Source organism: Thalassospira sp. UBA4513, from assembly GCF_002388495.1.
In the GTDB taxonomy this organism is placed as follows: Bacteria; Pseudomonadota; Alphaproteobacteria; order Rhodospirillales; family Thalassospiraceae; genus Thalassospira; species Thalassospira tepidiphila.
The window spans coordinates 44657-102327 of sequence record NZ_DGMR01000039.1; the positions used below are offsets into that span (position 1 = coordinate 44657).

Sequence of the window (57671 nt, forward strand, 5' to 3'; positions counted from 1 at the left end):
TTCATGCGATCCGGGCGGTTCAGCGTAATCGTTGCGACCGCATCAGTGATGTTGAGCAATACGGCGTCATCGGATGCCATGATGTTTCCTCCTGCGCGGTGTTTTTCCGCAATTCTCCCGGTTTTCCGGTTGTTCGTGTGTGTTAAATCGCCAGTCGCGCTTCAATCGCGGTTTCCATATCGGGCCACCCAGAAAGCCAGTCGGGCATGGATGGCGACGTCTCATCTGCGCCGACCATCCGACAGACTTCCTCAGGCGCAACAATGCCATCCGGGCCGACGAAAACCGCCTTTACCACGCCAAGGGCCAGCGTCTTTCCTTTGGCCACAAAGCGTTGCTCAAGATAGAAGCCCTTTTCATCCCAATACAAAGCCTGCGTTTCGAGTGCGAATTTCTGAAACGGTTTGATCGCGCGTTTGAACCGCATGGTCGATCCGGACACCACCGGCTGCCATTTGCGTTTCAGCATCTGCTTGGCAATGCCATTGCGCATGATCAGTTCGGTTCGGCCCAGATCCATCAGCGCGAAATAGCGTGAATTGGTCATGTGCACATTGATATCAATATCCAGCGGCCATGCCCGGAAATGCAGGGTCGATGGATCAAGCGGGTGCAGGCGGGGCCGCAACAAGGACAGGATCACCACACGGATCAGTCGGAAAATCAGGTTCACGACAAGGCTCCGTATCCGGGTGACAGGTCTTTATGCATGCGGCCCACAGCCATGATCAGAACAGCTCCTCGTCAAGCGCCATCATGGTCGAAGACCCCGACATGATCTGGCTGAACAGGGCACCTGATTGCGGAAGAACACGTTCCATATAGAACTTGGCCGTGATCAGCTTGCCCTTGTAGAAACCGTCTTCGTCATCACCCTGTTTGGCGAGTGCGATTTCCGCCATCCGGGCCCACATGAAGCCGACGGCAACCAGACCAAACAGATGCAGGAATTCGGTGGCGGCGGCCCCGGCTTCATCGGGGTTTTTCATGCCCCGCTGAGCAAGTTCGCCGGTCGCCTGTTGCAGGCGCATGAAGGCCTTCGCCAGCGGCTGAACAAACTCACCAAGCTCGCCGTTCGAGACATTGGCATCGATATATTCCTTCACAGGATGGAAGAAACGACGCAGGTAACGACCGGCTTTGCTCGGCATTTTGCGCCCGACAAGGTCAAGCGCCTGAATGCCGTTGGTGCCTTCGTAAATCTGGGCAATACGGGCATCACGAACATACTGCTCCATGCCCCATTCGCGGATATAGCCATGCCCGCCAAAGACCTGAACACCAAGGTTGGTGTTATCAAAGCCCCAGTCAGTGAACAGCGCCTTGACGATCGGGGTCATCAGTTGAACGAACTCGTCGGCCTCTTCGCGTTTGACCGGATCTTCGTGGTGTTTGGCGGTATCAAGTGCGCGTGCCACCCACATGCCCATCGCCCGGCAGCCTTCGTTGGTCGCCTTGGCAGTCAGTAACATGCGGCGCACATCGGGATGCACGATGATGGAATCGGCGGGTTGGTTGGGGGATTTCGCACCGGTCAGGGCGCGGCCCTGCAGGCGATCCTTGGCATAGGCCCGCGCACCCTGATAGGCCGCTTCGCCAAGGCCAAGACCCTGAATGCCAACCGAAAGGCGTTCCTGGTTCATCATGGTGAACATGGCGGGCATGCCCTGATGGGGTTCACCCACCAGATAACCGACCGCGCCATCAAAGTTCATGACACAGGTCGATGATGCCTTGATGCCCATCTTGTGTTCGATGGAACCGCATTTGACCGCGTTGCGATCCGCAAGTGATCCGTCATCACTGACCATGAATTTTGGCACAAGGAACAGTGAAATGCCCTTGGTGCCGCTTGGGGCGTCAGGCAGTTTGGCCAGAACCAGGTGGATGATGTTTTCCGTCAGGTCATGTTCCCCGGCCGAGATAAAGATCTTGGTACCGGAAATCGCATAGGACCCGTCGTCAAGGGGTTCGGCCTTGGTCTTGATGATGCCAAGATCGGTACCGCAATGCGGTTCGGTCAGGCACATGGTCCCTGACCAGGTGCCTTCGACCATCTTGGGCAGGAATTTGTCCTTGAGTTCGTCCGATGCGTGGCTGTGAAGGGCGGCATAGGCGCCAAAGGACAGGCCCGGATACATGCCAAAGGAAAGGTTGGTCGAACAAATCATTTCCTCGACCAGGGCATTGATGGATTTCGGCGCGCCCTGACCGCCATATTTCGGGTCACAGGCAATCCCGGTCCAGCCACCTTCGGCAAAGGTCTGGTAGGCTTCCTTGAAACCTTTGGGGGTTGTGACAACCCCGTCATCCCAAGCGCAGCCTTCCTCGTCGCCCGACCGGTTGATCGGGAACAGGACTTCTTCGCAGACTTTGGCAGCTTCTTCGAGAACCGCATCGACCACATCGGGGGTAAAATCCTCGCAACCGGGCATCTGATTGATATCGTTGAAATCAAACAGCTCGGTCAGGACGAAGCGCATGTCGCGCAGGGGTGCTTTATATTCAGCCATTTTACTTTTCCTCCCGGACCGGTCAGTTGCGCAGCGGCTTGCCGGTCAGCAGCATATGCTCAACCCGGGCCATGGTGCCTTCATTGCGGACCAGACGCATGAAGCCTTCGCGTTCCAGTTCAAGAATATCGTCTTCGGAAAGTTCCTCGGTCACGTCGGTATCGCCACCGGCCAGAACCTTTGCCAATTCACCGGCGACCACGCGGTCATAATCTGTGGCCTTGCCAAGGCGATGGAAACCATCGACCGCCATTTCAAAGGCAACCCGGGCCGCTTCGCCCGGCAGTCGATAGGTAAATTCTTCGGGTGCTTCGTAACCATCGACCATCGAAAGCGCGCGTTCCTTGGCATCGGCCAGCAAACGGTTGCGGTTCATGGTGATGCCGTCAGTTTCGCGGAAGAACAGGTTTTCCTTGGCCTCCATCGCCGATTTGGCGACGGTCGCGACCGAGATGATCTCAAACGCCTTGGCACTTGGGGCCATCGGGCCTTTGACAAACTTCGGATTTTCCGCCCAGCGACGGATCATTTCCTTACATCCGCCCCAGGCCGGAATCAGACCCACACCGGGTTCAACCAGCCCGATATAGGTTTCCCCGTGCGCCTGAACCGCATCACAATGCAGCAGAACTTCACAGCCGCCACCAAGGGCAAGGCCACTTGGGGCACCGACGACCGGGAACGGCGAGTATTTAAGCGCCTTGTAGGTTTCCTGACCGGTTTCAACGAGGTTTTCGATCTCGGACCATGCCGCGATATTGGCGGCAAACAGCGCCAGTCCAAGGTTTGCCCCGGCTGAGAAGTTGCTTGCTTCGTTATAGATGACCATCGCCTTGAACTGCTTTTTGACAGTCCGGATGGATGTCTTGATCGCACCAAGCACATCGGCATCAAGCGCATTCATCTTGGTATGGAATTCAAGGCAGGCAACGCCATCACCGATATCCCAAAGCGATGCGGCGCGGTTGCCGGCAATCCGTTCGGATATGCGTTTGATATCTTCAAGCAGGATGACGCCATCCGGGCGGGTGACCTTGGCATATTCGCCATCAAAGCCAAGGTAATAAAGATCACCGTCTTCGACCTTGTAGAACGACTTGCCTGCGGCCTTTTTCAGCAATGCCGGGACTTCAACGCCGTCTTCTTCGAGCATCGAAATCAGGACATCGACGCCAATGGCATCAATCAGCTCAAACGGCCCGGTTTTCCAAGCATAACCCAGCTTCATCGCATCATCGACATCGACAATGGAATTCGAAGCCGCCTCGGCAATAAAGGCCGCATAGGCCAGTGTCTTGCCCATGACAGCGCGGCCATATTGGCCACCCTTGTCAGACGCTTCCATCATCTTGCGCGGATCTTTGCCTGCGGCCCGGACACTGCCCAAACGGGCCTTTTCGGATTTGGCAAATTTACCAGTTTGCAGATCCACCGATTCCTTAACTTTCTGGCCGCCATCACGGTTCAGGCGATAGAAACCACCCTTGCCCTTGCGTCCGGTATAGCCATCGGCAATCAGTTTGCTGACCAGATCGCTTTCGCGGTAGATCGCGTGGAACGGATCGGATTTGTCCAGAAGACCAGCCATGCTTGATTGCACATGGGGCATCAGATCAAGACCCACCAGATCCATCAGGCCAAATACCCCCGTTTTGGGAATACCGAACGGCCGGCCAATGACGCTGTCGGCTTCTTCGACAGTCAGTTTGCGGTCCATGGCCTCAACCATGGCGGCCTGAATCCAGTAGACACCCAGACGGTTGGCGATAAAGCCCGGTTCGTCATGACAGGTGACACAGGTCTTGCCCAGTTTGCGATCAGCAAAATCGGCAACCCCATCAATCACACCATCGCGGGTAACACCCGATCCAACCAGCTCCAGCAGGCGCATATAGCGTGGCGGGTTGAAGAAGTGGGTAATGATGAAGTCCTGTGCGAAGCTTTCGTCCATCCCGTCAATCAGGGTGGCGAGCGGAATGGTCGATGTGTTTGATGACACCACCGATCCCTTGGCACGGACCGCATCAATCTTGCGATACAGATCCTGCTTGATATCAAGGCGTTCAATAACGGCCTCGATCACCCAGTCACATTTGGCGATTTTATCAAGGTCATCCTCGATATTGCCACACGTGATCAACTTGGCGACCCGTTTGGACATGAACGGTGCCGGGTCGGTTTTCAGCATCTTGGCAACCGCACCCTCGGCAACCGAATTACGGTTTTTCGCACCTTCGGGCACAATATCAAGCAGCAGGACGGGTGTCCCGGAGTTGGCGATATGGGCCGCGATCGCAGCCCCCATAACACCGGCGCCAATAACGGCGACCTGTTTAATGGTGGTCATTACATCGCCTCCAGAATGGTCGCGATCCCCTGACCCCCGCCAATGCACTGGGATGCTAGCGCATATTTGCCGCCATCACGTTTGAGGATGCTTGCGGCCTTGCCAACGATACGCGCACCTGTCGCGCCAAGCGGGTGACCAATCGCCAACGCGCCACCATCGATATTGACCTTGGTACCATCCAGACCCAGATCGGAAATGCTTGCCATGGCCTGGGACGAGAAGGCCTCGTTAAGTTCGGTGACATCAATATCGGCCGAGGTCAGGCCTGCCCGCGAAAGCGCCTTTTTCGAAGCGCCAATCGGGCCAATGCCCATGATTTCCGGGAGACAGCCATCAACTGCAACCGACTTGATACGTGCAATCGGTGTCAGGCCGTTTTTGGCGGCATAGTCTTCGGAACAGACCAGAACAGCCGACGCACCATCGGTCAGCGGGGAAGAGGTCCCCGCAGTAACAACACCGTCTGCCTTGAAGGCGGGTTTGAGGTCGGCCAGGCCTTCGGCAGTTGTTTCTGCGCGGATGCAGCCATCTTCGGAAACAACACCATCCTTGGTCTGGATCGGAATGATTTCATCGGTGAACTTGCCAGCGGCTTGTGCGCTTGCGGCGCGTTTGTGGCTTTCAACTGCAAAGGCTTCCTGATCGGCACGGGTCAGGCTGTATTTGGCAGCAACATTTTCGGCCGTATCGCCCATGCCCATATAGGCTTCGGGCATGACTTTATAAAGTTCTGGGTTGGGCAGGGGGTTAAAGCCCATCATCGGAACCCGGGTCATGCTTTCGACGCCGGCACAGATAAAGACATCACCAGCCCCGATCGCAATTGCACCAGCCGCCTGATGGATCGACTGCATCGAAGAACCGCAGAAACGGTTGACCGTCACGCCACCAACAGAACGCGGCAGACCGGCGATAAAGGTGATCAGGCGGGCAACGTTCAAGCCCTGTTCGCCTTCCGGGAAGGCACAACCAAGGATCAGGTCCTCGATCGCGTTGGGATCAATGCCGGTCTTTTCGACCAGACCTTTGACGACCTGTGCCGCAAGGTCGTCAGCGCGGACCTTTGCGAGAGCCCCTTTGCGGGCCGGGGTAAAGGGCGACCGGACATATCCGGCAATTACGGCGTTGGTCATGGCTATGTCTTCCTTCCTGAGCTGTCCTCTGATCCGGGCAACTTGTTACGATACCGGATCGAGTCCCTTTTCTTTAAGTGCATCAACCGATTGCTGTTCGATATCACGCAGTTCATCCAAAGTGACGTCCAGTGCCTGACGCTGTTCTTCCAGGTCAGTAATCCGTTCCCGAACGCGTTCCAGCAGCATTTTGATCTGCTCTGCCTGGGTTGGGTCTGCGCCGTAAAGATCAAGGTAGTCCGCGATCTCTCTTAAGCTGAAGCCCAGTCGCTTGCCCCGTAAAATGAGGAGCAGTTTGGCGCGATCTTGTCGGGTATAGACCCGGGTGGTGCCGGCACGCTGCGGGTTCAAAAGCCCCTTTTGCTCGTAAAACCGGATGGTGCGCGGCGTGATGCCAAGATCGTCGGCCAGTTCGGGAACGGTATAAAACCGTTCGTCAATTTTTGTCATTGTTCGCCCCTTATGGTATCTATTTTTCAGTATACGTCAATTAGTTTACGTTAACGTCACTTAAGTTTTTTCAGTGTGTGTATGGTGACGCCAACGCATTGTAACTAAACCGTATTTCCTTCTCTCTTTTGTCGTTCTTCTTCGACCAGCTCCTTTTTCGACAGCTTGCCGACCATGGTTTTGGGAAGTTCTTCGCGAATTTCGATTTCGCGCGGCATTTCGATTCTTGAAATCTTGTCATCAAGAAATGCCCGCAGATCTTCGGCGGTCACATCGGTGACACCGTCTTTCAGGCGAACAAACGCCTTTGGCGCCTGACCACGATATTGATCGGGGATCCCGATGCAGGTGACCTCGGCAACCTTGTCATGCAGATAAAGTGCCTCTTCGATGGCACGCGGATAAACGTTGTAACCACTGCACAGGATGACATCCTTAAGACGATCAACCAGGAAGGTGTAGCCATCCTCATCCTGATAACCGACATCACCGGTCCGCAACCAACCATCGACAAATGTCTCGTTGGTGGCCGTTTCGTTTTGCCAGTAGCAAGGCATGACTTGCGGGCCACGAATACAGACCTCACCCTTTTCGCCAAGCGCTACGACCGTATCCGGCCGATCAAGAGACCTGATTTCGATCTTGGTTCCGGGCAACGGCCGCCCGATCGAGCCTTCCTTGTTCTCACCCTTAAGCGGGTTGCAAGTACAGACCGGGCTGGCCTCTGACAGGCCATATCCCTCAACCACCTTGGAGCCGGTAATCTCTTCGAACCGGTGTTTGACTTCAACCGGCAGCGGCGCACCGCCCGAAATGCAGCAACGGATGTGTGACAGGTCGTATTTGAGTGTTTCCGGCGAATTGTTGATCGCCGTATAGATCGTCGGAACACCCGGGAAGATGGTGGCCTTTTTCTTGTCCAGCGCCTTGATCAGGGAACCTAACTCAAAGCGGGGCTGCAACACCATTTCCGCACCAAGGTTGACCGATGTGTTGAGCGCCACGGTCATCGCAAAAACATGGAAGAATGGCAAAACGCACAGGGTCACTTCGTGGCCCGGTTTGGCGTCTGGCATCCAGCGGGTTAGCTGATCAACGTTTGCACTCAGATTGGCATGGGTCAGCATCGCACCCTTCGGGCGCCCGGTCGTGCCGCCGGTATATTGCAGAACCGCCAGATCGTTCACGTCGATATCCAGCACGCGATCAATCGGTTTGCATCCGATGACGCGGGAATAGGGGATGTGACGCAGATCTGTTGGCACATCGGCCAGTTCGCTGCGCTTGAACAGCGAAAACAGAACGCTTTTAACCGGCGGCAAGATGCCGCTCATTTCGCAGACCACGATCCGCTTGAGGCAGGTTTCATCAAGGCATGCCGCGACCTTTGGATAGATCTGTTTGAGGTTCAGCGTCACCATCAGGCGACAGCCTGAATCTTCGATCTGATAGGCGATCTCGCGCTTGGCATAGAGCGGATTGAAATTCACAACCACACCGCCACATTTCAGGATCGCGTAATAGCAAACCACGTAATAGGGCGTATTGGGCAGGCACAGCCCGACCTTGTCACCCTTGCGCACGCCAAGCTGTTTGAAGCCTTCGGCAGCACGGTCGATTTGCTCGGAAATTGTCTTGTAATCATAGACCCTACCGAGGAAATCCAGACACGGGCGCAACGGAAACCGTGCCGCCGCTTTGTCGAAAATCTCATGGACCGGGCAGGTTCTTACCGGCGAGCTGATATCAACGCCATCGCGCAGGATCGGGGATTCTTGGACGTTTACTTTGTTCACTTGCGTTAACTCCATTACGTTAACGTCACTTTGCGGGCAAAAAAAGGGAGCCCGATGCGGTGCGCCATAGCACCTCGCATCGGACAGTATAGCAAATCAGAACTTGAAATTCGCCTGCAACGCGATGATGTCGACTTTGGCTTCGTAGTCGGCAGCATAATTACCAACGAGCGAAGACGCGTGATCTACGCGTGCTTCATCAGCAAAGATATGAGTATAACCCAGTGTCACATCAGCCCAATCAGCAGCCTTGTATGTTGCGCCAAATGAGACCCAGTATCGATCTGAATCCGGCAAGCGCACATTGCGGTTACGGGTTTGGATCGGGGTCTCATCATAGGCCACGCCACCGGTAAACGACCATTTTTCGTCATACTGGTAACGTGCACCGAGGGCACCAAACCACGACGTTCCCCACTGATAATTTTCAGTTGTACTACCAGTGGCAGTCGAGGCGGAGTTAATCAGGCCGCTGTAGTTAAAGACTAGATCGCCAACTGAGTTCCAGTTGGTCCATTGCACGTCACCCATGACAGTCCACTTATCAGACAGGTCGTGAGAAATACCGAAAGCAATAGACTCCGGCGTGGTGATCTTGGCATTTGCATCTCGGTCCGTGTAGGGCGTGGCCAAGTTTTTTGCGGCATTGTCGAAGGTGATATCGCCTTTGAGTTTATGTTCAACCTCGGAGATATAAGAAAGACCAACACGGGTGGTTTTCGTGACTTCCCAGTTCATCCCGGCTGTCCAGCCGTAGCCGATGTCGTCGCCTTCAATCGTAGAGTTACCCTCTGCAACGGCGCCACCAAGCGACGGAACGGCTTTACTAAGGGCGGCCTCGAATCTTTGAACCTGCGGTCCCGCACCAATGCTCAGCCCATTGTCGAAACGATAGGCAACAACTGGTTTGATATTTACTGTCTTGATTTTTGATGTCGTACCAAAAAAGCGTCCGGCGAAATCTGAATCGTTGTCGGTCACGAGACCCCAAGGTGCCGTAATCGAAACACCGAGATTGATCTGATCGTTTAGCTTCCAGACAGCATGTGCGTTTGGTACCGCAGCATCCTGTGCCATATCCTTGTAGCCACCGCCGGTTTGTGCGATCACCGTTCGTGCGCCATTGGTTGCAACGGTGTTGGTCGCTTTCGCCACCGGGCGAATGACCGTAATACCTGCGCTATAGCTGGTTTCTTTGTACTGCCCAACTGTGCCTGGGTTGTAGGACATCGTCGATGCGTCGGTTGACAGTGTGGTCATGCCGGCAAAGCTTGAACCCTGAAGGGTGCCGCTGGTTTCACGGACTTGAAAACCGGACGCTTGCGCGGTGCCAACACTAGCGAGTGCGCATAGAAGTGCAGTACCCGAAGCTGCACCCCAAAGGCAGCTCTTCTTGAAGTAGGACATCTGTTTCTCCCTAATCTTTAAACGTTTCAAATCTTTGATTTAAAACGCCCGCTTTTATTGCTGAGGGTTTATCGCATCGACCCTGATAAAATCGATGTCGTAACCCTTCCTTTTAAAACTCGTTTTAAGCAGTTTTCCGTCGGTGCCGTACCAGAGGTGCCGTTCGACATCGCCAGACATTTCGTAATGGACTGCCGGCGTTTCCCGGCTTTCGACCATGACGCTTTCTTCGCCAACCCATTGCGTGTGCACAGTGTAGGGTTCGGCATTGATGACGCTAAAGAGATCGGTTTTACCCGTGACATCCTCATGCCACAGGGTCAGCGGCCAGGCCGCATCACAGGCGTCGCGTTTCCCGACACCTTTGCCCGCCAGCGCATAACAATCTTCGTCATAGCTGGCCTGCCAGGTGTAGTGTGTGCCGTCATCATTGGTGGTGGTTTCGACCGAGACCAGCTTTCCGTCCTGCCATTGTTCGGTGCGCTGATGGTCGTAATGGAACTTCAAAAACAAAACCCGCACATCGGTCAGGGTTTTGACCGTGACGGTTTGACCGGTTGCTGTTGGTGTAATTTCGACGGTTTCATAACCGATCGGCTCCCCGTCCTTGAGGACGCGAAAATTGAGCATTTCCGATCCGGATGCCAGCGACGCGGTGGCATATTGAATCGTAAAGCCGGCAATCAGGGCCGATATGCTGCCTTTTGCGATGCGATTACGCATGTTTCCCTCGTCAAACAGACCATACCAACAAAGCTAGTCGAGCATTGATGACAGCTTTGCTGCCACACCCATTGAGCCCTTGATCTTCAGTTTGCCCATGGTAAAGGCAAGCATCGGGTCAAGCTTTCCGGCGATCAGCTTTTCGAGGTTGGCTTTCTTGATCTTGAGAATGCAATCGGCATCGGACAGATCATCATCACTGATTTCCGGCTCATCGCCGGTAGCATCAATCACGATGTGTCCATCATCGCCACAGTCGAAGGCGACGACAGCATTCAGACCGCGCAGTTGCGGCAGTTTTTCTTTTACGGTTTCGAGGATGTCATCCACGAAGGCCTCCCTCAGTCAGCAGGTATTTTGTTTTGATTATGACAGGACTGTAACCCAAAGTGACGTTAACGTAAAACAAATAACGGATGCGAGAGTATAGCCACCTATAAGACATTGAATTGAAATAATTTAAGATGCGCTGCGTATCAGATAACGCACAAAAAAAGCCCGGCAGTGCCGGGCCTTTTGCGGGGCATGGCCCCAGATTGAAATATGCTTGGCGCGTTTTGGTTCTCAGGACACGATCTGCCAGGAACCATCAGCCTGGCGGCATGCCGTACCGTATGTTTTCCGCAGTTCTCCACCAATACGGGCTGTTGCGCTATATTCGCGGCAATAGCGTCCGTCGGCGTTCTGCCAACTGTTGGTCGGAACAACATTATAGCTGCGGCCCGAATCGGGGTTCTGCCACCGGACGGCCTGCCCATCAGGGGCGCGCTGCAAGGCATAGCCGGTACAAGCCAGATCACCCTGATCAAGGCTCTGGCCAATCGAGTAGCCACTGAGCATGCCAAGAATGGCACCACCAATCATGGCCGCATCCCGGCCTCTTCCCTTGCCGATGGTTGAACCAAGAACCGCGCCTGTGCCACCACCAATGATGGCGCCAACCACATCACGGTTACAGCGCAGGAAACCACCGTCGGAGACAAAAAGCTCGTTACCGTGGCGGCTATAATTGCGTTTGTGCCCTTTGTGCTGCTTGGCACGATAGCCATGGGCAGGTGCCCATGACGGCGGGTCGGCCTTAACCGGCGCAGGTGCCGCGAAAGGCAGGGTTAGGCCAAATGCAGCGACCAGAAGAATGATCCGTTTCATCATTTCCGGGCCTTCTCATTCTCGTGCATGATATAGCCCGCACCGGTACCCACCGCGCCGCCAATTACCGCGCCACAGGTAACACAGCCACCGGTGATCACGGTGCCAACAGCACCCACACCGGCACCAATCGCGCCGCCACTCAGCATTTTTTGGTCTCGGTCATTCAATCCGCTACAAGCCGAAAGCCCCAATGCGCTTGCAACGGCCAAAATCATGGCTGTCTGTCGCATCTCTCGTGTCCTTTCCAAGGTTTTTGGGCACAGGTCATTCGTGGACCTGTGTCTGATCGCAAAGCTTGCCGGGGAAATAGGCACGAGGTTTGGCTGTATTGGGGGCTCTTTGGGGCAGATATGACGATAAAAAGGCACCAAATCCGCAAATTATTGGTTTCTGGTGCCTTTTTACCTGCCGCATTCCGGTCCAAAGACCAGATTAATCTTCGAAAGTGCCGCGGAGCAGTCGTTCCTTGCCAATCATGGCCGGTTTTCCGCGGGCAATGACGCTATCGGGGGTTAAAGCATCATCGAAAACCAGGATATCGGCATCATAACCGACTTTGAGCTGCCCTTTGCGTGCCACAAGGCCCAGCATGCGTGCCGGATTGATCGTAATCGGGGCCAAGGCGGTCGGGATATCAAGCTTTTCAACTTCGACCAGATCGGCAAATTCGCGCGGTACGGTCTCAAAGCCAGCCACTGAAAGCCCGATCATATTGCCATCAGTATCAAAATCCGGCAGTGACCCGTTGCCATCCGATGTCATTGAAATGCGGTCTAGCGGAACGCCATCGGCCAGGCATTCGGCAATGCTGGTCGATGTTTTGGTGGCCTCCTTGGGATCGGGTTCGGCATCAATCCCGGTGGTGAAATCGATATTGCCGCCACGCTTTGCCCAGAGCTTGGCCGCATCAAGCAAGGCGCGCTTGCGGTTGACGTGGGTCGGGATGAACTGGCCGATCGGGATTTCGGTCTGCTCGATCACAGCAATCAGGGGATCAAAGTGCCCGTCACCATCGCCCAGATGCACGACAACCGATCCGGCCTTGCCCGATGTCATGCCGCCAATGCGCGATTGGGATGCGATGCGGGCCAGCTCCTCAACCGTGCTTTGGCTGCTGCGGTGATCTGAAATCGCCGTTTTCAAACCGATACAGGCATCCAGAAACGTCACGTCATCCCCGATGTTGCCGGTCAGGGTTGGTGACGGTACGCGATAACCACCTGTGAAGAACCATGCAGAGATACCTTCGGTTCGAAGCGCCTTGGTCTTGGCATACAGCGATGCGATGTGCCGTGTTGCGGCGTCTGTGCCCAACAATCCACAAACGGATGTAATGCCAGCTTCGATCAGTTTGCCGACCGCAACTTCTGGCGTACGCGTGGCAAATCCGCCTTCGCCACCGCCCCCGATCAGATGGACATGTCCGTCGATAAAGCCTGGTACGGTCATCTTGCCGCCAAGGTCGATGGTCTTGATTTCGGCCGGAACAGAAACCACCAGATCCGGGGCAATGGCGACGATTTTCTCGTCACAGATCAGGATATCATTGATGCCAAGCGGCGTCGGGGCGAAGACGTTGGCATTCTTGAGCAACAGAAACATGTTTTAAAACCGTATTTTACGAAATGCTGTGTTCAGGTGGCGGGTTGGCGCGGATGCGCATCATAGCGACAGTTCATTTCCGTTGAAACGGTTCTGGCAAGCAGATAGCTTTCGATAAAACCAAGCGGGAATAAACCTGCGTCACCCAAAGGAAACGTTATGAGCTTCGCCGCCTGGTTGTCGGTTGCAACCATCTGTGTACTTGGCGCAATGACACCGGGTCCAAGTCTGGCCGTTGTATTGCGCTATTCCGTTGGTCATTCCCGCCAGGCCGGATTTGCCTGCGCCTTGGCGCATGCACTGGGTATCGGCTTTTATGCTGTGATCACCATGACCGGACTTGGCATTCTGTTTCAGACGGTACCGGTCTTTCACAATGCGGTCAGTATCCTGGGTGCGCTTTATCTGATCTGGCTTGCAATCAAGGCGTGGCGCGGTTCCAAGGCGGGTGCGAAGTTTGATGTCGATAGTGCAGGCAAGGTATCAGGATCGATCCTGCAGGCCGCCCGCGACGGGTTCATGATTGCGTTTCTCAATCCCAAGATCGCCCTGTTTTTCCTGGCCCTTTTCAGCCAGTTTGTTTCGCCCGAGTTTGAATGGGGCGGCAAGTTCCTTCTGGCGTTCACCGCCGCTGTAATCGACGGGGCGTGGTATTGCCTTGTCGCCGTTGGATTGTCGCACGGGGCGGTGTTGCCATGGTTGCGCGATCACGCTGCCTGGATTGAGCGGATCATTGCCATCCTGTTTGTGCTGGTTGCGCTCCGGGTATTGTGGGGTGTTGTTGCGGTCTGAAAGCCCGATTTTTGAATTTATGCTCACCTAAATTTCTGTCCGCGCCACCATCGCGACACAACATGGATCATCCAGATGACTGACAAGACGGCCCCACACACCAATCCTTCCGAGAAGACAACGCCGGGAAAGAATGCGGCATCTAATGCCGGGCGTGGCTTCCATCATTTGGGGGCGCATATCGGATTTTTGCTGGCGATCTTGCTTTTGGCGGCGAACATGCGCGGCAGCATTGTCGGTTTGGGGCCGTTGGCGGAAATCATTGGTACAGATCTGTCGCTTTCAGGGACCCAGCTTGGTTTGTTGACAACGCTGCCAGTGCTGAGCTTTGGCGTGCTTTCAATGTTTGCACCGCGTCTGGGGCAGAAATTCGGTCTCGAAGCGACCCTTCTGACGATGTTGCTGTTCATCGCCATCGGGCAGGGGCTTCGCGCCAGCGGGGCCTATGACATCATGGTGGTCGGGACCATCATTTTGGGGGCGGCAATTGCGGTTCTGAATGTTTTGACCCCATCACTGGTACGGCGCAGTTTTCCGACCCATGTGGCATTGGTGACTGCCCTTTACACCTTTACCATGTCCAGTGGCGCGACGACTGCGGCATTTGTTTCGATCCCGATCCGAAATGCGGCGGACGGCGATTGGCGCTGGTCGCTTGGTGTTTGGGCGGTGTTTGCCGCGATTGCCTTTGTCTGCTGGCTGCCGATGTTGCGTTATCGCCATGTCGGAGCGGCGCCGACACCGGTTGCGCACATTTCGCTTTGGAAAAACGTCGAAGCCTGGTGGCTGGCGCTGTTCTTTGGTTGTCAGTCGCTGATGTTCTATACCGGCACGGCCTGGGTCGCCAAAGTGTTCATTGATCACGGCATTTCCGAGGCCGAAGCCGCGACCCTTCTGACCCTGTTTAACGTATTTGGCATTCCGGCCGCCTTTGGTGCGCCGCTGATTTATTCGAGGATTGCCAACAAGAAACTGGCGATGCTGGTGCTGCATATTCCGTTGATCATCGCCATTCCGGGCTTCGTCTTTGCCACCACCGAATTGCCGTATGTCTGGGCAGTATGCATGGGGCTTGGACAAGGCAGCATGATCAGTATTGCCCTGACCCTTGTCGGCATGCGCGGAGCAGATCCGCAAACGTCGGCACGACTGTCGGGCATGGCGCAATCGGTGGGCTATCTGTTTGCGGCCATTGGGCCAGTTTTGTTCGGGGCCTTGCATGACCTTCTGGGCGACTGGCAAGTGGCACTCTACTTCCTGTTTGTTGTTGTGGCGGTGCAACTTTGTGCAGCGATGCGTGCAGGATCGTCCGCAAAGATTGGCGCGGACTAGGTCGCCAACCGTTTAACTAAATTCGGTAAGGGTCAGGCAGCGGTGCCCGACGGGATGGCACGGTCATCCTGTTCGGTGCGACAGGTCGCAATCAGCCAGTCGCGAAATGCGCGGACTGCAAAGTTGTTTTCCTTTTCCTTGGGATAAACCACGTAATAGGCGTGCTGGTTGGGGATCGATACATCAAAGGGTGCGACCAGACGCCCGTTTTCAAGCTCTTCACGTACCAGAAATTCCGGCAGAAGTGCCAGCCCAAGGCCTGCGACAGCGGCCTGAATGACCATGTGGAAATGCTCAAACCGGGGACCAGCCAGTTCATCGACCACGGCAACGCCGGTGGCCGCCAGCCAGTCCTGCCAGGCACGCGGGCGGGTGGAATGCTGCAACAAAGTACAGTTGCGCACGCGTTCGCGGGCAATCGGCAGATCGTCATTTTCCTTAAGCAGCTTGGGCGCACAGACTGCAATCAAGGTTTCCCCCATCAAACGGTGCGTCACGCAGCCCGGCAGGTTGTCTTCACCAAAGTGAATGGCAATATCAATACCTTCGCGGTCGAAATTAAATTCCCGCGTCTGGGTAATGAGATTGAGCTGAATGTCCGGCCAGGTTGCCTTGAAATCACCAAGGCGCGGCACAAGCCAGCGCGCGCCAAAAGTTGGTAGCGTCCCGACATTAAGCATCCCGCCCGCATCGGAATAAGCCATGACCTGAAGTGTGGCGGCCTCTGCCCGATCCAGAAGGTCACGGACCTGTGCGGCATAGGCTTCACCGGCCGCGGTCAGTTTCAGGCGTTTCTTCACGCGGCGAAAAAGATCTCGTCCGAGATATTCCTCAAGCGCACGGATCTGACGGCTGATTGCGCTTTGCGTGACATTCAGTTCCTCTGCCGCGCGGGTGAAAGACAGATGACGGGCCGAACTTTCAAAGAATTGCAGGGCAGTAAGGGATGGCAGGACGCGACGCATGGCAAAACCAGTTCATAACAAAACGGAATGATATGGTGCGAATATATCGTTTGTTTGCTTTGCAGCCAAGGCGTACGGTTTTAAACGGTTCAAAGCCCCCTCGCGCCACCCCAAGAAGCGTTTGGGCTGAAAGCCAACCGCGCTGGAATGCTGTTACTTTGGAATGTTTTGGAAGGAAGGCTCCCCCTTCATTCGGGTAACGGTTTCCAGCGCACCACCGCAAAATGCCGGTTCATCAATGGCCGGAAAGTAACAATTTGCATCGGGTAGAAGGCAAGAATGGGTTCTGTTGACGAAAATTATGATGTGATCATCGTCGGTGGTGCGGTTATCGGCAGTTCCATCGCATGGCATTTGACGGGCCGTGATGATTTCAAGGGCCGGGTTCTGGTGATCGAGAAAGACTCGACCTACGAGTTCTGCTCGACCGCACTTTCGGCGGCGTCGATCCGCCAGCAATTCTCGACCCCGATCAATATTGAAATGTCGGCCTATGGCATTCAGTTCCTGCGTAATCTGAACCGCGACCTTGATCCCGACGTCGACATTGCCCTGCATGAAAAGGGCTATCTCATTCTGGCCACCGATCAGGGGCGCGATATCCTGCGTCAGAACCATGCGACGCAAACCGAATTTGGCGGCGACATCATCTGGATGGAGCCCGATGACTTGGCCCAGAAATACCCATGGATGAATACATCCGATCTGGCGGCTGGTTGCTGGGGACGCACGGGCGAAGGCTGGTTTGATGCCTATTGCCTGATGCAGTCGTTTCGCAAACAGGCCCGCCGTCGTGGTGCCGATTACATTGACGGCGAAGTGGTCGAGGTCCTGCGTAATGGTGATCAGGTCACCGGTGTGGTTCTAAAGGACGGTCGTCGGTTCGGCTGTGGCCAGCTTGTCAATGCGGCGGGCACCGGCGGATCAAAGGTCGCCCGGATGGCCGGCCTTGAAATTCCGGTCGAGCCACGCAAACGCTGCATCTTTGTATTCAACTGCCGGGACGCGGAAGACATCAGCGCATCCTGCCCGATGCTGATTGATCCAAGCGGCCTTTATGTCCGTCCGGAAGGCGAGTTCTTTATTACCGGTATCGCACCGCCCAAGGATCGCGACCCGGAATGCTGGGATTTCGACGTCGATCATAGCCTGTTTGACGACATCATCTGGCCGGGCCTGTATGAGCGGTGTGAACGGTTTGAGGCGATCAAGGTCGTCAATGCCTGGGCGGGTCATTATTCCTATAACCTGCTCGATCAGAACGCGATTTTGGGCCGTCACACGGATGTTAAAAACTTCATCTTTGCCAACGGGTTCTCGGGCCATGGCCTGCAACAAAGCCCGGCGGTCGGTCGTGGCATTGCCGAACTGATCGCGACAAACGGCTATGAAACCCTTGATCTGTCGGTGTTTGGCTATGAGCGCATTCGCGATAATGCGCCGGTGCTTGAACTGAACGTCATTTAAATCATCAATAAAAAGGTCGGAGCAGCCCCACATGCCCCGTGACGAAAACACCAAACCAGCCCAGGACAGCACGCAGATGCGTGAGCGCGCAATTGCGTCGGTATCGGCCGGGGTGCGCAATGTGCATCCGGTCTATCTTGATCGCGCACTCAATGCCGAGGCATGGGACGTCGAAGGCAAACGCTATATCGATTTCATTGGCGGGATCGGTGTTTTGAATGTCGGGCATCGCAACCCGGTGGTGATGGAACGCGTCGCCGCCCAGTGCGAACGATTTACCCACAGCTGTTATAATGCGTTGCCCCACGAGCCCTATGTCGCGGTAACGGAGTGGCTGGCAGCAAATTGCCCGATTGAAGGTCCGGCGAAATCAATGCTGACCAATTCCGGGGCCGAGGCGATGGAAAACGCGCTGAAGCTTGCGCGCGCCTTTACCGGCCGCACCGGGGTGATCGCCTTTGACGGTGGTTTCCATGGCAGGACGCTTGCAACCCTTGCGCTGACGGGCAAAACCAAACCCTATAAAACCGGGCTCGGCCCATTGCCGGGGCCTGTATGGCATCTGCCATATCCTTGCCCCGAAACCGGTGTATCGGTTGATGATGCGATGGCCGCCATCGCCAAGCTGTTTGCTGTTTCCGCCGATCCGGCGTCGGTCGGGGCGGTGGTGATTGAACCTGTTCAGGGCGAAGGCGGTTTTCGTGCCGCGGATGGGGAATTTCTTGTCGCCCTGCGTCGCCTGTGTGATGAAAACGGCTTGGTTCTGATTGCCGATGAAATCCAGTCGGGCTTTGCCCGGACCGGTAAGATGTTTGCCATTGAGCATGCCGGTATTGCGCCCGATATCCTTGTTATGGGCAAAGGCATTGGCGGGGGCTTTCCGTTGGCCGCAATCACCGGTGCCGAGGATGTCATGAATGCGCTGGCGCCGGGCGGGCTTGGCGGCACCTATTCCGGCAATCCTGTAGCCTGTGCCGCGGCAACCGGCGTATTTGAGGTGCTCGAGGCCGACAAGCTGACCGCCCGTGCCAAACAGCTTGGTGAAAAATACGCCACCCATATCGCATGGCTGCGCGATCTGCCCGGCGGGCATGTGATCGGCAACATGCGCGGGATCGGGGCAATGCGTGCCTTTGAATTGATTGCAGATGACGGCAAGCCGTCACCCAAACGTCTGCAATGCTTGTTGCAACTGGCCCGTGATGACGGGCTATTGTTAATGCCAAGTGGTGAGCACGCCAATGTGGTGCGCCTGCTGGCACCTTTGACCATTCCGTTTGATCAGGTTGATGAGGCCTTTGCCATCATCGCCAAACAGCTGCCCAAGGTGGCGGATATCAGGGATTGAACAGAGATCGAATTTGCCGGTGATCCGCGCCGGAAAGTTTAAAACGAAGGGAGTTTTACTGTGAGCTACAAATCCATTCTGACCGAACTTGGTCTGTCCGAAGCAGAGATTGCCAATGGCACCCTCAGTGTCCAGACCCCGGTTGACGGTTCGGAATTCGCAAGTGTCACCGAAACCACCCCGGCCGAGATGACCGATGTTATCGGCAACGCCAAAAAGGCATTTGGCGCATGGCGTCAGGTTCCCGGTCCGCGTCGTGGCGAACTGGTCCGTCTTCTGGGTGAAGAACTGCGCGCAGCCAAGGAACCGCTGGGCCGTCTGGTGTCGCTTGAATGCGGCAAGATCTATCAGGAAGGTCTTGGCGAAGTTCAGGAAATGATCGACATCTGCGACTTCGCAGTCGGTCTGTCGCGCCAGCTTTACGGTCTGACCATCGCGTCCGAACGTCCAGGCCACAAGATGATGGAAAACTGGCATCCGCTGGGTGTTGTTGGCCTGATCACCGCCTTTAACTTCCCGGTTGCGCCGTGGGCATGGAACACAGCGCTTGCACTGGCTTGCGGCAATGCCGTGATCTGGAAACCGTCGGAAAAAACGCCGGTCACTGCCCTTGCCTGCCAGAAGATCCTCGAAAAGGCGATTGCCAAATTCGGTGATGCACCGGCCAACCTGCATCAGGTCGTTGTGGGTGATCGCGCCATCGGTGAAATCATGACCGACAGCCGTGACGTCGCGCTGATTTCAGCCACCGGTTCTACCCGCATGGGCCGCGAAGTTGCCCCGCGTGTTGCGCAGCGCTTTGGCCGCACCATTCTTGAGCTTGGCGGCAACAACGCCATGATCGTCACCCCGTCGGCCGATCTGGACATGACCGTGCGTGCGGTTGTGTTCTCCGCTGTTGGCACCTGTGGTCAGCGTTGCACGTCGCTTCGTCGCCTGATCGTTCACAAGGACGTCAAGGATCAGCTGCTGCCGAAAATCATTGCGGCTTACAAGTCTGTGAAAATTGGCGATCCGCTGGCCGATGGTGTTCTGGTTGGTCCGCTGATCGACGAAGAAGCCTTTACCAACATGCAGGCCGCCCTTGCCAATGCCAAGAAAGACGGCGGCACTGTGCATGGCGGAGAACGTACCCTGGAACCGGAATACCCGAATGCGTTCTATGTTACCCCGTCAGTGGTTGAAATGCCGGGCCAGACCGAGACCGTGAAGCACGAGACCTTCGCACCGATCCTGTACGTCATGACCTACGAGACCCTTGAAGAAGCCATCGCGCTTCAGAATGACGTCCCGCAGGGTCTGTCATCGTGCATCTTCTCGACCGATCTGCGCGAAACCGAACTGTTCCTGTCCTCGGTTGGGTCCGATTGCGGTATTGCCAACGTCAATATCGGTCCGTCCGGTGCGGAAATCGGTGGTGCCTTCGGTGGTGAAAAAGAAACCGGTGGCGGTCGAGAATCCGGTTCGGATGCATGGAAAGGCTACATGCGCCGCGCAACCAACACCATCAACTATTCCCGCGAGCTGCCGCTCGCTCAGGGCATCAAATTCGACATCTGATCACGCGTCTGATCGGTTTCGATCCAAACCCCGCCGGCTCGCTGGCGGGGTTTTTCTTTGTTTGTGTTGCGCGCACAAAAAAGCGGCCCCCGAAGGAGCCGCTTTTGTAATTAAGTCTCAAAGCGTCGGCTGATTAGCCAGCTTTGGAGAAACGCTCTGCAACATATTCCCAGTTAACCAGGCTGTCGAGGAAGGCTTTGACATAGTCCGGACGCGCGTTGCGGTAATCGATGTAGTAGGAGTGTTCCCAAACATCACAACCGAGCAGCGGGGTCTGACCGTGAACAAGCGGGTTTTCCGCGTTCGGGGTCTTGGTGACAACCAGTTTACCGGACTTGTCCATCGCAAGCCAGCACCAGCCAGAACCGAACTGGGTTACGCCAGCCTGAATGAAGGCTTCTTTGAAGGCATCGACAGAGCCGAAATCTTCAACGATTTTCTTTTCGAGTTCACCCGGGATGGCGCCGCCGCCATTGCCCTTCATCATCTGCCAGAACTCAATGTGGTTCCAGTGCTGAGCAGCGTTGTTGAACAGGCCTGCTTTGGAAGCGTCGCCGTAAGATGCAACAACAACTTCTTCAAGCGACTTGCCTTCAAGGCCCGAACCTTCGAGCAGCTTGTTGCCGTTCACAACATAGGCGTTGTGATGTTTGTCATGGTGAAACTCAAGGGTTTCAGCGGACATGACCGGCGCAAGCGCGTCATATGCATACGGAAGTGCTGGGAGTTCAAATGCCATGATACAGTTCCTCGACTTTCATTATTAATCTGTGCGGTAACGCAACATATCCCTTTTTGCGCCGTCGATAAAAGTGAAAATCCCGTGCAACATCTTGGAAACCTTTGTTGCCGGGCCGACTGGCGCATCCGGGTCGTTACCCGTGCTACTTTATCTAGCACGCACGAGCGTTTATGCAACGCATCGCCACATTACCTTTGAATGGTTCGATATATGATGAACATTCAGGCCATCAAAACGTTCCCGGATTTTCCGGAAAAATTTGAACGGTTTGGGTCGTGGGGCAGGCGGGATGCCTACTCTTTGTAGAGTCCTACCATCTTCTGGCTTTCGTCGCCATTTGTCAGTGTGACATCGTAGTCCCCGCGTTTAAGCGACGAGATGTCAATCTTGCACGGGAACCGGACGCAATCACGCCTGATGGCGATGGTGCCATCCGGGTGGCGCAGCGTCACTTCACCGCGAACCATTTCGGAATGGATAGTAACGCTGTCGGTGGTCGGTTTGGGTGCGACCTTGATTGCAGCCAGCCCGGCTGTCGTGATCGTCATAAGCCCAATCAGGGCAATGGCAACCGGCTTACTACGCAGAGATCTCAGCATGGCTTCCTCGCGCGGTTGTTCTTGGTTGATGTCTGATAACTTGCGCTACGAAGCCGAAAAATTAACGGCGCAAATGGGGCATTTCCGTGCCGGTCATTGTTGTTTGGGCGCAACAGCCATGCGTTTTGCGCCCTATAACAGCCCTGATCATTGCAGATCGGAACCGCGAAAGCCCAAGGTTACTGCGACAGATAAGCCCGCGCTGATTTGAGTTTTTGGGCGATATATGCGGTGGCCTGTTTTGGATCGGGCTGACCACAAATCGCCGAGACAACGGCAATACCGTTCGCACCGCTTTCAAGTGCCGGCAAGGCGTGTTCACCCTTAAGCCCGCCAATCGCAACCGATGGCAATCCGACCATCCGCACCAGCTTTTCAAGCCCGTCAAATCCGATTGCCGGTTTATGGTCGGGCTTGGTCGCGGTGGCAAATATCGGGCCGATGCCGACATAATCGACAATCGTGCGGTCCACCTTTTGCGCGACATCTTCGCTTTCAATCGACAGGCCGATGATCTTGTCCGGGCCAAGGCGGTCGCGGGCAATCTGCGAAGGCAGATCATCCTGACCGACATGCAGGCCATGTGCGCCAATGGCAATGGCGGCATCAATGTCGTCATTCACGATCAGTGGCACGTTTGTGCCTTCCATCGCCTTCATCAATTCCCGACCAACGCGAATGAGGCCCTCGGTCCCGGCCTTTTTATCGCGCAGCTGAATGAGGGTGGCACCGCCTGCAATCGCGGCCATCGTGGTTTCCACCATCGAATGGTCGCGACACAGATCGGGATCAAGCACGAGATAAAGCGACAGATCAAACGACTTCATAGAACATTGATCCGAAGGTTCTTGGCATAAGTCGTGGCATCAAGGCGATGCAGGCCATCGATAAAGGCTGTCATGAAGGATGCCGGGCCGTTTGCCGTATTGGCGGCGATTTCGCCCGCCACGGCAAAATTGCCAAGGGCGGCAACGGTGGCTTCAAACGCCTGATCCGGTGCAACCGCAAGATAGCCGCCAACAAGCGCCGTCAGCGAACAGCCTGTGGCGGTGACTTTCGGCATCAGGTCCGATCCACCGGCAATGCGCACGGATCGTTTGCCATCGGTGACAAAATCAACCTCGCCTGTAACGGCAACAATGGCACCTTGTGCGATGGCAAGGCCGCGTGCGGCCTCTTCGGCCTGTTCGACCGGATCGCCGCTATCAACACCCTGACCGGCACTTTGACCGCCACCAAGCGCAATGATTTCCGATGCGTTGCCGCGAATGACGGTGGGTTTGAATTTCAAAAGCGCTGCCACGGCATCGCGGCGATACCCGGTGGCAAAATGCGCCACTGGATCAAGCACCCAAGGTTTGCCCGCAGCATTGGCCGACTTGGCCGCGGCAATCATGCCTTCGACCCAGTTGGGCGAAAGGGTGCCGATATTGACCGTCAGCGCACCGGCAATCGCGGCAAATTCACCGGATTCTTCTGGTGTGTGAACCATCGCTGGTGAGGCGCCAGCGGCCAGTAAAACATTGGCGGCATAGTTCATCGCAACATAGTTGGTGATGCACTGGACCAACGGATTGGTCGCACGCATGCGTTCAAAAAGATCAGTCGCGGTCCGGGAAATTTCGGTCGTCATGTCGAGGCTCCAATGCAGAAACTTTGCGTATGGAGACCCAGTTCGAAGTCGGAATGATGGAGAACGTCGTAATCCGCGTTCGCACCGTCCCTACGCCAGTATGAACTGGATCAGGTTCAAAGGGTCACTGCGCGGCAGTTTCTCAGCCCCCTTGTCGGGGCTCCCCTTGGTGAGTGCTCAACATGGGTTTTAAACTGTCTTCTGTCAATTCATCCGATCGGCATGATTGGGCAAAAGAAAAACGGCGGAATGGTATATGCCATCCCGCCGTTTCGAAGCCTTTTTGCGATAGGTTACTTGCGACGTTCCATCGCGGCCTTGAGTGCGGCAGCCATCGCACCGCCATCGCCGCCAGCGTTACCACCGGCATTGCCACGACCTTGGCCGCCCTGATGGCGCGGGCCTGATGAATGCTGCGGACGGTTGCCGCGCGGTGCATCGCCGTGATTTTCGGCACGCTTTTCACGCGTGGCTTCGTAATCCGGTGCGGATTTCATCGAAAGGCCGATACGTTTGCGCGGTGCGTCGACTTCCATCACGGTAACGGAAACGATTTGACCGGCCTTGACCACCTGACGGGGATCTTCGACGAACTTGTCAGCAAGCTGGGAAATATGAACCAGGCCATCCTGATGCACGCCGATATCAACGAACGCCCCAAAGTTGGTGACGTTGGTGACCGTGCCTTCAAGCTTCATGCCGGTGCGCAGATCCTTGATCTCATTCACACCTTCGGTGAATTTGGCGGTCTTGAATTCCGGGCGCGGGTCACGGCCGGGCTTATCGAGCTCGGCGATGATGTCGCGGATGGTCGGGACACCAAATGTGTCATCGGCGAAATCTTCGGGGCGGAGTGTCTTGATAAAGGCCGAATCGCCGATCAGTTCTGCCAACGGCTTGGCGGCCTTGGCGCTGATTTTTTCGACCAGCGGATAGGCTTCCGGGTGCACGGCCGATGCATCAAGAGGATTGTTGGCACCGCGAATACGCAAGAAGCCCGCGCATTGCTCGAACGCCTTTGGTCCAAGACGCTCGACCTTTTTAAGATCCGCACGGGACTGGAACGCCCCGTTGGAGTCGCGATACCCAACGATATTGCGCGCCAGCGTCTCGGTCAGGCCTGCCACACGGGTCAAAAGCGGGATGGAGGCGGTGTTAAGGTCAACCCCAACACCGTTCACGCAATCCTCAACCACGGCATCAAGCGACCGGGCCAGTTTGGTTTCCGATACATCATGCTGGTACTGTCCGACACCGATGGATTTCGGTTCGATCTTCACCAGTTCTGCCAGCGGGTCTTGCAGGCGGCGCGCAATTGATGCCGCCCCACGGAGCGACACATCAAGATCGGGGAATTCTTCGGCTGCGAACTGCGATGCGGAATAAACAGACGCACCGGCTTCGTTGACGATCACCTTGGTCGCCTTAAGCGCCGGGAAGCGTTTAAGCATCTGACCGGCAAGTTCGTCGGTTTCACGTGAAAACGTCCCGTTGCCAATCGCGATCAGTTCGATCTGATGGCGGGCCGCAAGCGCGGCCATGGTGTTGATCGCGCCTTCGACGTCATTGCGCGGCTGGAAGGGATAAACCGTTGCGGTATCGACCAGCTTTCCGGTGGCATCAACCACCGCGACCTTGACCCCGGTACGTACACCCGGATCAAGACCCATGGTCGCTTTTTGCCCCGCAGGGGCCGCCAGCAACAGGTCTTTCAGGTTGTCGGCAAAGACCTTGATCGCACCTTCCTCGGCGGAGTCACGAAGGGTGCCAAACAGATCAAGCTCAATCGACAAAGACAGTTTGACGCGCCAGGTCCAGCGCACGGTATCCATCAGCCATTTATCCGCTGCCCGTCCCTTGTCGGCAATACCGACATGGGCGGCAATCATCACCTCGGCCCGACCCGGCTGGCTGCGCGGACGGTCTTCGTCTTCTTTGCCAAGGGTCAGTTTAAGCTGAAGGATATCCTCGTTGCGACCCCGGAAAAGGGCCAGCGCACGGTGTGAGGGGCAGGTTTTGATTTTTTCGGAATGCTCGAAATAGTCCGAGAACTTGGCACCTTCTGCCTGTTTGCCCTCGATCACCGATGCGGTGATTTCACCTTCATTCCACAAGTGGTCACGCAGCTTGGCGACAAGGTCGGCATCTTCGGCAAAGCGTTCCATCAGGATCTGGCGCGCACCATCAAGGGCAGCCTTGGTGTCCTCAACGCCTTTTTCGGCATCAACGAATTTGGCGGCTTCGGTTTCCGGATCAAGCGTCGGGTCGTTAAACAGGCTATCGGCCAGCGGCTCCAACCCAGCTTCGCGGGCAATCTGGGCCTTGGTGCGGCGCTTTTTCTTGTAAGGCAGGTAAAGATCTTCAAGGCGAGTCTTGGTGTCTGCCTCGTTGATTGCGGCCTCAAGTTCCGGCGTCAGCTTTTCCTGTTCGCGGATGCTCTCAAGCACGGATGCGCGGCGTTCTTCAAGCTCGGTCAGATAGCGCAGGCGTTCTTCCAGCGTACGAAGTTGGGTGTCATCAAGCCCGCCGGTTTTTTCTTTACGGTAACGGGCGATGAACGGAACGGTGGAGCCTTCATTAAGCATCTCGATGGTGGCAATGACCTGTTCCGGACGGACCGAAAGTTCTTCGGCGATACGCTGGGGAATTGGACGCATGGTTTCTCCTTGTTTTGCTCGTACGCTTGGAATAGCGGCTTTGGGCGCGCCGGGAAAGAGTCTGTTTTTCCCAAATTTTTGTCCGCATCCACTGTTTGATTCCAAAGGCCTGAAATCATGTGGGTTTGCGCATGTCGTACTGATCAGCTTGAAGCTTGCCGATTTTGCATCGGGGCGCTATTCCTGTGCTTTGCACTAACGCCAAAAATAAGGTGAACAGTTAATGTCGGGCACCGAGAACTACAAAAACGTATATGACGATGATTTCTTCGCCTATACATCAGGGATCTCATGGAAATCAGCACAAAAGGTTGTTCCGGTTTTCAGAGAACTTCTGCCGTTTTGTAAAAGTGTTGCCGATTTTGGCTGTGCTGAGGGCGTTTGGCTGAAATGCTGGTTACTAAATGGTGTTGAAGATGTTGTCGGTGTTGATGGTGATTACGTCAATACTGAGGCTCTTCACATTTCCAAAGAGGCGTTTTTTGCACGCAATCTGGATGAAGCAGTTGATCTTGGGCGCCGTTTCGATGTGGCGTGCAGTCTGGAGGTTGCTGAGCATCTCAGCCCTGAGAGCTCTCGCCAATTCGTGCAATCCCTGACCCGCCACTCCGATGTTGTGATTTTCTCGGCCGCTCCCCCTGGGCAGGGAGGGGAATTTCATATGAACGAGCGGGAGTATGACGAGTGGCGCTCGTTCTTCCGTGACGAAGGCTATGAAGCATATGATTGTATCCGCCCGAAATTGAAGGGCTTTCACGATGTTTCATTTTGGTATCGCTACAACATCGTTCTATATGTGAAGCAGACAGTTGCTAACAAATTGCCGGAAGCCATCAAGGCAACCAAGGTCGATGCGAATGCTAAAATTCCGGATATTGCACCTCCGATCTTCAAGCTCCGGAAGTCTATCGTGAAATTGCTTCCGTATGGTGTGCAGAACAGACTGGCTGCACTAAACTCCAAACTCAGAAGCATTGCAGGATAAGGAAAGATGGCTGGAAAATTCCGCGAAACCGTCATCCACGAAGTTCCCAAGGAAAAGGCAGAGCCGCAGCCCGAAACAAATACGGCATCTGACGAGATTGCGGGGGCAGAAGCCGCTCCACAACTTTCTCAGGACGCGATCAATGCGCTTGCCGAAGCCAAGGCCGCCAACGAAGCTGCCGCCAAGGCCCGCGAGATTGGTGGTCCCAAGGGCCCTGAGCCGACCCGTTTTGGCGATTGGGAAAACAAGGGCCGCTGCATCGATTTCTGATCTGAGCGCGCTTAAAGCAGATACGAAAAAGGCCGGAGCATTGTGCCCCGGCCTTTTTTGTTTTTGCGATCAGCAAGGCAGCGCGTTACGCGCTGCGGATGGCCTTGATGTTGTTGGCATATTCAGACGGGCCACCCTTGAAGGTGGCGGAACCAGCCACCAGGACGTTCGCACCGGCTTTGATTACCTGTGGGGCGATTTCCGGGTTTACGCCACCATCGACTTCAAGGTCGATATCACGGCCGGTGGCATCAATCATCTTGCGGATGCGTTTGATTTTCTCAAGCTGGCTCGGGATGAATTTCTGGCCACCAAAGCCCGGGTTCACGGTCATGACCAGAACCAGATCAACCATGTCCATGACATACTCAATGACACTTTCCGGGGTCGACGGGTTGAGCGAGACACCGGCTTTCTTGCCCAGTGACTTGATCAACTGAAGCGAGCGATGCAGGTGCGGGCCGGCCTCGGCGTGGATGGTGATGATGTCAGAACCGGCATTGGCAAATGCCTCGATATAAGGATCGACCGGCGCGATCATCAGATGCACGTCAAAGACCTTGTCGCTGTGCGGGCGCAGAGCCTTGACCACGTCCGGGCCAATTGTGATGTTCGGTACATAGTGGCCATCCATCACATCGATATGGATATAGTCAGCACCGGCTTCGTCAACAGCGCGGACGTCAACGCCAAGCTGGGCGAAATCAGCCGAAAGGATCGAAGGTGCGATTTTAATATTTGACGTGGTCATGCGTCACAGGTCCTGAAGCGATATGGGATACGGGAAATTCGGGCTTCTCATACCCCAGATTACCCCACATGTCACCCGAATGGGACTCATGGCAGCTCTGTGTGCGCCAAACCCGAGTCTTCTGTCCGGAAATCAGGATTTTTTGACAAGTCGCGCACAGAAAAAGCCATCCATGCCGCCAAAATCGGCCATGTGAATGGGCAGAATGCGCAATTCACCCGCATCGTTGATTGCCTCATCCCAGCCACCCAGTTCGTCGGCGGTGATGGCTTTGCGTTCATAGTTCGGATGATCCGCCAGGAACGATTTGACCTGATATTCACCTTCTTCGGGTTGCAGCGAACAGGTGCAATAGATCAGCTCGCCACCGACATTCAAAAGCTTGTCCGCCTGATTAAGCAGCTTGGTCTGAATCGGCAGAAGCGATTGCATCAGCTTGTCATTCTGACGCAGCAGAATGTCCGGATGGCGGCGAATGGTGCCTGTGGCTGAACAGGGTGCGTCCAAAAGAACCGCATCGGCGCGCGGCGTATCAGGCGCAAGATCGGTGGCATCGCCGGTTACGACAGCCGCACCAAGCGATACACGCTCTAGGTTTTCAAACACGCGTTTCAGGCGACCTTCGGATTTATCGACCGCAATTGCACTCGCACCAAGGGATGCAAGCTGCATGGTCTTGCCACCCGGTGCCGCGCACAGGTCATAGATGGTTTTGTCCTTGTAAGCCGAAAACAGCGTTGCCGGAATGGCTGCTGCTGCGTCCTGCACCCACCAGTCGCCATCCTTGTAACCCGGAAGATCACGGATACGGCGACCCGGTTCAAGTCGCACCGATCCGGTCGGCAGGACAATGCCATCCATCTTTTCGGCCCACTCGGCGGTCTGGCTGCGATCCTTGATCGACAGATCCAGCATCGCGTGGCCAAGGCTTGCTTCGGCAATGCCTTGGGCGATCTCGGCGCCATAGGCCTTTTTCCAGGATCCGCGCAGCCATGCCGGGATGTTGAGCTGCCAGTCCTCAACGCCTTCCGGCCATTCAAAGCCATCACGCTGCAAGCCACGCAGAATGGCATTGATCAGTTTGGTGTATTTATGCAAACCCGCATCACGCGCCAGATTGACCGTACTGTCGACCGCACCGTAGTCAGGCGTATCCATAAAGAACAGCTGCGCTACACCAAGCCGCAGGATGTTGGTCAAGCGTGCTGCGACCCGGTCCTGTGGTGGTTGATAACGCGGGGCAAGTACGGCATCAATTTCGCCCAGATGGCGCAGCGTGGTGCCAAGCAATTGACGCAGGAAATTGCGATCAAGCGACGGCAGGCCATAGCCATGCTTTGACAGAAGTTCGTCCAACGTCACTTCACCGCCGCGCAATTCCTGCAGGGTTTTAAGCGCAAGCATACGCGGATCGGGTGCCTCAACCGCCTGTTTGCGGGGGGCATTGCGCTGGGATGGACGGGAACGACGTTCTGCCAAAGGGATATCTCCGGTTTTAGTTTATGTGCTGTAGTTAAGCGCAGCATGGCAAACTGTAAAGCATCAACCATGGTTTTGCGTGGCATGGCTGCTCTGTGCGGCTGTGTCGGGAATGGTGGCAGGATGGTGCGGGGCAGGGTGAAAAGCCTTGCGATAGGGAATGGGTCCGGCTAATCCAGACGGATCAATCTGATGGGGACAGGGACAAGGGCGATCCAACGATGACTTTTGCCGGACTTGCGACCTTTGCAAGCATCTTTCTGATCGGCTCGATGTTGCTGACGTGGGTGGTTCTGAACTATCTGCGGCGCAAGGCGATCCTTGATATGCCAAATCACCGTTCCAGTCACGCTGTACCGACCCCGCGTGGCGGCGGGCTTGCGGTGACGCCGCTTTTGATTGTGCTGGTTGCGGTCGTTTTTGCCTTTACCGGTGTTTCGGCTATTGGTGAATGGCTGATGCTGGGGGCCTGTGCCGGGCTCGCGTTGCTCAGTTGGCTTGATGATCGTCATGACCTCTCCGCGGCCAAGCGTTTTGCTGTGCAATTTATTGCGGTGATCATTGGCATATTGGCCCTTGATAAGCCGGTTCTGGGTGGACTGGTGCCGATCTGGCTGGATCACGTGTTGGTGGTGTTGGCTTGGGTGTGGTTCATTAATCTGTTCAATTTCATGGACGGGATTGACGGGATTACCGGGGTCGAGGCCGGGTCAATCGGCCTTGGGATTTTTGTGCTCGCGCTTTTTGTGCCGTTGCCGCAATTCATCGGGCTTGGCTATATCGGGCTTGGCATTCTTGCGATCATGATCGGGTTCCTGATCTGGAACTGGCATCCGGCGAAGCTGTTTCTCGGAGATGTCGGATCAATCCCGCTTGGCTTTATTCTGGGATGGCTGTTGTTAAAGGTCGCCTCCGAAGGGGCATGGGCCATCGCACTGATCTTGCCATCCTATTATCTGTTTGATGCAACATTTACCCTGATCAAACGCGCCTTGCGGCGCGAGAAAATCTGGCAAGCGCATCGCGAACATTTCTATCAGAAAGCCACCCAGCGTGGGTTTTCGCATGCCCGGGTGTCGATCATGATCCTTGCCAGCAACCTTATTCTGATTGCTGTTTGCTTTGCCCAAAGTGATACGCCGGACTGGATGCGGGTGATTGCAGCACTGATCGTTGTGTTGGGGCTTGTCGGTATGATGGTGAGAATGCCGGTTCGCGAAACACCCGGCACCTGATCGATCAGACTATTACGTGCATTGCTTGACTTGATGTGAGCAGAGCGCGAAAAGAAACCCTTATCCGTCTGTCGCCAAGCGGGTATATCCTTATAAAAACAGAAATCTGCCGGTAAGGGACCGCATGCTGCGATTATTTCAGCGAAGCCATATTGCCTTTGTCCATGACATCATCATGGCGGCACTTTCCTTCCCGTTGGCGCTCTATCTTCGGGTGGGGGACGGTGTGGTCTACTATGCGACGCAAAATATTCTGTTTTCGTCTGGCATTTTCACGCTGATCGCAGCCGTGTCCTTCTGGTATTTCGGTCTGTATCGTGGCATTTGGCGCTATGCATCGCTCAACGATGTGATCCGTATTGCCAAGGCCGTATCGGTTGCTGTCGCGGTTCTTTTTATTGTTCTGTTTCTGACCACACGTCTGGACTGGATGCCACGTTCGGCGCCAATCATTCAGTGGTTCCTTCTGATGGCCTTGCTTGGCGGGGCACGCCTGACCTATCGGATTACCAAGGACAAATCGACCGCACGCGCACTGGTGCGTCAGGGAACAGCACGTGTTTCGGTCTTGTTGATCGGCGCGGGCGATGAGGCAGAAGCCTTCATCCGTGAAACCGAACGATCTGCTAATACTCCGTTCAAGGTCATTGGTATCGTTTCGCTGACTCAGGGCCGGGTTGGTCGCAACATGCATGGTGTTGACGTTCTGGCGACTGTCGATCAGCTTGAAGATGTCATTCAGAAATTACAAAAGGGCAGGCATGGCTTGCCGCGCCGATTGGTGCTGAGTGGTGATGCACTGCGTCATGAAGACAATGCCAAGTGGGTCGAGATTGCTGATCGCTATGGCATGACCCTGGCCCGTTTGCCCAAGCTGGGCGATCTGCGTGAAGGCTTGGCCGATCCGCTGCAAATCCGCCCGGTGGCGATTGAAGATTTGCTCGGTCGCCCGCAGGCGCGACTGGATCGCGATCGTGTGCGAGAAATGATTGCTGGTAAGCGGGTATTGGTGACTGGTGCCGGCGGATCAATTGGTTCGGAACTGGTGCGTCAGATCGCATCTTATGGCCCGGACAGCCTGACCTTATTGGATGCCGGGGAATTCCAGCTTTACGCCATCGATATGGAAATGGCGGAAAAATATCCGGATTTGCCGCGTGAGAGCATCCTAGGGGATGTCCGCGATCAAACCCGCATCGGTCAGGTTTTTGATCTCTACAAGCCCGAAATAGTGTTCCATGCGGCGGCTTACAAGCATGTGCCGCTGGTCGAACACAACCCCAATGAAGGCATTCTGACCAACACGCTGGGCACGCGTAATGTGGCTGAGGCCTGTCGTGCCGCCGGTGTGGGCACAATGGTTCTGATTTCAACCGACAAGGCGGTGAACCCCGCCAATGTCATGGGCGCATCAAAGCGGCTGGCGGAATGTTATTGTCAGGCGCTGGAGACCCTGCCGCTTGATCAGCGCGGGTCGACCCGGTTTGTCACCGTGCGCTTTGGCAACGTTCTGGGTTCTACCGGGTCTGTGGTGCCCCTGTTCAAGCGCCAGCTTGAGGCGGGTGGGCCGCTGACTGTCACGCATGAAGGCATCACCCGATACTTCATGACCATTGCCGAGGCGGTGGAACTTGTTTTGCAATCAGCTGAACTTGGGCGCCACGGGGTGACCGAGGGCGGGAAGATCTTCGTCCTTGATATGGGCCGCCCGGTCAAAATCATCGATCTGGCGCGACAGATGATCCTGCTGTCTGGCTTACAGCCGGACAAGGACGTGGAAATCAAGGTCACCGGTTTGCGCCCGGGTGAGAAGCTTTATGAAGAGCTTTTCCACGATTCCGAACCGCCTGTCCAGACCGAGACCGATGGGGTGCTTTTGGCTGCCCCGCGTGTGGTGGATTATGGCCTGATCAAGCAGGTCTTTGATGCTTTGGAAGACAGTGCCACCAACCGCAACACTTCCAAAACGCTGGAGCTGATCAGCCAATTGGTGCCGGAATTCCAGCCGCCCGAGATCGGTGTGAAGTCGATCTTTGCAGGTAGCAACGGCAGTGAAACCGAGGCAGCCTCTTAAAAGCTGCTTCTCACTGCATTTCCAATTGTTGTTTCAATGATCTGCACGTTCATTCTTTGATGGAATGAATTCGTGCCAAATTGTCGTTTGTCATGCCCGAAACCGGATCATATTTTGCCATCCTGATGATGAATGGGAATGATTTTGCCGAGTAAGGCCATTCCACAGGTTCAATGTGATTCCGTCTTTTGGAGGCCCCATGTCGACAGACGCCTTTGTCCATCCCGATGAAATCCGTTCGATGTTTTCAAGCGCGATGTCCGACATGTATCGCAGTGAAGTGCCACAATACGGCACCCTGATGGAGCTGGTTTACGAGATCAATCAGAACAAACTGGAAGCCAATCCCAAACTTGCCGACAGCCTTGAATATAATGGCGAGCTTGAGCGTATCGACCTTGAACGCCACGGCGCGATCCGGCTCGGCAAACCAGAAGAGCTTTTTAATATGCGCCGCCTGTTTGCGGTCATGGGCATGCATCCGGTGGGCTATTATGATCTGTCTGTTGCCGGTGTGCCGGTACATTCAACGGCCTTCCGCCCGATAGACGAGGAAGCGCTTAAACGCAATCCGTTCCGTGTCTTTACCTCGCTCCTGCGTCTTGAATTGATCGAGGACGAGGATTTGCGTCATCAAGCCGAAAGCATCCTTGCCAAGCGCAACATCTTTACCGCGGATGCCACTAAGCTGATTTATCTGGCAGAGAAAAACGGCGGCCTGACCCGTATACAGGCCGAACAGTTCGTTGCCGAGGCACTGGAAACTTTCCGTTGGCATAGCGATGCGACCGTCACGCTTGAAACCTACCAGAAGCTTCATGACGCCCATCGCCTGATTGCCGATGTGGTCTGCTTCAAGGGGCCGCATATCAATCACCTGACGCCGCGCACCCTGGATATCGATGCGGTGCAGCAAGACATGCCCAAACGCGGCATCACGCCAAAGGCAATTGTCGAAGGCCCGCCCGCACGGTCTTGCCCGATCCTGCTGCGCCAGACCAGCTTCAAGGCGCTTGAAGAACGGGTGAACTTTATCGGTGGTCGTCGTGATGAAACGGTTGGCACCCATACCGCCCGCTTTGGCGAAATCGAGCAGCGCGGGATTGCCCTGACCGCCGAGGGTCGCAAGCTTTATGACACGCTCTTGGCCGCGACCCGTCATGCGGTGCAGATCAATGCCGGTGGATCCAACGCACGTGATTACGAAACAGAACTGGCAGAGCGTTTCCGCGCTTTCCCGGATGATTATGAGACCTTGCGCGTCGAAAAGCTGGCCTTCTTCCGCTATAGCCCGACCAAGGCTGGTCTGAATGCGGCCAAGAAAGGCGATCTTGATCCGGTAACTGCGATCAATGAACTGGTCGATCAGGGCTATCTGCGCGCCGATCCGATCATCTACGAGGACTTCCTGCCGGTCAGTGCTGCAGGGATTTTCCAATCGAATCTTGGTAGTGACGAGCAGAAAAACTATTCCGAACAATCCAACCAGGATGTGTTCGAGCAATGCCTTGGTGCGCCGGTTCGTGACGAACTTGCGCTTTATGCCGGGCTTGAGCACGCCTCACTTGCTGATGCGCTCAAAACACTGGGCGTGCGTAAAAACGTTGCCTGATCCGACACTTGGTAAAATCGGAACGGGGCGGCAGCGATGCCGTCCCGTTTTTTGCTGGACGACAAGGTTTGCTGGCCTGATTGTTAAAAGCCGCCATGCAAGAATTCGGGGTCCACATTTTGCGTCGCACATGCTAAAGCTCCGCGCGAAACATGGTTCGGACTCATTGATCATGTGTCGGCCCGGATTGGATAAACCTTTTTCCGATCCCTTATAAAGGCCGGTTTGCCCGCACACTTTCATTTCGCATGCACGAGCAGCCATGCGCATTCCTGATTTTGTGGGCCGATATATCATCAATGGGTCCGCAACCTTCATCACATTGATGCATGAAAGCGAACCCAATGACTGCTCGTATTGCGCGCGCGCTTATTTCCGTTTCCGACAAGACCGGTCTGGTCGAATTTGCCAAATCCCTCCACGCACAGGGCGTTGAAATCCTGTCAACCGGTGGCTCTGCCAAGGCGATCGAAGCTGCTAGCGTGCCGGTCAAGGAAGTTGCCGATCACACCGGTTTTCCCGAAATCATGGACGGTCGTGTCAAGACTCTTCATCCGAAGATTCACGGTGGCCTTCTGGGCCGCCGTTCTCTTTCCAGCCATATGCAGGCCATGGAAGATAACGACATTTCCCCGATTGATCTGGTTTGTGTGAACCTGTATCCGTTTGAGGAAACCGTTGCAAAGGGTGCCGATTTCGACACCTGCATCGAAAATATCGATATCGGTGGCCCAAGCATGATCCGCTCTGCGGCCAAGAACCACGAGTCCGTGACTGTGGTTGTTGATCCGTCTGATTATGACCGCGTCGTTGCCGAGATGAAGGGCAATCAAGGTGCCACCACTGCTGAAACCCGCCGCGTTCTCGCCGCCAAGGCGTTCGCCCGCACCGGTGCTTATGACTCGGCAATTTCCAGCTGGTTTGCTGGTGAACTTGGTGAAACCTTCCCGCAGCGCCTGAATGTTTCTGCCGAACTGAAACAGACGCTGCGTTACGGTGAAAACCCGCATCAGCAGGCTGCGTTCTATACCAACGGCAAAAACCGCCCGGGTGTGGCCACCGCGACCCAGCTGCAGGGCAAGGAACTGTCGTTTAACAACCTGAACGACACCGACGCCGCGTTCGAACTGGTATCCGAGTTCGATGAAAAGCCGGCTGTTGCGATCATCAAGCATGCCAACCCGTGCGGCGTTGCCGAGGGTGATAGCCTGATTGATGCCTATCACAAGGCACTGTCCTGTGATCCGGTATCGGCCTTTGGTGGCATCATCGCTGTCAACCGTACGCTTGATAAACAGACGGCCGAAGAAATCGCCAAACTGTTTGCCGAAGTCGTGATTTGCCCGGATGCAGATGACGCGGCCAAGGAAGTTCTGGCAGCGAAGAAAAACCTGCGTCTTCTGGTCACCGGTGGCATGGCCGATCCGGAAGGTGAAGACATGACCCTGCGTTCGCTGGCAGGCGGTTACCTGCTTCAGAACCGCGATGCTGGTCGTGTGAAACGCGAAGAGCTTAAGGTCGTGACCAAGCGCAAGCCGTCCGAGGCAGAGCTTGATGACCTTCTGTTTGCCTTCCGCGTTGGCAAGCACGTCAAATCAAACGCCATTGTCTATGTCAAAGACGGCAAGACCGTCGGTATCGGTGCTGGTCAGATGAGCCGTGTCGACAGCTCGCGCATTGCCGCGTGGAAAGCCGAAGAAGCTGGAAAGAATGCTGGAGAGAGCGATCTGCGCACCCAGGGCTCAGTCGTGTCGTCTGATGCGTTCTTCCCGTTTGCCGACGGCCTTCTGGCAGCCGTCAAGGCGGGTGCGACCGCTGTGATCCAGCCAGGTGGTTCTATGCGTGACGAAGAAGTCATCGCCGCAGCCGATGAAAATGACATTGCCATGGTCTTTACCGGCATGCGTCATTTCCGCCACTAGGCGTTTCGGACTTTAAAAGCAAAACCCCGCAGGGATGCCCTGCGGGGTTTTGTGTTGATAGCATCAGAACGAAACATCAGGCTTGGACGGTTGCCTTGCCATCTTTGGCGTCATCCGAGTCTGTATCCTGATCAATCAGGACGCCAGTTTGTGTAATCGCAGATGGTTTTGCGGTTTCCGGTTTTGCGGTTTCCTTGGCGGCGTCATCTTGATGAACACGAAGCGGTGCGCGCCAGTCGACACTGCCAAACGAATGACAGGACGGGCAGGAAACAACCCAGCGGTCAGTTTCGGCTCCACAGGCCCCGCAACGCCAATCCGGATCCGGGTTGGCGTGGCTTGCCTTGATCAGCAACTCACGGGCCTTCGCGCCATCCTGATTTTCACGCAATTCAAGATCGGCCAACAGCCGGTAATGCCGGGCTTCGGCCTTGGTGGCCTTGGCCTTTTCAAGGTTGCCGCGCGCAATACCCCAAAGATCGGCTTCAAGCGCTGCTTCGGCCAGAACAATCTGGCTTTCGACATGACCGGGGTTGGTCGCGACGAGTTTTTCGACCGCTTTGACTTTTGCCAACGGATCGCCGGTCAGCGTTTCACGGAAAATCGCACCCAATGCCGCCGACGGGGCTGTGCGCCAGCTTTGCATCACAACGTCGCGTGCCTTGCTATCCTGTTTCAGATCACGATAGAGCCCGGCCAGAAGCACAGCCGCACCGGTGAAATCGGGTGCAGAATTCAGCGCCTTGCGCAAAAGCTTGGTGGCTTCTGCGTTTTCGCCCTCGGCAATCGCGTCTTCTGCCTTGGCCGTGATCAAAAGCGCCCGGCGATGTGTCAGTTCGTTTTCGCTAAAGACGGCGGCCTTTTCTGCATCAACCAACAGGCTAAGCGCCCGGTCCCAGCGTCTTGAGGTCAGCAGCAAGTCAAACAGTGTAACGATGACCGCCGGATTGCGTGGACGCAGACGGTGTGCCCGTTCGGCATAATCAAGGGCGGCTTCGCGGTCATTGGACTTCAACGCCAATTGCAAAAGGCCCCTCAGCCCAAAGAATGCGGAGTCGGGTTTTTCCAGCATGGCTTCAAACTGGCGCTTGGCGGCGTCATTATTGCCGTCCAATTCTGCCGCCTGTGCTGTCAAAAGCCGGGTCAGGGTATCGTCTTCAAGATACCGGTCGACCGCACGGGTATGTTTCAGCGCCTGGCGCACGTCTCCTGACGCCAGTTCCAGCAATCCCATGGTCAGGGCTTGCTGGCCTTTCTTGCGGCGGCGGCTGCCCAGCAGACGGCCAAGCCAGCCCGGCGAATTGGCAATGATTGTCCACCCGCGCCACAGCAGGACGAGCACGGCGGTTAGCGCCAAAAGGCCCAGCGCGACCATGCCGATCGATCCATCAAAGCGATATCCTAGCCAGACAATCGTCATGCGGCCCGGATTATCGGCAAACCAGACGGTGCAGAAAACCAGTGCTGCCGTAATAAGGATAAATATCAGAAGGCGGATCATTGACTGCCCTCCGAACTGGTACTGGTCAGAATGGTAATCACGTGTGAACTCAGAGTCGCAATTGCCTGATTAAGGGTCTGACGGTTTTCGGCAGCCTCAAGCCAGTCACTTACCGCGGCCGCAGCGTGATCGCCTTCTATACCCTGAAGGGCGGCAACAGCGGCATCAAGATCATCCTGCGCCAACGCGTTTTCCGCCAGAACCAGACGACCTTCAAGCGACTCTTCGCCTGCGGCATCAACACGCCGGATCGGGACCAGCTTTTTGATGTTCGCCCAAGTTGCATCAAGGACACTGCCCGAATGATCATCGGTGGCGGCCGCAACTGCTTCCTGTGCCATCACCGGGAAAGACTGACGCAGTTTTTCAAGGGTCGGTGCACCTTGATCTGCCAACGGTTTCAGGGTTGCGATCTGTTCTGCAATGACTGCGTCATCGCCTGCACTACGTTCAAGCTGGTTCAGCGCAATGACAAACGGGCCGCCACGCTGAAGGGCATCACGCAGAATGGTCACGGCCATGGCAATGGCCTGACCGCGGCTTTCAACCCGCAGGCCGCTGGTCGCGCGGATTTCTTCCTCCATGGTCGACAGGCGGGCAGACAGCTCGCGCATTTCATTGGCAACACCAGCCAGTTCGCTTTCGACCCGTGCCAGCTCCTCAATCGGGGCGGTACGGGTTTCGATCTCTGCCATGCGACGTGCAACCGTGTTGTTCAGCGTATCGCCGCGTTCGTTGTTCAGACGTTCGCGCAGAGCATCAATCGTCCCTTCCAAACGCGACAGGCGTTCGGTCAGGTCCGGATCAATGACAACAGATCCATCCGGGATGGGCTGGGAGTTCGCGGTCGAGGCGCTTTCATCCGTAACAGTCGGAAGCATCCCCTCGGTCGCCAACACGCCGTCATCCTTTTCGGCCATGGCGGCATCTTCGTTGGGGGCCGGAGGCGTTGTACCATCAGATGAACCATTGTCTGACGGGGTGTTGTTGACTGTAATCTCGCTGCCATTGGTCGCATCCGGGCCGTAGCCCTCAGGTGCGATTTCGGCAAGAATGTCGCTTGGTACATACTGGGTCAGAACCGGTTCTGCATCGCGCCACCAGATTGCGCGTGTCAGCCAGCCTGCTGCCAGGGCACCGACGATAATGATCACAAACAAAAACAGCGCTTTGCCACCGCCGCTTTTCTGTTTTGCGGGCGCGCTCGATTTCGCTGCCGATGACTTTTTATCGTCACCGGGTTTGGTGTCGGATTTTGACGTGCCAGTTGCTGCGGTAGTTGTGCTGCTTGCGGTTTTGTCCGCAGGGCTGCCGTCCTTTTTCGCGGTGGTGTCACCAGATTTGACCGTACCTGAGTTTGGCACGCTGGATTTGGCATTTGTGCCGGTATCGGCCGCTTTGGCCGACGATTTCGCATTGCCTTTGCTATCTACGGAAATGGTGTCGGACGACTCTTTGGTGTCGGCCGATTTTGCGGAAGCATTGGTTTTTGGCGTTTCTGGTGTTTTCACGATCAGACCATTGCAGTTTGCGGTTATTCCCAAGACGGCGTCAGGCGCAGGAAGCCATTACGACAGGGACCCTAGCTCGGAAAGAAGGTATTCTTGTGTCGGTTGTGATGCAACGCGTGTTCTATACCATGTAAGATCGGATATCTTCGATTGCACCGCCGGACTTAGGCAAATCGCGCTTGTTCCGGAAAAGTCTCTCTCAAGCTTATAGCTGCGGACCAGCTTAACAAAGGTTTCCGCAGTGCGGGGAGAGAAAAATAAAACAGCTTCAATATGATGATTGCGAAGCGCCTCTAAAACGTCTTCTGGGAACGAATTGCTTTCGCGTGCTTCATAAACGGTTTGCCGATCGACGTCATATCCATCAGCCAAAAGCATCTGGCCAAGATCACCCGCCGTTTTACGCGCGGCTGGATGGAATAGTGGTCCATGTGCGGGATCAACTTTTTTGCGAATTAACGCTGCCAGATCGTTGATGTCACCATTTGCCGAACAAACATCATCAAAGCCAAATGTGGCGCACGTTCTGGCTGTCGCGTCGCCAACACAATAGGCCGGAAGCGACCGATCCCCGGTCAGTTTGGCAAATGCCCGGGCCCCGTTCGCCGATGTGAAAATTACTGCTTGGTATTTCTTGATATCAAGCGGGCTTGTCGGCACCGGAAAGGTAATATTCAGCATTGGCGCCGACAGGTGACGATAGCCGCGCTTATCAAGTGCTGCCAAAAGGTCGGCAGAGTCGGTATCGGGCCGGGTATTTAGCACCAAGGGTCCCATCTGCGTCCCAGTCTGTTACCAAGATCAGGCGGAAATGAAGTCCGGTCCGCCACGTTGCTTGAGTTCTTCACCGGCGTCCGTGCCAGCCGCCATCGCTGTTGCGATATCCGGTTTGGCGATCATGCGCTCGGTATCAAGGCGTTCGCTGCCGTCCGGGCGCACAATCGATACACGCAGGCGCAGGCTGCCATCATCCTGAAACTCGGCCAGTGCTGCAATCGGGGTGCGGCATGATCCATCAAGTGCCTTAAGCGCTGCACGTTCTGCTGCCACGCGAATGGCAGAGGTTTCGCAATGAAGTGCAGCAAGCCAGTTTTTGCACTGTGCATCATCTTCGCGGACGGTAATGCCGATGGCGCCTTGCGCAACCGCTGGCAACATATCGTCTTCTGAAATCGGGGCTGTGGCGATGTCAGGCTGCCCCAAACGGTTCAGGCCCGCCATTGCCAGAAGCGTGGCATCAACCTGTTCTTCGCTGAGTTTGCGCAAACGGGTTTGCACATTCCCGCGGAATGTCACGACCTTGAGGTCGGGATATTTGTTCAGGATCATGGCCTGACGACGAAGGCTGGCCGATCCGATCACGGACCCGGCGGGCATTTCGGCAAAGCTTTTATATTTCAGCGAAATAAATGCATCACGAACATCTTCGCGTGGCAAAATGGTTGGCAGGATCATGCCATCGGGCAGAACAGTTGGCACATCCTTCATGCTGTGAACAGCAAGGTCGATCTCGCCACCCAGAAGGGCATCATCGATTTCCTTGGTAAACAGTCCCTTGCCGCCGATTTCCGACAAGGCACGATCCAGGATCTTGTCGCCGGTTGTGGTGATCACGGTGACGGCAATTGCGCCTTCTTCGGCAAGTTCCGGATGGGCATTTGCCAGTTTGTCACGGACCTCATGCGCCTGTGCCAAAGCGAGGGGCGAACCGCGGGTACCGATGCGAAGTTTTGCTGTATCTGTCATGAGTGAAGTCTTAGTCTTAAAACTGTTTAAAAACAAGGTCTGCGGGCAGCCTATTACCACCGGCAAAAGGCTGAATTTTCGGTTATTGTAATCGCTCGAAACTGGGCTGCATTGATTTAGGTCGCGGTTCAAAATCTTCGCTGCCTTGGTGAAGCGCGATAACTGCATATGGCACTTGCGCTGCACGGGGGTGGAAAGCGCAGGAACTTTCCGCTACATCATCGTCACACCTGTAATAGGATTCCGATTGCCGTCCGTGTCGGCAGAGTTGGTAAAACGGATCAGGATCATGATCGTTCTGGGTATCGAAACAAGCTGTGATGAAACGGCCGCTGCTGTCGTGAACGACAAGCGCGAAATTCTGGCAAACCGTGTGTTGTCCCAGCTTGACGATCATCGACCCTATGGCGGGGTGGTGCCGGAAATTGCGGCACGTGCCCACCTTGAACATCTTGATCGTCTGGTGGCCGAGGCCATGGATGATGCCGGTGTTGATTTTGATGATCTTGATGCCGTTGCCTGCACCGGGGGGCCGGGGCTGATCGGTGGCGTGATGGTTGGTACCATGACGGCCAAGGCGATTGCCTTTGCCGCCCAAAAACCGTTCCTTGCCGTCAATCATCTGGAAGGTCACGCGCTGACTGTGCGTTTGACCGACGACGTCGCATTTCCCTATCTGCTGTTGCTGGTGTCCGGTGGTCATTGTCAGGTCCTGATTGTCGAGGGTGTTGGCAAATACAAGCGCATCGGCACCACCATTGATGACGCGGTCGGCGAGGCGTTTGACAAAACCGCCAAGATGATGGGGCTTGGTTATCCCGGTGGTCCGGCGCTTGAAAAGATTGCCGCCAAGGGTGATCCGAACCGGTTCGGTTTGCCGCGCCCATTACGTGGAAGGCCGGGGTGCGATTTCTCCTTCTCGGGTCTAAAGACAGCTGTTCGGACTTATCTTGATGGCTTTCCGGTCGAACAACAAACAGATGAGGTCAAAGCCGACCTTGCCGCATCTTTCCAGCGCGCGGTGGGTGATACCCTGATTGATCGCGCGCGCAATGCCGTGTTTGAATTCATGCGCGATTACCCCGGTGGCAAAACGCTGGTGCTTGCCGGTGGGGTTGCGGCCAACAAGTATCTGCGTGGGCGTCTTGTGGAACTGACCGATCAGGCCGGGATGGAACTGGTCGCACCGCCGCTTCATCTTTGCACCGACAATGCAGCGATGATTGCATGGGCCGGTCTGGAGCGGTTTCGTTTGGGTGAGCGCGATGATCTTGATTTCAAGCCGCGTCCGCGCTGGCCACTGGATCCTGAGGCCCCCAAACGCCCGGGTGCCGGGGTCAAGGCGTAAGGCCCATCCAGCGTGTTTGACGTATTTGCCGATCCTCGAAACAACTTCATTTTTGCCGGACAAACATCATGAAAAAGCGCATTACAGTTGTGGGTGGCGGTGCTTGGGGAACGGCTCTGGCTGTTCAGGCTGTGCGGGCCGGTGAAGACGTTGAACTGATTTTGCGCAACGAAGAACTGGCCGACCGGATCAACACCAAAGGTGAGAACGATCTTTACCTGCCGGGTGTCGAGCTTCCGGGAGCCTTGCGCGCAACCACACATTACGAAGGCCTGCGTGATTCTGATGCGGTTTTGCTGGTGACACCTGCGCAGCATTTGCGCGAAACCCTGATCAAATTGTCATCGCATTGGCCAGATCAGCTTCCGGCGGTAATTTGCTGCAAGGGGATTGAAAAGGAAACTGGTGCGCTGATGGCACAGGTCGTTTCTGAAACCCTTGGAAACGTGCCGGTGGCGGTCCTTTCGGGGCCGACTTTTGCCAAGGAGGTTGCAATCGGCCTGCCAGCCGCAATCACGCTGGCCTGTGAAGATCGTGCCCTGGGTAAACGCCTGGTCGAGTTGATCGGCACGCCGGAATTCCGTCCCTATTTCAGTACCGATGTCGCTGGTGTTGAGGTGGCTGGTGCGATCAAGAACGTTCTGGCGATTGCCAGTGGCGTGGTGGCCGGACTGAAATTGGGTGATAACGCTCGTGCAGCCCTGATTACCCGTGGTATTGCCGAAATGTCGCGTCTGGCGGTTGCCATGGGTGGCCGGGTTGAAACCATGCTGGGCTTGGCCGGCCTTGGTGACTTGACCCTGACCTGTACCGGGACGTTATCACGCAATTACACCTTTGGTGTTGCGCTGGGCGAAGGCCGCAAGGCACAGGACATTCTGGCCGAACGCCGGTCCGTGACCGAAGGCGTGCATACCGCGGCATCCATCACCGCCGTCGCCAGCAAATATGGTGTGGAAATGCCGATCTGTGCGGCGGTTGATCAGGTCGCCAATCACGATGCGGATCTGCGTAGCACGATCAATGCCCTGTTGCAGCGCCCGTTCCGTGATGAGCTTGAAAACGCCGATTAAATTCTGGCCTTGTGGTTGTTGACCGCGCAGTTCGGCTTGAGAATGCGCGGGGCTTCTGTCAATTTATGGATATTGAACCCATAAAGAAGCAGGAAACCGTTCATGCATTTCTACATCCGTTGTGTTGACAAGCCCGGCCACCTTGATGTGCGCAAGGCCAATCGCGAAGACCATCTGGCCTATATCAAAGGCGGTTTTGCTGATCGCATTGTCGCAGCTGGTCCGACCCTTGATCCCGACATGGAAGGCATGAACGGCTCGGTCTTTATCATCGAGTTTGATGCCATCGAAGATGCGCGCGAATTTGCTGCCAATGATCCTTATTCCAAGGCTGGCCTGTTCGAATCCGTTGTTATTCGTCCGTTCAAGAAGGTCTTCTGATCCATGGCGTATTGGCTGGTCAAAACCGAACCGGGAAGCTGGTCGTGGGACGATCAGGTCAAGAAGGGTGTCGAAGGCTGGGATGGTGTGCGTAACCATCAGGCAGCGAAGAACCTGCGCGCGATGAAAATCGGCGACAAGGCGTTCTTTTATCACTCGGTGAATGAAAAACGCATTGTCGGGATTGTTAAAGTGGTGCGCGAATATTACCCGGATCCGACCGACGAAAAGGGCAAGTTTGTTCAGGTTGATTTCGAAACGGTCAAACCGTTGAAAACGCCAGTGACCCTTGCCGATATCAAGGCTGATCCGCGCTTTGCCGATCTCGCCCTGCTCAAACAATCACGATTGTCTGTCATGCCGATTGATGACGCGTCTTGGGCGGCGATCTGCGAGATGGGCGGGGTCGATCCATGAGTGATTTGCCTGCGCCCGGCACGGTGCTTTGTGCGCTCAGCGATCTCGATGCTACTGGTGCCAAGGGTCTTAATCTCGGTGGTACCGGTATTTTCGTTGTCCGCAGTGGTGACGAGGTCTTTGGCTATATCAACAGCTGCCCGCATATCGGTGTGCCGTTGGATATGGAACCGGATGAATTCATCAGCGACTTTGGCGATGAAATCATCTGTTCAACTCATGGCGCACGCTTTCGCATCGAGGATGGCGAATGCGTTTCAGGTCCGTGCACGGGCGATGCGCTTGAACCGGTTGCGGTGAAAATAAAAGGCGATCAGGTCGTTCTGGCCTGATCGTCTGCCGTACCCGAAATTGATGCAAAGACGGCGACTTACCTTACCGTCTTTGCGATCACTTCGTCGATATGCTTGGTGATCACGTCAAGCTGATCTGGCTTCGAAAGCCGATGATCGCCGGTCTTGATCAAATCCACGCGGACATCCTCAGATACCAGCGCCTCGGTCAGGCGGATCGCTGTCTGCCATGGCACATCCGGGTCCTGCATACCCTGAACCAGCCGGACCGGGCATTTCAGATCAATCCGCTTGCGCAATAAAAGCTGATTGCGGCCATCCTCAATCAGATCGCGAGTGATCGTATAAGGATCATCACCGTATTCGGTCGGTTCGATCAGCGCTCCTTCATCCATAATCGTGTTTTTCTGTTCTTCGCTGAACTGCGCCCACATCAGGTCTTCGGTAAAGTCAGGAGCAGCGGCGATGCCAACCAATCCGGCAATGCGTTCCGGTCGGGCGAGGGCTGCGAGAAGCATGATCCAGCCGCCCATCGAAGAACCGACAAGAATCTGTGGGCCGGAGGTGATTTCATCAAGAACTGCAATGGCATCACGTGCCCACTGACCGATGGTGCCATCGGCAAATTTGCCCGACGATTGTCCGTGACCAGTGTAATCAAAGCGGGTATAAGCCACCCCCTGCCGAATGCAGTGCGCCTCAAGGTGGGTTGCCTTGGTGCCGGTCATGTCTGACATGAACCCGCCGAGAAACATTACACCGGGTGTATTGTGCACCTGTACGTCAGATGGCTTGCCCGGCACGTGATGGTATGCGATTTTTAAACCATCTGGACGGTTGAGATATTCGGGCTTTTCAGGCTGTGGCGTTGGCAGGTCATGGGTCATCCGGGGCGTATGTCCTTGGGTGTTGATGGTTGGAGTTGCATGAGCGCGTCAGAAGTAATGACAGAAACAGTCTATCGATCAGAGCCCCAAGCGCAAGGTGGGGACTATCGGCCTGCCGTTATTTTACAGGTGCTTCCCGAACTTGATGCAGGTGGTGTGGAGCGCGGCACGGTTGATATCGCGCGCGCTATTGTCGATGGCGGTGGCAAGGCACTTGTCGCATCCCAAGGCGGTCGGCTCGAACGCGAACTTGATCGGTTTGGTGCCAAGCACATCACCCTGCCGCTTAAATCAAAGAATATTCTGACCATGCGCAAGAATATCGATGCTTTGGTCAAGCTGATCCGTGAAGAGGGTGTTGATATCATTCATGCCCGATCGCGTGCCCCGGCCTGGAGTGCGTATTTTGCGGCGCGCAAGACCGGCATTCCGTTTGTGACGACCTTCCACGGCACCTATTCAGGATACAACAACCCGTTCAAGCGTCGCTATAACGCGATCATGACCATGGGTGATCAGGTGATTGCGATTTCCAAGCACATCGCCAATCACATCAACAAATATTACAAGGTCGATCCGGATCGTCTCAATATCGTCCCGCGTGGGACGAATGTTGATTTGTTCAATCCGGAAAATGTCAGTCAGGAACGCCTGATTGCGCTTTCCAACCAATGGCGTTTGAATGGTGAGGAATATGTCATCATGTTGCCGGGGCGTATCACGCGCTGGAAGGGGCATGGTTTCCTGATAAAGGCACTGCCGGCCGTTCTTGAGGCACTTGGACACCGGAAGGTTCGCTGTTTGATTGTTGGATCCGATCAGGGCCGCACAGGCTATCGCGAAGAGGTCTTGCAGATCACGCATAAGCTGGGTCTTGAGGATGTTGTGCACATTGTAGACCACTGCAACGATATGCCAGCAGCATACATGCTTGCTGATGTCGTGGCCTGTCCGTCAACTCAGCCGGAGGCTTTTGGTCGTATCCCCTCTGAAGCGCAGGCAATGGGGCGGCCAGTTGTTTCTACGGCGCATGGCGGGGCGATGGAAACTGTACTGCCCGGCGAAACTGGTTGGCTCGTAAGTCCAGGCAAGGTTGATCAACTGTCCCGTGCTTTGGTTCAGGTTCTTAGCCTGACACCTGAAAAGCGCGCCAAGTTGGCGATAAAGGGACGGGATCATGTGATTGCAGAATTCTCTTTGGAACAAATGGCTGAGCGGACACTAAATGTCTATGCCAAGGCGCTGAAACGGGTCATCGGGAACGCCGCATGACCGACAATAAAACCGAAAGCATGTCCGTGAATCCTGATGATTTCTGGGTTGATGAACAGCCTGTGGAAGGGACGGAAGAGTCCAAGCGCAAACGCATACTTGTCATCAAACTTTCTGCGCTTGGCGACGTTGTCTTGGCGATGGGTCCGTTTGCGGCCATCCGTGCCGCCCATCCAGATGCGCATATCACGGTGCTGACCACGCGGCCTTATGTTGATCTGATGAAGGCCAGCGGATTTTTTGATTCGATCGCTATCGACCGTCGCCCAAAACTGATTCAAGTGCGTGAAGTCTTGGCGCTGCGACGCTTTCTTCGGAACGGTAATTTTGACCGGGTTTATGATCTGCAGACGTCCGACCGGACCGGCTTTTATTATAAACTGTTTTGGCCAGGACCCAAGCCGGAATGGTCAGGGATTGCGAGTGGGTGCTCTCATCCACATGCCAATCCTGAGCGCTCAAATATGCATACGATTGATCGGCATGCGGACCAGCTCGCTGATGCCGGTATCAAGGATGTTCCAGCACCATACATTTCAGGGCCCGATATAGACCTAGACCGATTTGGCATTCGAAGCCCGTTTGTTCTGATCTGCCCAGGTGGCGCACCACACCGTCCGGCGAAACGCTGGCCGGCTGAGCGGTTCGGTCTTCTTGCCAAGAAACTGGCAGACTATCGGTTGACCCCGGTTCTGATCGGAACCGATAGTGAAGCAGATGTTCTGAACCGGATTGATCAGATGTGCCCCAAGGCACGCAATCTGATGGGGCGTACCGGGTTTCTTGATATTGCATCGCTTGCAGCGCGTTCGGTTCTGGCAATCGGCAATGATACCGGTCCGATGCATATCGCCGCCGCGGCCGGTGCACCGTCAGTGGTTTTGTTTTCACGTGAGTCCGATCCAAAGCGCTGTGCACCCCGCGGGCACGCTCCTAATGCAGTCAGTATTATACGCGAGAGTGATCTGCGAGAATTGACGGTAAACCGGGTGATGGATGTCATTCGTGAGCGCCTTGATCTCACCGACTAGGATTGCAGGATTTGTTTGATTTGGCGATCTCGGACAAAGGCGCGGAAAATGGCGCTTTGAGGGCGCTGTAATTGCCTAAAATCATTGCTTTCTGAACGCACGTGGATATGCTAGGTCAGGTTTCAAGGAAAACATCCCTGAACGTCCTTGCGTGTTTTTCTGTTTCTAACCGATTTGTTTGATGACCATAGGAGATTATCCATAGCACGACCACGCAAACCGATGCAGCCGACCAAGGAAGGTCCGCGCGTCAATGAGGATATCAAAGCCCGTTCCATCTGTGTTGTTGACTCTGAAGGCAACATGTCCGACCCGATGACGGTGCGTGAAGGCATTGAAATGGCAGCGGAAGCTGGACTTGATCTTGTCGAAGTCGCTCCGAATGCCGAGCCGCCAGTTTGCAAGCTGATTGATTACGGCAAGTTCAAATACGAACAAAGCAAGAAGCAGAACGAGGCCAAAAAGAAACAGAAGGTTATCGAGGTCAAGGAGATCAAACTCCGTCCGAACATCGATATCCATGACTACAACGTCAAACTGCGTGCTGCGCAGAAGTTTCTTGGCGGTGGAGACAAGGTGAAAGTCACGTTGCGTTTCCGCGGACGTGAGATGGCTCACCAGGACCTCGGTCTTGGCATGCTTCAGCGTTTTTCGGGGGACCTTGAGGACCTCGCAAAACCGGAGATGATGCCAAAGATGGAAGGCCGTGTTATGATTATGGTACTGGCGCCGCGTTAAGACGCGGCGTTTTGCCTTTTTACCCCAAGGTTCAAGCCAAAGAGGGAATGCCATGCCAGTCGGAAATGATCTTTTGATCGTGGGCGTCGATGATGACCCCAAAAGTCTGGTTCTTCTGAAACGAATCGTCGAAAGCGGCGGGTTCACGTTTCAGGGTGTTTCCTCTGGCAAGGATCTTCTTAAACTTCTCAAGACCAAACGTCCGCGCATCATCCTGATGGATATCATGATGCCTGACATGAACGGGTTCGAGACCGCGATCAATGTCCGGACCCAGTTCCCCGATCTGGCCTGTGCAATCATTTATGTCACGGCGCGACAGGGTGAAGAGGATCTGCGGGGTGGTGTTGCCGCCGGCGGCAATGATTTCGTCCTGAAACCGATCAATCGCGAAAAACTGATGAGCCGAATCGAAAAATGGATCGGTCGGGCGCATACCATCAAGACAGCAATCTGACTGCGGCTGAGAGCCTAATTGTGTTTTGGCCATTCTTTCTGATCTCAGGCCGCTCCGGCCCTTTTACTGGCCAAGCCACCCGACAATCGTCTCAATATAGACCGAAAAGATAGAAAAGCTGACGACGCCAAGTGCGGTGGTCACCAGCACGATCGACGAACTGCGCACGATATAGCGGTCATAGGTCGTTGCTATCACGAACACATTTCCCGCTGTCGGGAGAGCTGCCAGTAACAAGACGGCCTTTGTTTCAAGCCCGCTTGCTGAGCCAACAATCCAAAACCCGATAAATACTGCAATGGGGTGCACAATCAGTTTGGCAACCGACATGGTGGCAAGTTCGGCCCGTTTTTCGGCAATCGGTCGCCCAACCAGCGCAACGCCAATGGCAAACAATGCCGCCGGGCCAGCACTTTGCCCCAACAAGTCCAGCAAGTAGTCAACGCCGTCGGGCCAATCCAGATCAAGCAAGCTTGCAAGCACACCGATGATAATTGCAAGCACAACAGGGTTCGTCAGGGTGCCTCTGATGATCTTGGCCGTCGGATGAGTGCCCTTTGCGTGCTTTGTCCCTTCCAGCAACAAAAGGGAGAGCGGCAACATCACAATCAAATCAACTGCAAGCGCGACAATCAGCGGCACAGTCGCCAGAGGGCCAAGCAGCCCGATGATCAGCGGAAGCCCCATGAAGCCGACATTGCCCATGGTCCCGGCAAAGGAAAACAGCGTCTGGCTGGCCGGATCAAGATGGAACACGCGCGAGGCGATGAGCCGCGAAATGCCATAAACCACAAGAGTACCGCCGCCGTAGGCAAGGATGATGTCAGGCTGCCAAATCTCTGACGGGCTTCGGGTTGCAAGTGCCTTGAACAACAGGGCGGGCAGCGCAAAATAGAACACAAACCCGTTGATGCCGCGCATCCCGTCGGGTGAAACGATCTTGAACTTGCCGCCAATCCAGCCAAGGCCGATCAGTGCAAAGAATGGCAAAATGATTGATGTGATTTGCGACATGTGATCAGTCAGATGGCGAAATGCGCGATGATGGATTAGGTCTGAAAAAGTGGTGCCTGCGCACAATGGCGGCTCAATGTCCTAAAAAGCAAGGGGAAAGGGCTGAATTGGCCCTTGAAAAAGGTAAAGTCGGAGTCTATAACCACCCGTCCCCAAAACAGGTGGTGAGGCTGGAAGGTTTATATAGATCCTTCAGGGCATGCCCAGCCGCCGTAGGGGATTTCGTTTTCATTGCTTTTGCAAGGATAGAAAAATGCCCAAGATGAAGACCAAAGCGAGTGCGAAAAAACGCTTTCGCCTGACCGCCAGCGGAAAAGTCCGTCACAACGTGGCAAACAAGCGCCACCTTCTGACTGCGAAACCGACCAAGATGAAGCGCCAGGCACGTGGCACGGAGATCCTCTGTGACGCAGATGCCCGCATCGTCAAAAAATTCCTGCCGTACGGTTAAGGTTGAAGGAGAGTTAAATGGCTCGTGTAAAAGGGGGCGTGTCTTCACACGCTCGTCACCGCAAGGTTATTAAGGCTGCCAAGGGTTACCGCGGTCGCCGCAACAATACTTTCCGCACCGCCGTTCAGGCTGTGGAAAAAGGTCTGCAGTATGCATACCGCGATCGTCGCGTTAAGAAACGCCAGTTCCGCTCGCTCTGGATTCAGCGTATCAACGCTGGCGCACGTGAGAACGGTCTGAGCTATTCCCAGTTCATGAATGGCCTGAAAAAGGCTGGTGTTGAACTGGACCGTAAGGTTCTTGCCGACATCGCAGTGCGTGAGCCGGAAGCTTTCAAAGCTCTGGTCACCCAGGCGCAGGCTGCACTGGACTGATAAACCTTTGTAAAAAGGTTTCATCGGCACTTGCCTGATTTGATCAGGGGCGGCCATATTGGCCGTCCCTTTTCTTTTTGTGATTTTTAAACCCAAGCCAAAGCGTCGGAAGTTATGGAAAACATCGAAGCATTGCGCGAAGAGGTTCTGGCGGAAGTCGAAAAGGCAGCGGATCTGACCGCGCTTGAAGACGTTCGCATCAGCGCCCTTGGCAAGAAAGGCCGCATTACCGGCCTGATGAAAAACCTTGGCAAGATGGACCCTGACCAGCGTCGTGAATTTGGTCAGACGCTTAATGCCGTCAAGGACCAGGTCGCTGGCGCAATCGAAACCCGTAAAACTGCCCTTGAAGATGCCGCCCTCGAGGCGCGTCTGTCGGGCGAGCGGATTGACGTCACCCTGTCCTCGCGTCCGGATGAAACCGCGGGCCGCATTCACCCGATCAGCCAGACGATTGATGAAATCGTTTCGATCTTTGGCGAAATGGGCTTTGCCCTGGCCGAAGGCCCGGATGTTGAAGACGACTTCCATAACTTTACCGCACTGAACATTCCGCCGGAACACCCCGCGCGTGAAATGCAGGACACCTTCTATCTGCCCGAACAGGAAGATGGATCGCGCCTTGTACTGCGTACCCATACCTCGCCGGTGCAGATCCGGACCATGCAGTCTAAAACCCCGCCGATCCGCATCATTGCGCCGGGTCGTACCTATCGCTCTGACAGCGATATGACCCATACGCCGATGTTCCATCAGGTCGAAGGTCTGGTGATCGACAAGAAAACCCATATGGGGCATCTCAAAGGCTGTCTGCTTGAGTTCGTCAAAACCTATTTCGAACTTGATGATGTGCCAGTGCGCTATCGTCCAAGCTTCTTCCCGTTCACCGAGCCGAGTGCCGAAATGGATATCGGTTGTTCGCGCAAGGGTGGGGAGCTGAAAATTGGTGAAGGCGACGACTGGCTGGAGATTCTTGGCTGCGGCATGGTTCATCCGCGCGTGCTGAGCGCCTGTGGCCTTGATCCCGAAGAATATCAGGGCTTTGCCTTTGGTATGGGGATCGAACGTATCGCCATGCTGAAATACGGCATTCCCGATCTTCGCACCTTCTTCGATACCGATCTGCGCTGGCTGAAACATTATGGTTTCGTGCCGCTGGATGTACCGAACATGGTAAGGGGCTGAGATAATGAAATTCACACTGAATTGGCTGAAACAGCACCTTGATACCGATGCGTCGATTGAGGTGGTTGCAGAAAAACTGACCGATATTGGTCTTGAAATCGAAGGCGTGACCGACCGCGCGGCAGCCCTTGCCGACATCCGTGTCGCCCACATTGAAGAAGCCGGACAACATCCCGATGCTGACCGCCTGAAGCTTTGCCGGGTTAATACCGGCGAAAAAATCATTCAGGTCGTTTGTGGTGCGCCCAATGCCCGTACCGGACTTAAGGTCGCATTGGCACAGCCGGGCGCGATCATTCCGATTGATGGCTCAAAACTGAAGCCGGGCAAGATCCGTGGTGTCGAAAGCCAGGGCATGATGTGCTCCACCCGTGAGCTCTGCCTTGGTGAAGACCATGACGGCATCATCGAACTGCCTGAAGATGCCGAAATCGGTGCACCGGTTGCGTCTGTCCTTGGTGCGGATGATCCGATCCTTGAAATCGGCCTGACCCCGAACCGCCCGGATTGCACCGGTGTCCGCGGGATCGCCCGCGATCTGGCGGCTGTGGGCATCGGAACGCTTAAGGCCGATCCGCGCCAAGAGCCGGTCACTGGTGCGTTTGACAGCCCGATTGGCGTTACGATCAGCGGCGATATTGCCACCAATAATGCGGTTCCGGCCTTCTATGGCCGTTACATCCGTGGTGTGAAAAATGCTGAAAGCCCGGAATGGCTGAAAGCCCGTCTGGAAGCCATCGGGCTGCGTCCAATCTCCGCCCTGGTGGATATCACCAACCTTGTGACTCATGACCTTGGTCGTCCGCTGCATGTGTTTGATGCCGACAAACTGTCGGGCGACATCAATGTGCGTTACGCGACCAATGGCGAAAAGATCGCAGCCCTTGATAACAAGGAATACGAGCTTTCCGACTCCATGGTGGTGATTGCCGATCAGGCAAAGGCACTGGGCATTGGTGGCATCATCGGCGGTGAAGAAACTGGCTGCCTTGAAGAAACGACCAATGTGTTTGTCGAATGCGCGCTGTTCGATCCGATCAGCATTGCCAAGACCGGTCGTAAGCTTCAGATCAATTCCGATGCACGCTATCGGTTTGAGCGTGGCGTTGACCCGCAGTCGGTTGCCTGGGGCATGGAAGTTGCAACCCATCTGATCACCGAGATCTGCGGGGGTGAAGTATCCCATGTCGTTAAGGCTGGCGAAGTACCAAATCCGCGCAACGCCTTTGATCTGCGCATTGATCGTATTCGTGAGCTGGGCGGCGTTGCCGTTGAAGCAGACCGTGCGATTGAAATCCTGAAATCTCTGGGCTTTGAGGTTAGTGGTTCTGCACCGGTTATTAACGCCGTCGCACCGACCTGGCGCCCGGACATCATCGGTGAAGCCGATCTGGTCGAGGAAGTGCTGCGCATTGTCGGTTATGACAAAATCCCGACAGTCCCGCTGGAGCGTGAAACTAGTCTGCCAGTTCCGGCATTGTCGCCGTTCCAGAAACGTGTTGGCCTGACCCGTCGGGTTCTGGCATCGCGCGGTCTTTATGAAACCGTGACCTGGTCCTTTACCGACTCGCGTTGGGCCAAGCTGTTTGGTGAACTCAAAGACGGTCTGTATCTGGCCAATCCGATCAGTTCCGACCTTGATATCATGCGCCCGAACGCCCTGATCAACATGATTGCCGCGGCCGGTCGTAATCAGGCACGTGGTTTTTCCGATCTGGCGCTGTTTGAAGTTGGGCCGGAATTCTTTGGCGATCAGCCGGGCGATCAGCGTCTGGTGGCCGCAGGTCTCCGTTCCGGTGCAACAACCCCGCGCAGCTGGACCGGTTCACGCCGTGATGTCGACGTCTTTGACGTTAAGGCCGATGCCGAAGCCCTGATCGAAGCACTGGGCACCAATGCCGCCAATGTTCAGGTCAATACTGAAGGTGCACCGGAATGGTATCACCCGGGCCGTTCGGCAGCCCTGCAGCTGGGTCCGAAAAATGTTCTGGGCTATTTCGGCGAATTGCATCCAAAAGTGCTTAAGGCGCTTGGCGTCAAAGGCCGCGTTGTCGCGTTTGAACTGTTTGTTGAAAACGTACCGATGCCCAAGAAAAAGGGCACGGCCCGTCCGGCCTTGAATGCATCAAGCTTCCAGTCGGTCGAACGCGACTTTGCCTTCCTGCTTGATGAAGCTGTGAAGGCAGAGGCAATCATCAAGGCCGCCAAAGGTGCCGATCGTAATCTGATCACGGATGTGACGATCTTTGACCTTTATGCAGGCAAGGGGATTGAGGATGGCAAGAAATCACTCGCCTTCTCGATCACGTTGCAGCCGACCAAGGCAACTTTGACCGAAGAAGAAATTGAAGCGGTCTGCAAAAAGGTTGTCGAAGCGGTTGAGAAAGCCACAGGTGGCTCTCTGCGCGCCTGATCTTTCGCCAAAGATACGAATAAAAAGCGGGCTGCCCAACATTGGTGCAGCCCGTTTTGTTTGTGGACCATCGGTCAAATTTACCGACCGGGGCGTTTGCGCAGGATGGCGTACTCGTCCTCATCCAGATCAAGCGCGATCAGATCCGGCCCATTGGTAAAGACATGCCATTCCATATCGGTGTCGTCGCATTCGATGGTCAGCTGATCGACCATGCTGTTCCATTCGCAACGTTCACGATCATCATCGGCTTCCAGTCGACCCGTACCATCGTCATAAAGATGCATAACCAGGATCTGCTCGTCCTCGTCAATTGAATAGACGGCATATGTTTCGTTTGCAAAACGGTAATTGATTTCTGCGCCATCCAGACGACGCCAACCTCGCGGCAGTGGCGCGCCCGGTTCATGTTCGGCAAAATAATAAGCCAGTTTCTGCATGTGGCTGTCATTCATGGTGCGCATGTCCGATCCACATGCGCTGAGCGCCAAAAGGGCCAGCATCACCGGAACAGATTTGAATACAGGGCGGGACAGGATCATGGTCTTGAACATCTAACGCTCCATAACAGGCACAGGGCAGCTTTTACCTGTCTGCCCGTCTAACTCTCAGTCTCAAGCAATATGCTTGCCATGCTGCCATGTGCTGAGACGCTTAAGGATTGTTTTGCCCAATGCGTGATGCCTCGGCGTGGTAAACCCGAAGCGTAAAGATGATGGTCGTGCCCGGGTCGCTGAGCGGTCGGCTGGTATCAAGCCAGATGCGGCCGCCATGCTGTTCAACGATCTTGCGGCACAGAGACAGGCCAAGTCCCGTTCCGGAAAACTCGTCCTTATGCAGGCGCTGGAACAGGCGGAAAATCCGTTGTGCATGTTCGGGGTGAATGCCAATGCCGTTATCGCGCACCGAAAAACGCCAATAGTCGCGCATCACCGGGTCGGGTTCGACCGTGATGGATATATGCGGTGGTACGCCGGGTCGGCGATATTTGATGGCATTGGATAAAAGGTTCTGGAACAGCCGCGACAGGGCAATCCGGTCACCTTTGACGGTCGGAAGATCGTCATGGGTGATGGTGGCATGTTCACGGCCAATCACGTCCTTGAGGTCCGCTTGCGCCTCGTTGAGCACCTGATTGCAGTCAATCGGTGCGAAATCTTCGCGCGTTCCGGTCTTGGCATATTCAAGCAGGTGACTGATCAGCTTGTGCATGCGCTTGGCACCATCGACGGCAAAGTCGATATATTCGTCGGCTTCCTGATCAAGGCTGCCACTGTAACGCTGCTTGAGAAGTTGCGTATAGCTGGCGACCATGCGCAGCGGCTGCTGCAGATCGTGGGACGCCACATAGGCAAACTGTTCGAGGTCTTCGTTGCTGCGCTTGAGCTGATCAAGTGTATCGCGCAGCTTGTTGGCATTTTCGACAAACTCCGTCACATCACGCGCACTGCAAAAGATCATCTCGTCAAATGGACCCACGCAATGCCAGGCCAGCCAGCGAACATTGCCCTTGCGGTCGAGTACGCGTAGGATTGATTTGCCATCACTGATCGTCGCAGTGCCGTTTTTCTGGCGCATGGCCGTCATCGCGGTTTGTTGGTCCTCTGGAACAAACAGCATAAAGAAAGGTTTGTTGACGATGTCATGCACCGGCAACCCCATCAGCTCTTCAAGCGCGGGGCTAAACCCCTTAAGGATGCCGTCCTGATTGACCACAATCGCCGGTTCCGGCGTATGGCGCAGGTAGGTTTCAAACGGATGGCACAGTTCCTGTTGGGCCGCAGTTTCCAGAAGCAAAACCGAAATAAATTCCCGATTGTCTTCGCTATAGCGATGCGCCATCAGATAGAAACGCTGCATCTGGTTTTTGGCTGTGCGGATATCGACCATGGTGCCAATCCGGGCATCTTGCCAGACATTGTCAATTAGCGGTCCGCGAAGCTTTGTGCGGGATTCCGGTGACAACCGATCAAGGAAATCCGTCATGGTTGGTTCGATGTTTTCGGCTGTCGGACCAAGGATTTCCGGCCAGTTCAGTTGTGCCGTCAGTTTTCCGTCGCTGGTCTCCACCGGCCAACTGATCACGGCACAGCCGCATTCCGCCAAGGTATTTTCCGTATCGCTGAAATGTTCGGCAAGATGGGCAGCACGCATGTGCTGCCGTTTGAGGCGATGCCACAACCAGACAGCCAGACCACAAAGAATGGTCATAGCCATGACAAACATCAGCGCGTGCAGGATAAAAGCATCGCGCCAGTTATTTAAAAGCGCGCTGCGCGGCGTATAGGCCACCACGATCCGGTCGATTTGTGGCAGTTTGCTATAAGCCAGAACCATGACTTCGCTGCTGTGAACACAGACCAGGGAATCGCGATCAGTTTGTTGGGTGCTGATATAGTCGCCCAGATCACCGATCAGATGCGGCGGGATAAAGCCCTTTATCTGGTTAAGCTGGTTATCAAGCAGACCAACGGTAATATCGGAATTGTCCGCCACGATCTTTTGCAGGTCGACGTCATTGTGAAGCAACAACATCGATCCCAACCGAAAGGCGGTTGCTTCAAGTTGGGCGCTGGCATGCTCAACGGCGCTGTCATAAAGCGTTTTCTGAATGAAAAAGAAGGAAAACAGCAGGACAAACACACCCGTCAGCGTCAAGGCGGCAAGCCGTTTGCGCAACTTGACAAGACTGCGCCGGGACAGGGATGGCTCGATTGACATTATGAACATGTTATTGGCGTGCCCCTGCCAGACAGAGTTATGGTTTCCTCAACCTTGAAATTTAAGACCTTTTCGCGCGGTTGAAAAGGATGCAAACAAATGAATGTAAGCGTTAAAGGCCTGTTTTGTGATGCACCCGACATCTCGTGACCAAGACCCTTAACGTGATCACGTTCCGACAAGTGATGGCCGTGCCGGACTGCAGGTTATTCACAGACGCCGTGAACATAACACAACGCTTCTAATTCCGTGCAAAAACCCCTATAAACCCGCTGGTGATTGATCCGGGATATATCAGAACCGATTTCC

General features: G+C 55.2%; 52 protein-coding genes and 1 riboswitch. Of the genes, 24 read left to right on the forward strand and 28 right to left on the reverse strand.

Annotation, left to right across the window (positions count from 1 at the left end):
- Positions 1-142 precede the first annotated feature (142 nt).
- The 12 genes from B2T33_RS17175 to iadA all read right to left on the reverse strand — a co-directional run bounded on the left by B2T33_RS17175 (position 143) and on the right by iadA (position 13126).
- Positions 143-673 (reverse strand): acyl-CoA thioesterase, encoded by a 531-nt coding sequence (locus B2T33_RS17175; protein ID WP_197146240.1) that lies wholly within the window; start codon positions 671-673, stop codon positions 143-145.
- A 55-nt stretch (positions 674-728) separates the two neighbouring features.
- Entirely contained in the window at positions 729-2513 is a 1785-nt protein-coding gene (locus tag B2T33_RS17180) for an acyl-CoA dehydrogenase C-terminal domain-containing protein (RefSeq protein WP_286792716.1), read from the reverse strand.
- A 22-nt stretch (positions 2514-2535) separates the two neighbouring features.
- Entirely contained in the window at positions 2536-4860 is a 2325-nt protein-coding gene (locus B2T33_RS17185) for a 3-hydroxyacyl-CoA dehydrogenase/enoyl-CoA hydratase family protein (RefSeq protein WP_197146238.1), read from the reverse strand.
- Positions 4860-5996 carry a thiolase family protein gene (locus tag B2T33_RS17190; RefSeq protein ID WP_197146237.1) on the reverse strand — a complete coding sequence of 379 codons (1137 nt, stop codon included), beginning with the start codon at positions 5994-5996 and terminating at the stop codon, positions 4860-4862. Before B2T33_RS17190 ends, B2T33_RS17185 begins: the two co-directional genes overlap by 1 nt.
- A gap of 45 nt (positions 5997-6041) precedes the next feature.
- Entirely contained in the window at positions 6042-6446 is a 405-nt protein-coding gene (locus tag B2T33_RS17195) for a MerR family transcriptional regulator (RefSeq protein ID WP_063086508.1), read from the reverse strand.
- 104 nt (positions 6447-6550) lie between these two features.
- On the reverse strand, positions 6551-8242 hold the full coding sequence (locus tag B2T33_RS17200) for a long-chain-fatty-acid--CoA ligase (protein WP_064780456.1): 1692 nt from the start codon (positions 8240-8242) through the stop codon (positions 6551-6553).
- Between the two features lie 96 nt (positions 8243-8338).
- Positions 8339-9649, reverse strand: a complete 1311-nt coding sequence (locus tag B2T33_RS17205) for an OmpP1/FadL family transporter (protein ID WP_063086512.1) — start codon at positions 9647-9649, stop codon at positions 8339-8341.
- Between the two features lie 54 nt (positions 9650-9703).
- On the reverse strand, positions 9704-10372 hold the full coding sequence (locus B2T33_RS17210; protein ID WP_197146236.1) for a DUF6134 family protein: 669 nt from the start codon (positions 10370-10372) through the stop codon (positions 9704-9706).
- 33 nt (positions 10373-10405) lie between these two features.
- Positions 10406-10702, reverse strand: a complete 297-nt coding sequence (locus B2T33_RS17215; protein WP_063086516.1) for an SCP2 sterol-binding domain-containing protein — start codon at positions 10700-10702, stop codon at positions 10406-10408.
- A 234-nt stretch (positions 10703-10936) separates the two neighbouring features.
- Complete coding sequence (locus B2T33_RS17220) at positions 10937-11524, reverse strand: RT0821/Lpp0805 family surface protein (RefSeq protein ID WP_197146235.1); 588 nt, start codon at positions 11522-11524, stop codon at positions 10937-10939.
- Positions 11521-11754 (reverse strand): hypothetical protein, encoded by a 234-nt coding sequence (locus tag B2T33_RS17225; protein WP_008888617.1) that lies wholly within the window; start codon positions 11752-11754, stop codon positions 11521-11523. Before B2T33_RS17225 ends, B2T33_RS17220 begins: the two co-directional genes overlap by 4 nt.
- Before the next feature lie 202 nt (positions 11755-11956).
- Entirely contained in the window at positions 11957-13126 is a 1170-nt protein-coding gene (iadA, locus tag B2T33_RS17230) for a beta-aspartyl-peptidase (RefSeq protein ID WP_197146234.1), read from the reverse strand.
- Between the two features lie 159 nt (positions 13127-13285).
- On the opposite strand from iadA, the gene B2T33_RS17235 reads away from it, so the two are divergent.
- Complete coding sequence (locus B2T33_RS17235) at positions 13286-13918, forward strand: LysE family translocator (protein WP_197146233.1); 633 nt, start codon at positions 13286-13288, stop codon at positions 13916-13918.
- Positions 13919-13993: 75 nt separating this feature from the next.
- Complete coding sequence (locus B2T33_RS17240) at positions 13994-15250, forward strand: CynX/NimT family MFS transporter (protein WP_197146232.1); 1257 nt, start codon at positions 13994-13996, stop codon at positions 15248-15250.
- A gap of 32 nt (positions 15251-15282) precedes the next feature.
- On the opposite strand, the gene gcvA is transcribed toward B2T33_RS17240, so the two are convergent.
- Positions 15283-16215 (reverse strand): transcriptional regulator GcvA, encoded by a 933-nt coding sequence (gene gcvA, locus B2T33_RS17245; protein ID WP_120223983.1) that lies wholly within the window; start codon positions 16213-16215, stop codon positions 15283-15285.
- A gap of 279 nt (positions 16216-16494) precedes the next feature.
- Between gcvA and B2T33_RS17250 the strand changes: the two genes are divergently transcribed.
- Genes B2T33_RS17250 through B2T33_RS17260 form a run of 3 tightly spaced genes read left to right on the forward strand, consistent with a single transcriptional unit; the run spans position 16495 to position 20590 of the window.
- On the forward strand, positions 16495-17682 hold the full coding sequence (locus B2T33_RS17250) for an NAD(P)/FAD-dependent oxidoreductase (RefSeq protein WP_197146231.1): 1188 nt from the start codon (positions 16495-16497) through the stop codon (positions 17680-17682).
- Positions 17683-17713: 31 nt separating this feature from the next.
- Positions 17714-19030, forward strand: a complete 1317-nt coding sequence (locus tag B2T33_RS17255) for an aspartate aminotransferase family protein (protein ID WP_286792717.1) — start codon at positions 17714-17716, stop codon at positions 19028-19030.
- 60 nt (positions 19031-19090) lie between these two features.
- Entirely contained in the window at positions 19091-20590 is a 1500-nt protein-coding gene (locus B2T33_RS17260; RefSeq protein WP_197146229.1) for an aldehyde dehydrogenase family protein, read from the forward strand.
- Between the two features lie 133 nt (positions 20591-20723).
- Here B2T33_RS17260 and B2T33_RS17265 read toward each other — a convergent pair whose 3' ends face one another.
- The 5 genes from B2T33_RS17265 to B2T33_RS17285 form a co-directional block, all read right to left on the reverse strand.
- Positions 20724-21329 carry a superoxide dismutase gene (locus B2T33_RS17265; protein ID WP_008888603.1) on the reverse strand — a complete coding sequence of 202 codons (606 nt, stop codon included), beginning with the start codon at positions 21327-21329 and terminating at the stop codon, positions 20724-20726.
- Positions 21330-21625: 296 nt separating this feature from the next.
- Positions 21626-21931 carry a hypothetical protein gene (locus tag B2T33_RS17270; protein ID WP_064780124.1) on the reverse strand — a complete coding sequence of 102 codons (306 nt, stop codon included), beginning with the start codon at positions 21929-21931 and terminating at the stop codon, positions 21626-21628.
- A gap of 179 nt (positions 21932-22110) precedes the next feature.
- A complete protein-coding gene (thiE, locus tag B2T33_RS17275; protein ID WP_197146228.1) occupies positions 22111-22758 on the reverse strand; it encodes a thiamine phosphate synthase in 648 nt (215 codons plus the stop codon).
- A complete protein-coding gene (thiM, locus tag B2T33_RS17280) occupies positions 22755-23564 on the reverse strand; it encodes a hydroxyethylthiazole kinase (RefSeq protein WP_197146227.1) in 810 nt (269 codons plus the stop codon). Before thiM ends, thiE begins: the two co-directional genes overlap by 4 nt.
- A gap of 70 nt (positions 23565-23634) precedes the next feature.
- Positions 23635-23741, reverse strand: a riboswitch (TPP riboswitch).
- 116 nt (positions 23742-23857) lie between these two features.
- Positions 23858-26221, reverse strand: coding sequence for a Tex family protein (locus B2T33_RS17285; protein WP_197146226.1), 2364 nt, complete (start codon positions 26219-26221; stop codon positions 23858-23860).
- 223 nt (positions 26222-26444) lie between these two features.
- On the opposite strand from B2T33_RS17285, the gene B2T33_RS17290 reads away from it, so the two are divergent.
- Both B2T33_RS17290 and B2T33_RS20410 read left to right on the forward strand, forming a co-directional pair.
- The gene (locus tag B2T33_RS17290) at positions 26445-27206 is read left to right on the forward strand and encodes a class I SAM-dependent methyltransferase (protein WP_197146225.1); all 762 of its coding nucleotides are present in this window, start codon (positions 26445-26447) and stop codon (positions 27204-27206) included.
- Between the two features lie 6 nt (positions 27207-27212).
- Positions 27213-27476 carry a DUF1674 domain-containing protein gene (locus tag B2T33_RS20410; RefSeq protein WP_197146224.1) on the forward strand — a complete coding sequence of 88 codons (264 nt, stop codon included), beginning with the start codon at positions 27213-27215 and terminating at the stop codon, positions 27474-27476.
- An 85-nt stretch (positions 27477-27561) separates the two neighbouring features.
- Here B2T33_RS20410 and rpe read toward each other — a convergent pair whose 3' ends face one another.
- Positions 27562-28227 carry a ribulose-phosphate 3-epimerase gene (gene rpe, locus B2T33_RS17300; RefSeq protein WP_197146223.1) on the reverse strand — a complete coding sequence of 222 codons (666 nt, stop codon included), beginning with the start codon at positions 28225-28227 and terminating at the stop codon, positions 27562-27564.
- A gap of 132 nt (positions 28228-28359) precedes the next feature.
- Entirely contained in the window at positions 28360-29706 is a 1347-nt protein-coding gene (locus tag B2T33_RS17305) for an RsmB/NOP family class I SAM-dependent RNA methyltransferase (protein ID WP_197146222.1), read from the reverse strand.
- A 221-nt stretch (positions 29707-29927) separates the two neighbouring features.
- On the opposite strand from B2T33_RS17305, the gene B2T33_RS17310 reads away from it, so the two are divergent.
- The 4 genes from B2T33_RS17310 (at position 29928) to purH (ending at position 36549) form a co-directional block, all read left to right on the forward strand.
- On the forward strand, positions 29928-30941 hold the full coding sequence (locus B2T33_RS17310; protein ID WP_064780116.1) for an MraY family glycosyltransferase: 1014 nt from the start codon (positions 29928-29930) through the stop codon (positions 30939-30941).
- Between the two features lie 124 nt (positions 30942-31065).
- Positions 31066-33015: a polysaccharide biosynthesis protein gene (locus B2T33_RS17315; protein WP_064780115.1), complete on the forward strand. Its 1950-nt coding sequence runs from the start codon at positions 31066-31068 to the stop codon at positions 33013-33015.
- Between the two features lie 199 nt (positions 33016-33214).
- Entirely contained in the window at positions 33215-34627 is a 1413-nt protein-coding gene (hglS, locus tag B2T33_RS17320) for a 2-oxoadipate dioxygenase/decarboxylase HglS (RefSeq protein ID WP_286792718.1), read from the forward strand.
- A gap of 344 nt (positions 34628-34971) precedes the next feature.
- Entirely contained in the window at positions 34972-36549 is a 1578-nt protein-coding gene (purH, locus tag B2T33_RS17325; RefSeq protein WP_286792719.1) for a bifunctional phosphoribosylaminoimidazolecarboxamide formyltransferase/IMP cyclohydrolase, read from the forward strand.
- A 76-nt stretch (positions 36550-36625) separates the two neighbouring features.
- Here purH and B2T33_RS17330 read toward each other — a convergent pair whose 3' ends face one another.
- The 4 genes from B2T33_RS17330 to hemC are packed head-to-tail and all read right to left on the reverse strand — an operon-like array spanning position 36626 to position 41307.
- Positions 36626-38050, reverse strand: coding sequence for a heme biosynthesis protein HemY (locus tag B2T33_RS17330; RefSeq protein WP_286792720.1), 1425 nt, complete (start codon positions 38048-38050; stop codon positions 36626-36628).
- Complete coding sequence (locus B2T33_RS17335; RefSeq protein WP_286792721.1) at positions 38047-39561, reverse strand: COG4223 family protein; 1515 nt, start codon at positions 39559-39561, stop codon at positions 38047-38049. Before B2T33_RS17335 ends, B2T33_RS17330 begins: the two co-directional genes overlap by 4 nt.
- A 57-nt stretch (positions 39562-39618) precedes the next feature.
- Positions 39619-40326: a uroporphyrinogen-III synthase gene (locus tag B2T33_RS17340; RefSeq protein ID WP_286792722.1), complete on the reverse strand. Its 708-nt coding sequence runs from the start codon at positions 40324-40326 to the stop codon at positions 39619-39621.
- Between the two features lie 36 nt (positions 40327-40362).
- Positions 40363-41307, reverse strand: a complete 945-nt coding sequence (gene hemC, locus B2T33_RS17345) for a hydroxymethylbilane synthase (RefSeq protein ID WP_286792723.1) — start codon at positions 41305-41307, stop codon at positions 40363-40365.
- A 289-nt stretch (positions 41308-41596) separates the two neighbouring features.
- Between hemC and tsaD the strand changes: the two genes are divergently transcribed.
- From tsaD to B2T33_RS17370, 5 genes are all read left to right on the forward strand, one after another.
- Positions 41597-42655, forward strand: coding sequence for a tRNA (adenosine(37)-N6)-threonylcarbamoyltransferase complex transferase subunit TsaD (gene tsaD, locus B2T33_RS17350; protein WP_008888586.1), 1059 nt, complete (start codon positions 41597-41599; stop codon positions 42653-42655).
- A gap of 68 nt (positions 42656-42723) precedes the next feature.
- Complete coding sequence (locus B2T33_RS17355) at positions 42724-43728, forward strand: NAD(P)H-dependent glycerol-3-phosphate dehydrogenase (protein WP_197146215.1); 1005 nt, start codon at positions 42724-42726, stop codon at positions 43726-43728.
- A gap of 102 nt (positions 43729-43830) precedes the next feature.
- The gene (locus tag B2T33_RS17360) at positions 43831-44109 is read left to right on the forward strand and encodes a YciI family protein (protein ID WP_197146214.1); all 279 of its coding nucleotides are present in this window, start codon (positions 43831-43833) and stop codon (positions 44107-44109) included.
- A 3-nt stretch (positions 44110-44112) separates the two neighbouring features.
- Positions 44113-44526 carry an EVE domain-containing protein gene (locus B2T33_RS17365; protein WP_197146213.1) on the forward strand — a complete coding sequence of 138 codons (414 nt, stop codon included), beginning with the start codon at positions 44113-44115 and terminating at the stop codon, positions 44524-44526.
- On the forward strand, positions 44523-44858 hold the full coding sequence (locus B2T33_RS17370; protein WP_197146212.1) for a Rieske (2Fe-2S) protein: 336 nt from the start codon (positions 44523-44525) through the stop codon (positions 44856-44858). Before B2T33_RS17365 ends, B2T33_RS17370 begins: the two co-directional genes overlap by 4 nt.
- A 38-nt stretch (positions 44859-44896) precedes the next feature.
- Here B2T33_RS17370 and B2T33_RS17375 read toward each other — a convergent pair whose 3' ends face one another.
- Entirely contained in the window at positions 44897-45706 is an 810-nt protein-coding gene (locus tag B2T33_RS17375; protein WP_252724004.1) for an alpha/beta hydrolase, read from the reverse strand.
- Positions 45707-45745: 39 nt separating this feature from the next.
- Between B2T33_RS17375 and B2T33_RS17380 the strand changes: the two genes are divergently transcribed.
- From B2T33_RS17380 to B2T33_RS17395, 4 genes are all read left to right on the forward strand, one after another.
- Complete coding sequence (locus B2T33_RS17380; protein WP_252724003.1) at positions 45746-46978, forward strand: glycosyltransferase family 4 protein; 1233 nt, start codon at positions 45746-45748, stop codon at positions 46976-46978.
- Positions 46975-48009, forward strand: a complete 1035-nt coding sequence (locus B2T33_RS17385) for a glycosyltransferase family 9 protein (protein ID WP_371810682.1) — start codon at positions 46975-46977, stop codon at positions 48007-48009. Before B2T33_RS17380 ends, B2T33_RS17385 begins: the two co-directional genes overlap by 4 nt.
- A 222-nt stretch (positions 48010-48231) precedes the next feature.
- Positions 48232-48747: a translation initiation factor IF-3 gene (infC, locus tag B2T33_RS17390; protein WP_008888578.1), complete on the forward strand. Its 516-nt coding sequence runs from the start codon at positions 48232-48234 to the stop codon at positions 48745-48747.
- A gap of 52 nt (positions 48748-48799) precedes the next feature.
- Positions 48800-49204: a response regulator gene (locus B2T33_RS17395; protein ID WP_008888577.1), complete on the forward strand. Its 405-nt coding sequence runs from the start codon at positions 48800-48802 to the stop codon at positions 49202-49204.
- Between the two features lie 63 nt (positions 49205-49267).
- On the opposite strand, the gene B2T33_RS17400 is transcribed toward B2T33_RS17395, so the two are convergent.
- Positions 49268-50218 (reverse strand): AEC family transporter, encoded by a 951-nt coding sequence (locus tag B2T33_RS17400; protein ID WP_286792724.1) that lies wholly within the window; start codon positions 50216-50218, stop codon positions 49268-49270.
- 253 nt (positions 50219-50471) lie between these two features.
- On the opposite strand from B2T33_RS17400, the gene rpmI reads away from it, so the two are divergent.
- The 4 genes from rpmI (at position 50472) to pheT (ending at position 54641) form a co-directional block, all read left to right on the forward strand.
- Complete coding sequence (rpmI, locus tag B2T33_RS17405; RefSeq protein WP_008888575.1) at positions 50472-50669, forward strand: 50S ribosomal protein L35; 198 nt, start codon at positions 50472-50474, stop codon at positions 50667-50669.
- Between the two features lie 17 nt (positions 50670-50686).
- Positions 50687-51043, forward strand: coding sequence for a 50S ribosomal protein L20 (gene rplT / locus B2T33_RS17410; RefSeq protein WP_008888574.1), 357 nt, complete (start codon positions 50687-50689; stop codon positions 51041-51043).
- Between the two features lie 114 nt (positions 51044-51157).
- Complete coding sequence (gene pheS / locus B2T33_RS17415; RefSeq protein ID WP_063086571.1) at positions 51158-52228, forward strand: phenylalanine--tRNA ligase subunit alpha; 1071 nt, start codon at positions 51158-51160, stop codon at positions 52226-52228.
- A 4-nt stretch (positions 52229-52232) separates the two neighbouring features.
- The gene (gene pheT / locus B2T33_RS17420) at positions 52233-54641 is read left to right on the forward strand and encodes a phenylalanine--tRNA ligase subunit beta (protein WP_286792725.1); all 2409 of its coding nucleotides are present in this window, start codon (positions 52233-52235) and stop codon (positions 54639-54641) included.
- Between the two features lie 80 nt (positions 54642-54721).
- Here the strand turns inward: pheT and B2T33_RS17425 are convergent, their stop codons facing one another.
- Together B2T33_RS17425 and B2T33_RS17430 are read right to left on the reverse strand one after the other, a co-directional pair.
- Complete coding sequence (locus tag B2T33_RS17425) at positions 54722-55195, reverse strand: hypothetical protein (protein ID WP_286792726.1); 474 nt, start codon at positions 55193-55195, stop codon at positions 54722-54724.
- A 100-nt stretch (positions 55196-55295) separates the two neighbouring features.
- Positions 55296-57371 carry a sensor histidine kinase gene (locus B2T33_RS17430; protein ID WP_286792727.1) on the reverse strand — a complete coding sequence of 692 codons (2076 nt, stop codon included), beginning with the start codon at positions 57369-57371 and terminating at the stop codon, positions 55296-55298.
- Positions 57372-57671: the final 300 nt, after the last annotated feature.

Bases quoted from the DNA above. Each gene is read 5' to 3' on its own strand.
- B2T33_RS17180 (WP_286792716.1), bottom strand. From the start codon at position 2,513: ATGGCTGAATATAAAGCACCCCTGCGCGACATGCGCTTCGTCCTGACC.
- B2T33_RS17185 (WP_197146238.1), bottom strand. From the start codon at position 4,860: ATGACCACCATTAAACAGGTCGCCGTTATTGGCGCCGGTGTTATGGGG.
- B2T33_RS17190 (WP_197146237.1), bottom strand. From the start codon at position 5,996: ATGACCAACGCCGTAATTGCCGGATATGTCCGGTCGCCCTTTACCCCG.
- B2T33_RS17195 (WP_063086508.1), bottom strand. From the start codon at position 6,446: ATGACAAAAATTGACGAACGGTTTTATACCGTTCCCGAACTGGCCGAC.
- B2T33_RS17205 (WP_063086512.1), bottom strand. From the start codon at position 9,649: ATGTCCTACTTCAAGAAGAGCTGCCTTTGGGGTGCAGCTTCGGGTACT.
- B2T33_RS17210 (WP_197146236.1), bottom strand. From the start codon at position 10,372: ATGCGTAATCGCATCGCAAAAGGCAGCATATCGGCCCTGATTGCCGGC.
- B2T33_RS17220 (WP_197146235.1), bottom strand. From the start codon at position 11,524: ATGATGAAACGGATCATTCTTCTGGTCGCTGCATTTGGCCTAACCCTG.
- B2T33_RS17225 (WP_008888617.1), bottom strand. From the start codon at position 11,754: ATGCGACAGACAGCCATGATTTTGGCCGTTGCAAGCGCATTGGGGCTT.
- iadA (WP_197146234.1), bottom strand. From the start codon at position 13,126: ATGTTTCTGTTGCTCAAGAATGCCAACGTCTTCGCCCCGACGCCGCTT.
- B2T33_RS17235 (WP_197146233.1), top strand. From the start codon at position 13,286: ATGAGCTTCGCCGCCTGGTTGTCGGTTGCAACCATCTGTGTACTTGGC.
- B2T33_RS17240 (WP_197146232.1), top strand. From the start codon at position 13,994: ATGACTGACAAGACGGCCCCACACACCAATCCTTCCGAGAAGACAACG.
- gcvA (WP_120223983.1), bottom strand. From the start codon at position 16,215: ATGCGTCGCGTCCTGCCATCCCTTACTGCCCTGCAATTCTTTGAAAGT.
- B2T33_RS17250 (WP_197146231.1), top strand. From the start codon at position 16,495: ATGGGTTCTGTTGACGAAAATTATGATGTGATCATCGTCGGTGGTGCG.
- B2T33_RS17255 (WP_286792717.1), top strand. From the start codon at position 17,714: ATGCCCCGTGACGAAAACACCAAACCAGCCCAGGACAGCACGCAGATG.
- B2T33_RS17265 (WP_008888603.1), bottom strand. From the start codon at position 21,329: ATGGCATTTGAACTCCCAGCACTTCCGTATGCATATGACGCGCTTGCG.
- B2T33_RS17270 (WP_064780124.1), bottom strand. From the start codon at position 21,931: ATGCTGAGATCTCTGCGTAGTAAGCCGGTTGCCATTGCCCTGATTGGG.
- thiE (WP_197146228.1), bottom strand. From the start codon at position 22,758: ATGAAGTCGTTTGATCTGTCGCTTTATCTCGTGCTTGATCCCGATCTG.
- thiM (WP_197146227.1), bottom strand. From the start codon at position 23,564: ATGACGACCGAAATTTCCCGGACCGCGACTGATCTTTTTGAACGCATG.
- B2T33_RS17285 (WP_197146226.1), bottom strand. From the start codon at position 26,221: ATGCGTCCAATTCCCCAGCGTATCGCCGAAGAACTTTCGGTCCGTCCG.
- B2T33_RS17290 (WP_197146225.1), top strand. From the start codon at position 26,445: ATGTCGGGCACCGAGAACTACAAAAACGTATATGACGATGATTTCTTC.
- B2T33_RS20410 (WP_197146224.1), top strand. From the start codon at position 27,213: ATGGCTGGAAAATTCCGCGAAACCGTCATCCACGAAGTTCCCAAGGAA.
- rpe (WP_197146223.1), bottom strand. From the start codon at position 28,227: ATGACCACGTCAAATATTAAAATCGCACCTTCGATCCTTTCGGCTGAT.
- B2T33_RS17310 (WP_064780116.1), top strand. From the start codon at position 29,928: ATGACTTTTGCCGGACTTGCGACCTTTGCAAGCATCTTTCTGATCGGC.
- B2T33_RS17315 (WP_064780115.1), top strand. From the start codon at position 31,066: ATGCTGCGATTATTTCAGCGAAGCCATATTGCCTTTGTCCATGACATC.
- hglS (WP_286792718.1), top strand. From the start codon at position 33,215: ATGTCGACAGACGCCTTTGTCCATCCCGATGAAATCCGTTCGATGTTT.
- purH (WP_286792719.1), top strand. From the start codon at position 34,972: ATGACTGCTCGTATTGCGCGCGCGCTTATTTCCGTTTCCGACAAGACC.
- B2T33_RS17330 (WP_286792720.1), bottom strand. From the start codon at position 38,050: ATGATCCGCCTTCTGATATTTATCCTTATTACGGCAGCACTGGTTTTC.
- hemC (WP_286792723.1), bottom strand. From the start codon at position 41,307: ATGACAGATACAGCAAAACTTCGCATCGGTACCCGCGGTTCGCCCCTC.
- tsaD (WP_008888586.1), top strand. From the start codon at position 41,597: ATGATCGTTCTGGGTATCGAAACAAGCTGTGATGAAACGGCCGCTGCT.
- B2T33_RS17355 (WP_197146215.1), top strand. From the start codon at position 42,724: ATGAAAAAGCGCATTACAGTTGTGGGTGGCGGTGCTTGGGGAACGGCT.
- B2T33_RS17360 (WP_197146214.1), top strand. From the start codon at position 43,831: ATGCATTTCTACATCCGTTGTGTTGACAAGCCCGGCCACCTTGATGTG.
- B2T33_RS17365 (WP_197146213.1), top strand. From the start codon at position 44,113: ATGGCGTATTGGCTGGTCAAAACCGAACCGGGAAGCTGGTCGTGGGAC.
- B2T33_RS17370 (WP_197146212.1), top strand. From the start codon at position 44,523: ATGAGTGATTTGCCTGCGCCCGGCACGGTGCTTTGTGCGCTCAGCGAT.
- B2T33_RS17375 (WP_252724004.1), bottom strand. From the start codon at position 45,706: ATGACCCATGACCTGCCAACGCCACAGCCTGAAAAGCCCGAATATCTC.
- B2T33_RS17380 (WP_252724003.1), top strand. From the start codon at position 45,746: ATGAGCGCGTCAGAAGTAATGACAGAAACAGTCTATCGATCAGAGCCC.
- B2T33_RS17385 (WP_371810682.1), top strand. From the start codon at position 46,975: ATGACCGACAATAAAACCGAAAGCATGTCCGTGAATCCTGATGATTTC.
- infC (WP_008888578.1), top strand. From the start codon at position 48,232: ATGCAGCCGACCAAGGAAGGTCCGCGCGTCAATGAGGATATCAAAGCC.
- B2T33_RS17395 (WP_008888577.1), top strand. From the start codon at position 48,800: ATGCCAGTCGGAAATGATCTTTTGATCGTGGGCGTCGATGATGACCCC.
- B2T33_RS17400 (WP_286792724.1), bottom strand. From the start codon at position 50,218: ATGTCGCAAATCACATCAATCATTTTGCCATTCTTTGCACTGATCGGC.
- rpmI (WP_008888575.1), top strand. From the start codon at position 50,472: ATGCCCAAGATGAAGACCAAAGCGAGTGCGAAAAAACGCTTTCGCCTG.
- rplT (WP_008888574.1), top strand. From the start codon at position 50,687: ATGGCTCGTGTAAAAGGGGGCGTGTCTTCACACGCTCGTCACCGCAAG.
- pheS (WP_063086571.1), top strand. From the start codon at position 51,158: ATGGAAAACATCGAAGCATTGCGCGAAGAGGTTCTGGCGGAAGTCGAA.
- pheT (WP_286792725.1), top strand. From the start codon at position 52,233: ATGAAATTCACACTGAATTGGCTGAAACAGCACCTTGATACCGATGCG.
- B2T33_RS17425 (WP_286792726.1), bottom strand. From the start codon at position 55,195: ATGTTCAAGACCATGATCCTGTCCCGCCCTGTATTCAAATCTGTTCCG.
- B2T33_RS17430 (WP_286792727.1), bottom strand. From the start codon at position 57,371: ATGTTCATAATGTCAATCGAGCCATCCCTGTCCCGGCGCAGTCTTGTC.